Below are 57,671 nucleotides of genomic sequence, written 5' to 3'. Positions count from 1 at the left end.
CCCACTCCTCGACGATATCCGAAGGCTCCGTCACGCGGCGATCGTTGGCCGATATGATGACATCGCCCGGCTGCAATCCGCTCCGGGCGGCAAGGCCATCGGGAACCACTTCCACGACGAAGACGCCGGTCGTTCCTGATTTGATGCCGAGCTGCTGACGCGCCTGATCCGGAATCGGGCTGAGCGATAGGCCGAGGCCTTCTGCCGCCGACTTCTTGTCGGGAACAGCGCCGGTCTTCACCTCCGCATCCTTGCGCTCACCGATGACAAGCGCGATCTCCTGGTCCTTGCCGCCGTTACTCCGTGTCAGAGTGGCCTTGCTGCCAGGCTTCTGGCTAGCCGTCGCAAGCGTGAGGTCATGGACACCCTCAATGCCTTTGCCGTTGAACCGGGTGATCACGTCACCCGGCTTCAAGCCGGCTTTCTCCGCCGGGCTGCCGGGCTCAACCGAAGCAACCAGCGCGCCCTTGTCATCCTTAAGCCCGAGGGCCTCAGCCAGCGACGGCGTGATGTCCTGCAGGCGGACCCCGATGAAGCCGCGCTCGATCCGGCCGGTTCGGATCAACTGGTCGGCGATGCTCTGGGCGGTACGCGATGGCACCGCAAACCCGATTCCGATGCTGCCGCCCGACGGCGAGACAATGGCGGTGTTGACGCCGATCACCTCGCCACGTGCGTTGAACAGCGGACCGCCCGAGTTGCCTCGGTTGATCGACGCGTCCGTCTGGAGAAAATCGTCGTACGGCCCGGCTTGAATGTCTCGCGAGCGGGCCGAAAGGACGCCGACAGTGACTGTCCCTCCGAGCCCGAAGGGACTGCCGATCGCGATTGTCCATGCGCCCGGCTGCATTGCATCCGAGTCGCCCCATTTGGTCGTGGTCATGTTGGGCCGCGGGTCGACCTTCAGCACCGCTATATCGGTGGCGGGGTCACGGCCGACCAATTGCGCCGGCGCCGTTTCCTTGTCGGAAAATACGACATGGATCTCTGTCGCATCGGCAACGACATGGTTGTTGGTGACGATGTAGCCGTCGGCACTGATCACAAATCCGGAGCCAAGCGCCTCCCTCACCTGCGGCTGAACGGGTCCGAGGCCCTGGCCGTCGAACGGACTTGTAAAGTCGCCCGCCGTCGTCTGGTCCTGGACAACCTCCCGGGTCGTGATCGCGACCACGGCCGGCAATTTCTGCTGGATGATCGCTGTGAAGTCGGTCGGGGTATCCTGGGCCAGGACAGGCGCCACGCCACTGGCCGAGAGCATCAGCGCAATCGCGATCAAGCGCGTTGCAAATCGTCTTTGCATATCGTGAGACATTGCTGGACCTCCTGCCGGACAGCCCCGGCCGCTCGGCCGCGCCGCGCGGAGCCGGTGCTCCGGACGCTAGAACTGCCAACAAAGCTGTTTGTTTCAGCCCCCCGGAAAAATGGCACGGCCAGGAAAAATAGCCCGACCGCGGGGGTCCGGAAGGCAGCAGCCGGGAACCATTGAGGCCGTCGAGTTGAACCGTCCACAGGACTGGTCCCGGACGTGGCAGAAATCAGCAAAGCGACTGCGTCAGCTCCGGCAAATGCCCGATATGCCCATGGAGCCAACCTAGCGGCTGAGGTGCCTCTACCGGGCCTGGTGCGAAAAGGATCTGCAATGAAAGAGGGAGCTCCACAGCCGCCGAGAGACGCGGCTGTGATCACCACCGCTCGAACTCCCTCAAGGGAACAAAAGGGTACCAACTAAGTTCGGCCCCCATAATGAGGATGCCTATATGGACCTGTTGCCCCAGTCTGCCGAACACACCGTCTCCCCGCCGCCCGCTCCAGACCTTCACCGGCTTTTGTTCGATCCAAACTTGCGTATACACGGCTTGATTGATGACACTGTCGTCACCAAAGCCTTGGACGATTTGAAAGCCGTGCGTTCCGGGGAAGACGCTCTCTACGTTGAAATCGACACGCCCGGAGGCGACGCCGACGGCGCGCGACGTCTAGCTCTAGAGTTCAAACTTTTTCTGAAACACTCGGGCCGCAACGGCTACATCATTGGCAAGAATACGGTTTACTCTGCCGGGGTAACGGTCCTTGCCGCATTCCCGAAAGCCTGCAGGTTCCTTTGCCCGCAAGCAGTCCTGCTGATTCATGAAAGAAGGCTTGAGAAAGACTTGGTTCTGAATGGACCAATTCGAAGCTGTCTTCAGATCGTTCGCGAACAACTTGCGCTGTTGGAAACGGCAGAGCGACTCGAGAATGAAGGGTTCGCCGATCTCGTCCAAGGTTCTCGAACATCGCTGGAAGAGCTGCGCGACCATGCCCTGAACAGCTGCTACCTGATGGCAGCAAGAGCTTTGGAGCTAGGCCTTGTTGAAGACATTGCCCATTAACTTGATGCCTCGATGCAAACAGCAGAGCGGAGTCCAACACGCTTGCCTCACTCATGTCGGCGGCGACCATGAACGACGAGGTTGACAAGATGGAGCGGACCGGCGGCTGTCTTTGCGGGTCTGTGAGGTATGTTGTTACCGGCGCGCCGTTGCGCGTTGGCTTGTGTCATTGCCAGGATTGCAAGCGAACCAGCGGCAGCACCTACAGTGCCTTTGCCGTGTGGCCGCGGTCGGCTTACCAGTGCAAGGGCGAGCTTGCAGCGTTCAACGGCAGAGGTTTTTGTCCGGCATGCGGGTCGCGCGTGGTGAATCTCCGCGACGACGAAGCCGAGATCATGACCGGCACTCTCGATGATGCGCCAAACGACCTTCTCCCGACATACGAGCTTTGGACCCCCCGGCGCGAAGCCTGGCTCCACAACCTGCCTTGGGCTGACCAATTCGCGGGCGATCGCACCGAAGAAGGCCAAAATTGGCGCGAAGCCCGACGAGTATGACCATGCTCGAATGGCCCTCCACCCCGTGAACCGTGAAAGTCAGCTTGATGCGCGATGAATCACTCAAGTTCTTGAAGGAAATTGTGGCGACCCCGTCGCCGAGCGGGTTTGAGCAACCCGTAGCGGAGCTTTTCCGCGAGTATGTTCGTCCGTATGCCCACAGGTTGACGACGGACGTCATGGGCAATGTCACAGCGATCATCAATCCTGAGGCGTCTATGCGCTTCATGTATGCCGGGCACATGGATGAGGTCGGCTTCATCGTCCATTACATCGACGATGACGGCTTTCTTTTCTTCAGCACCATAGGTGGAACGGATGTTGCCACTGAAATCGGCCAGCGTGTCTGGGTGCATGGCAAGGAGCCGATCCTGGGCGTCGTGGGTCGCAAAGCAATCCAGACCTTCAAAGCCTCTGACACGTCTCAAACTCCCTCGCTGATGGAACTATGGATCGATATCGGCGCGAGTTCGCGAGAGGAAGCGTTGAAGGTCGTAGAGGTCGGCAGCGCGGTCACGATCCATGGCGAGTTTGCGGCGCTACAGGGCAACCTTGCTGTCGGACGAGCGTTCGACAACAAGGTCGGCCTCCTCATCGGCGCCGAGGTGCTGCGCTGCCTCTCCGAGGAGGGAGGCGCTCACCCCGGCGTGGGCCTCTATATCCTGGGTACGGTTCAAGAGGAAATTGGTTCCCGAGGCGCGATGACCTCAGCGTTCAACATCGCACCTCGAACCGGCCTCGCAATTGATATGGGCGTGGCAATGGACTATCCGCGCGCTCGCGCCGAGGATCAGGGCAAACTGGACCTTGGGAAAGGGCCGGCAATCACTCAAGGCGCGAACACCAACCCGGTGGTGTTCAATCTGCTGAAGTCGGTGGCCGAGAAAGAGGGCCTACCTTATCAGCTTCAGGCGGTGGGCAGCTCAAGCCCTACCGACGCGCGTGTCATGCAGCAGAACCGAGGCGGCGTCGCAAGTGGGGTGCTCTCCGTGCCTTTGCGTTACATGCATACCCCGTCGGAAGTTGTTTGCCTGGATGATGTGCAAACGACGATTGACCTGGTTTGTGCATATTGCCGGCAATTGACGCCGGAGATCGACTTCACGCCAAGATGAGGCGGCGGGATTGATTGTGGAAGTCGTGGCTCCAACAGTCGCCGATCTGGCGCCTGTCGGCTACCGCCTGGTGCGTCGGTCGCCGCGCACCTGAGAAAACCCGACTGCAGTCCACCAGGGAGCGCGCCTCAGGTCACCGCCACCGCTTCCACCAAACGCCTGAGGAAATCCGTCAGACCGGCTTCAGGATCATCACCTGCGCCAACGAGCACCGAAATACCCCAGCGCCCAAGCACGGCCTCCTCCACAGGGTTGCGGCTGGGCATGAAGATGAACGAAGGGGGACGATCTTTCTCATATCCAGACCGGTGCCAGGTCTGCCAAAGCCGGTGCAACAGCAGCCTGATGTTTGGATCGGAGAGGCTATAGCCAATGAACAGGATCGTGCTGCCGAGAGCATCGGAACGAAAGCGGACATCAAGGGGAGAATTGAAGGACAGGCGGTCAAGATAGTCGGTTTCGGTGAGGACAAGGGAAGAGTCCTCGTCAAAGTCGCCGTGAAATTTCACGATGTGCGTTATGCCTCGACGGGCCTGCGCAACGTGCCGTGCGTTGGCCACTTTCACGTACTCTCGACCGTGGATTTCAAAAGCGAGTTCCAGGTTCCGGTCATAGTTCGTCGTATAGATGACGGGAAAATCGAGCGTCACGATGAGACGGTGCAATTCCGATTTCTCGATCCGTTCCTTGGCGACAGACCAGTTTCTGTCCATCCAACTGCGAAGTGGTCCGATGCTGCCATGCTTGATCCGATAGTATTCGGCCAAGGTCTGAAAACGATCGCGTCGCGTGGAAAATTCATCGTCGACGCCGAGCTCCTTTGCCATTCGCTCGATGAGCTTCTCCCAAGACGGAAGTCCGACGCTGATCGATACCCCCGCCCCCACAAACAAAATTGCGCTGCGATGACGAATTGCATTGGCGAGCGAATTTATAGGATCATCATCGTTCATGGATAGGTCCTCCGAAGCCACTCGCGTGGGCCGGACCTAAAGGTGCGTGCCCCGGTGCGGGGATCGTGGACGTGGCTCCCCAATTCGAGCCAGCGTGCTCCGCCCTCATCGACTAAATCGGATCGACCACGCACCAGCCAGCCCAGAGGGGGCGGCCCTTGCAGTCCTGCCGAGCCGCTTGCCACCCGAACCGAGGTAGCGGCTGCGAGGACACTGGCTGTGAACTGGAACCGGCGCTGTTGCGGTTTACTGGCCACGATGATTCAGTTCTGCGCCAGCCATATTGCGCAAAGCTCTATCGAGTTTCGCATTCACCAAGAGGTTGCGCCGCTTCGCGCCGATAAAGATGGCGAGAGAGTAAATCATTGTAAGAACAGAGATCATCGTCATTCCGGCCTAAACATCAGCGACCGGAGATGTTCCATGCGCCCGGAAATATTCCAGTGCAGGTGTTTTAAATCGCCGAAGCTTCGCGCTCAATGCGCGGTTGGTTTCGTGTCCAGGGCGGACGAATTAGCGCAAGGCGGTATTCATCCTCCCACATCGGCGGCGGACTGAAGCGAAATGCTGGTTGTGTCCCCCAGGATGCAATGAAACGCCGATGCTTTGCATGCGGCCCGGAACAAATGCTCGCTTGCACAGTTCGAGCCATGCAGCGGTCGACCCCCGCGCTGCAAGATCGGTAGCCCGATCGCCCGCGCCGGGCCCTCCCACGGCGCGGGCTTTCGTTTGAATTCACGCTGTCGGGGTTGGAGTCGCTCCACCGTTGTCGCGAGCCGGCTGATATACGCGCTGTCCGGGGGCTCGCGCGGTGTCGGCGACATCGGCATTCGCGCAGTCCGGCAGGTCAGCCCATGCACGGGAACAACGCGGCACTGTGATGGTTTGGTGGCCTCGGAAGGTGGCAGAGAACGATGGGCAAAAAGCCCAAACAGCACGCAAAATCCACGGCGGATCGCGAAAAGGCGATCGAGGCGCTCTACTTCGCGCGCAAGTGCGGCCTTACGAAGGAAGAGGCACTCAAGATGCTCAGGGAAGCCCCGATCGGGATCGATGATGAAGCCGAAGAGCGCTCCGGCAGTTAGAGGCGACCGCCAATCGCGCATCGCAGCCGGCCGCGGCGCATGATCTTCTTCACTTCCGATACGCATTTCAACGATCCGCGCATTCTGCGCCTCGACCGGCGTCCCTTCGCCTCGTTGGTCGAGCATGACCAGGCGCTGGTTGCGTTTTGGAACGAAACGGTTGGCCCGAACGACGAGGTCTGGCACCTCGGCGATTTCGCCAAGGGTCCAGCCGAGACCGTCTCTTCACTGCTGTCGTCTCTTAACGGGTCCAAGCACCTGATTATTGGCAACAATGACAGCGCCGCCACCATTGGCGACCCGGCCTGGGCGAGCGTGCACCACTACATGGAGCTTCTTGTCGAGGGCCGCTTGCTGGTTCTGTGTCACTATCCTTTTCGCACCTGGAACCAGATCGGCAAGAGATCGGTAAACCTGCACGGTCATTCGCACGGTCGTCTGAAGCCGATGACGCGCCAGCATGATGTCGGCGTCGACGCATGGGGGTTTCGTCCGGTAACCTTTGCTGCCATTCAGGCCAGTCGCCAGCGGGGTTAGCCCGGCAGAACGCCGGGCGAGCGAAGGTCTCAGCTTTGCGGGATTCGAGCCGACGAGAGGCCGTCTGTAATGCTGCCGGGCCTGCCACAACGCGACAATCCTGGTTGGGCGACTTCAAATAGGAGAACTGCTTCATATATGCGGTTTTCGCGGTACGCGGACCGCGCCACACCATCAGCTTGAGTTTGGCGAAGTCTTACGGAAGCCCCACCGGCCGTCGCAGCGCGAGATCGAACGCATCGCCTGAGCTCAGCACGTGAACCCTCAGATCATGAATCGAAAGGGCGGCGTCAGGCTCACCTTCCGCGATGTTGGAATGGGTCACGCCGGCTGCATCGACCAGATAGACAGCGCCGCTGCCAATGACCTTGAACATCTCGCCCTTCACCACGATCGCGGTGTCTTCATCAATGCCGATGCCGAGGACGCGCGGGTTCTGCGACACCGCCCCGATGAGCCGCCCAATGCGGCCACGTTCCGCAAAGTGCTGGTCGATAATGACGTTCGGCAGCAGGCCCAGTCCCGGCGCCATGCGAATGTGGCCGATCCGAAAGGACGCTGCGTTCGGCCCCTTCACCATCATTGTGTCGCTCATGACCGACGCGCCCGCGGAGGTGCCGGCAATGACGCCTCCGGCTTCATAGATTTCGTGCACCCGCTCGTCGATGGGCGTGTCGCCGATCTGGCTGGTGATGCGGAGCTGGTCGCCGCCGGAGAAGAACACCGCGCTCACGTCTGCAAGCGCACTTATTTTCTTTTCATGAGCTGCCTCGAGGCGGTCGTTGACGTAGAGCTCGATGACATCCTTGATGCCCAGCTCACCGAAGGACCTCTGATACTTCTCGAGATAGCCATCCGGCTCATGAGACGCGATGGTGGCAAGCACCAGGCGGCCATTCGGAACCAGGCTCGCTACCTCCTTCAAGATGACACGATCGCCATCATGGTCCTCGTGGCCGCCGATGATGACGAGCGTTCCGGCTTTACCGTTCGAGGATCGCTTTTTCTTCTTGTCGGTCATTTGCCCACGTCTTTCTTGCGCAGGAAAACGTGCGGGTGGTTGTCCTCGCTGGTCATGAAAGCGACTGCGAACTCCCTGCTGTTATGCGCCCATCCAGACACGCCGGTCGCGGTAAGCACGATGGCTCCGGCTTCGCCGCCGATCGCCTCGACTTCCTTGAGCGCGGGATTCAGCACCTGCTCCAGGCCGCCTTCAGCCTGTCCCGAGGACAATGCCTGCCGCGCCGAGAGTGCCTGCATGACACGGGCCGCGAGAGCCTTTCGCGCGATATGCTCACCGTCTCCCGAGAAGGCGACGGCTCCCAACCGGTTGTCGGCATAGTAGCCGCAGCCGGGTTGCGGAGAATCCCCCACACGACCCGGAGCACTGCCGTCCAGTCCGCCGGTCGAAGTGCCGACGGCGATGTCGCCGTATTGATCCAGGGCAACCACACCGATCGTATCCTTCGCCTCCGACTTGCTGGAGGCGTCGCGCTGCTGCGGCGTGATCAAATCCGCCGGATCGCAAAGCTCCAGCTGCTTGTCGGCGGCGAAACGCCGGGCCCCCTCCGACGCCAGCAGGATCGGCTCCTCATGCAGCATGGCCTTCGCGACACTGATTGGATGGCGCACGCCCTTGATCACTGCGACGGCACCCACATTGAAGTCCCTGCCCTCCATCAGGCCAGCGCACATCTCGACCTCGCCGTCCGAATTGAGGGCACTTCCATATCCCGCATTGAATGTCGGGTCGGCCTCGAGGACGCGACTGGCAGCTTCCACGGCATCGACCGCCGTTCCGCCGCCGGCCAGGACGGCCCGACCTGCCTCGAGCGCCTCGATGCATCCGTTGCGATGCGCCTCCTCCTCTTGCGGATCGATCTCCTTGGCGCCGCCGTGCAGGATCAGCGACCACATCAGCCAGCCCTCAGATGGCGAATATGGGTCTGATCGGGCCCTCCCCTCGAAGGCGTCGCGCCTCCGAAGCCGGTTACCTGCCGCCACACGGCTTCAACGTCGTCGACGGTCAGCACGACAAGGTCGTTTTCCCGTGCAAGCCTGAGACACACGTCGACGGCCTCCTTCTCGGGACAGACGGCGTGAATGCGGCCTGGGGCGCAGCCGGCGTTCAAGGCACCTTCCCGCAGCAAGCCGGCGATCGCTCCGGGGGCTCGGCCGCGCAGCTCCTGCTCATCCTCCTTGAAGACGATGACGTCGAATATCCGCGAAGCGATCGCGCCCATCTCGCGTATATCACAATCGCGGCGGTCACCGGGTATGGCGACCAAGCCGATCGTGCGCTGATAGCCGCGCCTCATGTGGGAAACGAGCTTTCCGAGCGCCTTCAGCCCTTCCGGATTGTGCGCATAGTCGACGATCGTGCGGAAACCATGCCCGTCGAAGACGTTGAGGCGACCGGGAGATTGCTCGAACGAGGTGCCAAACTCGGCCAGCGCCGCCCGGATCGTTGCCGCCGGAACATCGTGGCAATGCGCCATGGCGACGGCTGCCAGGCTGTTGGCAACGTTGAATTCGGCCGAACCCTCGAAGGTCGCGGGAATTTCGTCGACGCTCATCAGGAACATCGACTCCCCATCCTCGTGGATGAAAATGTCCCAGCCGTCGCTGCTGGGCTCCCGCGTCACGGCGCGGCCGCCTTCCGCCAGGTGGTTGCGCAAGAAACCGGGCCACTCGCTCCTGCTCGCCAGCGAGAAGTAGCAGATCCTGCCGCCGGCATCTCGCGACATTGCGGACGTGTGGACGTCGTCGGCATTAAGAATGCTCCATCCGCCGCGGCGGACGGACTCGACCACGACCGATTTCACCTCCGCCAGGTCCTCGATCGTGTCGATGCCCCTCAGCCCGAGATGGTCGCCGTGGACGTTCAGAACCGCGCCAACATCGCATGCATCGAAGGCAAGCCCTTCGCGCAGGATGCCGCCGCGCGCACATTCCAGCACCGCGACATCGACACCCGGCTCGCGCAGCACGATCCTGGCGCTCTGCGGGCCTGAGCAATCGCCTGTCATGATCCGCTCGCCGTTCAAGTAGACGCCGGTGGTCGAGGTGAGCCCGACGGTTGCCCCATTCGCCTGCAGGATGTGCGCCAGCATCCGGGCAGTGGTCGACTTGCCGTTGGTGCCCGTGATCGCGAAGATCGGAATCCGGCCGTCCTTGCCGCCTTTGAAGAGAAGATCGAGCACGGGCCGTGCGACGTTGCGGGCGCGCCCCGACGAGGGTTCGAGATGCATGCGGAAACCAGGACCGGCATTCACCTCTATGATGCCGCCGCCGGTTTCGCTCACCGGCCGTGAGATGTCGGGACAGACGAAGTCGATCCCGGCAATGTCGAGGCCGACGATCTGTGCCGCCCGCCTGGCGATCAGCGCGTTTTCGGGATGGATTTCTTCCGTTCGGTCAATCGCGGTCCCACCGGTGGAGAGATTGGCGGTGGGCCGCAAGAGCACCATTTGACCCGGCGCTGGAACGCTCGCCAGGGTGAGCTGCGATTTTGACAGGAAATGCTCGACACATTCGTCGATCTCGATGCGGGTCAATACCGAGGAATGGCCCTCTCCCCTTCGCGGGTCGCGGTTCGTCTCCTCGACGAGCTCGGCGACAGAACTCCGGCCATCGCCGACCACATGGGCCGGAACCCTCTCGGCAAGCGCCACGACCTTTCCACCGATCACCAGGATCCTGTGGTCCGAGCCGACGAAATGCTGCTCGACGATAACGCTGCGGCTGTGTTCTCGCGCCTGTTCGAAGCCCCAGCGGACCTCGTCTTCTGTTGCCAGACCGATGTTGACGCCGCTTCCATGATTGCCATCGAGTGGTTTGGTGACCACGGGGTAGCCCAGCCGTGCGGCTGCCGCGACCGCGTCCTGCGCCGATCGCACCAGTTCCCCGCGTGGCACCGGTAGCCCGGCCTGTTGCAGCAGGAATTTGGTCAGGTCCTTGTCCGAGGCGATCTCGGTCGCAATCTCGGAAGTGAGGTCGCTGCAACTGGCGCGGATGCGCTTCTGATGCTTTCCGTGACCAAACAGCACGAGGCTGCTGTCGTCAATCCGCGCCGCGGGTATGCCTCGCCTCTCGGCCTCGCGCACCAAGGAAGCAGTCGTAGGCCCCAAGGCACGCTCGGCGGCCAGACGCTTGAGCTGCTGCAGCCTGGCTGCGAACTCGAATGGCCCCTGCGTTTCCGCAATGTCGCCGAGCCCCTCGACACCATGCAGATTGGCCGGCAGCAGGCTGTCCACCAGTTCGAGCGCGACGCGTCCGGCGAGCAGCCCGACAAGCTCATCCTTGTAGGCGAACATGACGTTATAAGTGCCGGGACTGCCTTTGACCGACCGTGTCTTTCCTCGTGTCACCCGGTGACCGAGCATGCTCTGCAGTTCCAGGGCGACATGCTCGACGACGTGGCCGAGCCAGGTTCCTTCCTGCATGCGGCGGACGAAGCCGCCGGCGGCGCCATAGCTACAGCCATGGCCCGCAAGGCCGGGCAACAGTCGGACGATTTGTTCGGAAAACCCAGGCAGTTTGTCTGTCGGGAACGCCTCAAGTGCTCCGAGGTCGATCCGAATCTGGACCATTGGCGTCATGCTATAGAGGTGCGGCCCGCGAAACACGCGGGCGTCCACGACGCGGATAGGGCGAAAACGCGAGGCGCCCCGATGAATTTCTTTGTCCGACATAGTCCGTTTCTCCTGACTAACTCCGCAACATCCGGAGGATCGGTTAGTTCCCGGCCTTTCAGCCCAAATATTTTTGCAGGAGAGAGAAACAAAAGTGGCCGTTAACATATGTTGGCCCAAGAACACCCTCTGGTCATCTCGGCCACGTACGGTCGCTGTTCTGAGGGCTACTTATCTCTCGGGACGAGGCGGGCCAGGCATTCGCTCCTCTTCACAAGCATTCGCCGGACACGCCGCGGCCGTTGAGCTAGTGCCCGGCTTTAACTCATGGCGACCCATTGTGCGGGTCCAGCACCGAAGGCATTAATCTTCAGCACGCCTTCGGCACCCGGGAACATTTCCAGACGCGTCAGGTTTGGAACCATCCTCGCACCGGAACTACAGCCATGCAGAGTCGAAAATCGGTGAAGGCCGCGCTTGTCAAGGAGATCGACGCGGTTCGCCTTCGTATCTCGCTGCTTGAAAGCGAGTTATGCAGAGATGGCAGACCCAGGCAAATTGGATGGCGTTCAGGATACGAACTGAACGCCCACAAAGCCCGCCTTGCTCGACTGGAGACCGTGCTTGCCCACTATCCGTCGGCACCGACGGCCCGGGCATCGAAACAGCAACAGCTTGAGTTGCGCGCAAGGCAACCAAGTAATTTTGGGGAAACGCCATGGCTGACAGACCCTCAATCAGAACTCCGCTAGCTCGAGTGCGGGGCCTTGGATCGGCGAAACACGGAACCGAAACGTTCATGCTGGAGCGGCTGACATCTGCTGCCCTGTTGATCCTTGTCATTTACATCGTCGCGGTCGTTATAATGCTGGTCGGTGAGCCTCGAGACGCCGTCATCAGCGTCGTAGGATCGATCTATGTCGCGCCAGCCCTTATTGGCTTCATTCTCGTAAGCTGCGTTCACATGCGGCTTGGAATGCAATCGATCATCGAAGATTACTGCCATGCCACCGTGCTCAAATCGCTTCTTCTGATCGCCAATTGGTTATTCTGCTGGGCAGTCGCGCTCGCAAGCTTGTTCGCTGTGCTGTTAATCAGCTTCAGATAGCGATCCGGTTCTCAGCTGCAGCCAGCGTCTGCCACCGGCAGGCTGAAGTTCGCCTCAGCGGCGAACCGGGCTGGCTTGCGCAAAGGAGTTCGACAACCCGGCCTCATCTGATTTGCGGCAGCCTGTCCCATTGATGGAAATGGGGTGGAGAGGTCAGCTCCCACTCCAATGTGGTAGCTCCTGGCCCCCATGGGTTCATGCCGGCGGCTCTTTGCCGGTAGAAAGCTTCCAAGATGCCGAAGAGGAAAATCACGACACTCGCGGCCGACAGGTACGATCCATACGAGGACACCATGTTCCAGCCGGCGAATGCGTCGGGATAGTCGACATAGCGACGCGGCATGCCAGCCAATCCAAGGAAGTGATGGGGGAAGAAGACGAGGTTCACGCCGACGAAGGTCGTCCAGAAATGGACCCCAGCCAGAAGCGGGTTGTAGAGATATCCCGTCATTTTCGGAAACCAGTAATACCAGCCCGCGAAGATGCCGAAGATCGCTCCCAGTGAAAGTATGTAGTGGAAATGCGCGACGACGAAGTATGTGTCGTGCAGTTCACGGTCGAGGCCGGCATTTGCGAGTTGAACGCCCGTCACCCCGCCCACGGTGAACAGGAATATGAAGCCGAGGGCCCAGAGCATCGGCGTCCGCAGGCTGACCGAACCGCCCCACATGGTTGCAATCCAGGAGAACACTTTTATCCCGGTCGGCACTGCGATCACCATCGTGGCGAAGGTGAAGTAGCGCTGCGTGTCGAGGCCTATCCCGCTGGTGTACATATGGTGGGCCCAGACGACGAAGCCGATCACCCCGATCGCCACGATTGCGTAGACCATCCCGAGATACCCGAAGATCGGCTTTCGCGAGAAGGTCGAGATCACCTGGCTGACGATGCCGAACGCCGGCAGGATCATGATGTAGACTTCCGGGTGGCCGAAGAACCAGAAGAGATGCTGGTACAGCAGCGGGTCGCCTCCGCCGTCCGGCGCGAAGAACGTGGTTCCGAAATTGCGATCGGTCAGGAGCATGGTGATGGCGCCGGCCAGCACCGGCAGAGCCAGCAGCAGCAGGAAGGCGGTGATGAGGATCGACCACACAAACAGGGGCATCTTGTGCAGGGTCATCCCCGGCGCGCGCATGTTGAAGATGGTGGTGATGAAGTTGATGGCTCCCAGGATCGAGGAGGCGCCCGCAATGTGCAGAGACAGTATGACCAGATCCACGGCGGGACCGGGATGGCCGGAGGTCGACAGCGGCGGGTACAGGAACCAGCCGGTCCCAGGGCCATAGCCGCCGGGGACGCTGGGCATGAAGATCGACAATAAAAGCAACATCAATGCCGGCGGCAGCAGCCAGAACGAGATGTTGTTCATGCGCGGGAAGGCCATGTCGGGGGCGCCGATCATGATCGGAACCATCCAGTTGGCGAAGCCGCCGATCAGGGCGGGCATCACAGTGTAGAAGATCATGATCAGCGCGTGGGCCGTGGTGAAGACGTTGTAAAGCTGCTTGCCGGCGTCGATCGCCGCGTCGCCCTGGTAACCGTAGATCATCGACGCCAGTCCGGGGAAAAACTGGATCCCGGGTTGCTGCAGCTCGATTCGCATGCTCACCGACAAGAGCATGCCGATCACCCCCGCGATGAAAGCGAAGACCAGATAGAGTGTGCCGATGTCCTTGTGGTTGGTCGAAAACAGCCATCGGGTGATGCCGCTCGGCTGGTGGCTGTCGAGACCGTCCGGATCTGCCGCCGTATATTCGTTCATGACCTTCTCCGCTTGAGCCGTCCGTCGCCAGCATCGAACCGTGCTGGAACTTGATTGTTCCCTCCACCGAACCGACAGCCAGGAACATTCCACGGAAGCCGCTGTTAGGTTCCGCGCGGCCGACCCTGCGCGGCTGAGGATCGACGTCCATGCTGGCGATAATTGCTGCGACCCTGGTTCTGACGACGGTGGTTGGTGGGCTGATAGCCGCCTTCTGGCTCGAGGCGCGTCATGGTCTCCATGACCCCACGCCGCCGGACATGTCGGTGCCCAGGCAACTGAACGCCCCGGCCTGGAGCCGGTGGTCCTGACATGGACGCGATCACCGCGACACTCGACCCGAGAAAGCGAGCCGGCTGGCTGCTGCTCGGCTTCGCGCTCGGCGGTTTCTTCGACGGCATCGTCCTGCATCAGATCCTGCAATNGACCCGAGAAAGCGAGCCGGCTGGCTGCTGCTCGGCTTCGCGCTCGGCGGTTTCTTCGACGGCATCGTCCTGCATCAGATCCTGCAATGGCATCATCTTCTCTCGGGCGTCGCCGATCCGGTGGGTTCCGACCTGCGCTTCCAGATCATGGCCGACGGCCTCTTCCATCTTTTCATGTATGTGCTCGCCGTCGCCGGCACGGTGCTGCTGGTGGCCGCGAGGGCGGCCGGCGCGCGGCCCGGGACCACCACGGAGATCCTGCGGCTCGCCTTCGCCGGGTTCGGCGTCTGGCATGTCGTCGATGCCGTCGTGTTTCACTGGCTGCTGGGTCTGCACCGGATCAAGATGAACAGCGACTTGCCGCTCGCCTGGGATATTGCGTGGCTGGTCATCTTCGGCATCGTGCCGCTTGTGTTGGTGCTGGTGCTGCCCAACCGCGGCGGACCGGCACGCGGTGCTTCGGCAGCGCTGACCAGCATCGTCCTGCTTGCGGGACTGGCAGCCGGCGCCGGCCCGTTCTTCAACGGCGCCGCCAATTCCATCATCGTCTTTCGGGCCGGGATGGAACCGGCGGCGATGATGCGGGCCGTTGAAGTCGCCGACGCCCATCTCAAATGGGTCGACGCCAGCGGCACCATCTGGGCGGTCGACCGCGTCTCATGGCGCGGGTTGGTAGCCCTTCACGCGCGCGGCGCCCTTGTGGTCAGCACGACGCCTGTCATTGCCGGATGCCTTGCCTGGACCGATGCCGCCGGAGTGAGCAGTAGCTCCAGCCAGCAGCGAGGCACTCCTGCCAGGCTATGACTTCCGGACAGGGATAGGGGAGTATCAAGCATGCAATTCGCCACCGAGAGCAGCCACGGCCGGAGCCTGACACCGCGCATCGTCGTGGTCGGCGGAGGCTTTGCCGGTCTGGAGGTTGCCAAGGCGCTCGGCAAGGCGGAAATCGGGGTGACGATCATCGACCGCCACAATCACCACCTGTTCCAGCCCTTGCTCTATCAGGTTGCAACCGCCGCCTTGTCGGCGCCTGATATCGCCGAGCCCATCCGCAAGATCCTGGGCCGCTATCCCTCGGTTCAGGTCCTCTTCGGCGATGTCACCGAGATCGGCACCGAGGCCAGGATACTGGTGCTGGCCGATGGGACCACGGTCCCCTACGACATCCTGGTCTTGGCCACCGGTTCGCAGCCATTCTATTTTGGCCAGGAGAGCTGGGCTCGGGTTTGTCCCGGCTTGAAGACCATCGAGGACGCGCGCACGATCCGGTCACGGCTGCTGCTATCGTTCGAGCACGCGGAACGGACTACCGATCCAGTCGAGCAATCCCGGCTGATGACGATCGCCATTATCGGCGGCGGCCCGACCGGTGTCGAACTGGCGGGCTCGATCGCCGAACTCAGCCGGCACACACTGGCGCGCGACTTCCGCAACATCCGGCCCGAGAAGACAAGGATCATACTTGTAGAAGCCGGCGAGCGTCTGCTCGCCGGATTCGCCCCGGAGCTTTCCAGATATGCGCGTCTGCGCCTTGAAAGCCTGGGCGTCGAGGTCGCGCTCGGCAACCGGGTCGAGGCGATCGAAGCGCATCAGATCACCGTCGGCGGCCAGGTCATCCCGGTCGCCTTGACGCTCTGGGCCGCCGGGGTGGCGGCTTCTCCGCTGGCCGCCCAGCTTGGTGTCGGGCTCGACCGCGGCGGTCGGGTGAAGGTCGAATCCGACCTGCAGGTCGTCGGCCATCCCGATGTCTTCGCGCTTGGCGACGTCGCACTGGTCGTCGATGGGAACGGCCAGCCATTGCCGGGTCTTGCCCAGGTCGCCAAGCAGCAGGGCGAGCACCTCGGCAAGGCACTGGCACGCCGGATAGATGCTGGCGACACGCTGCCCGCTTTTGTCTTCAGCAATCGAGGCAACACGGCCATCGTCGGCCGCCACGCTGCCGTGTTCGAATCGGGCAGGCTGAAACTGAAAGGCTGGTTCGCCTGGTCTGCCTGGGCGCTCATCCATGTCTACCTGCTCGTCGGTTTTCAGCACCGCGTTCAGGTCTCGATCCAGTGGCTCTGGCGCTACCTGACCTACGAGCGTGGCGCCCGGCTCATCGCCGAGGAACGAGTCGAACCGGGTTCAACATCGTCGCCGGGAGCGGTCCCGAGAGAGCCGCTGCCACCCAAGGCAGACCCTGCCCCGGCATTGCCCGCCCGCACTGACTAGATTGCCGGGTGCTCAGTTCGGAGACAGTGGCGATGCGGGGGTCAGCTCTGGATTCCGCCACGGCCCGGCGTCCCACGGCAGCCCGAACCTCGATAATCGAGGCGGGTGGTTCCCAGCTTGTATCCCGTGCCGATCCGGATGGCACCAACGACGTTGCGTCCCTATATGAACAAATGAACACAGGCTCCTCGAAACGGGATCTGTTGAACCCCTCCTCTTCAGAGACAGCTCGTCATGACGTCACCTGCGACTGCTGAACAAACCCCGGTCATTCAGATGGGGCTTCCTGCCCTGAGCAACAGCTATGCGCAACTGCCGGAGCGCTTCTTCGCGCAAACACATCCGAAGCCGGTATCCGAACCGCGGCTGATCCGGTTCAACCGGCCCCTCGCCGAGGAACTCGGGCTCGATGCCGACCTGCTTACCAGCCCGGATGGAGTGGCGATGCTGGCCGGCAACAAATTTCCGGAAGGCTTGCAGGCAATCGCCCTGGCTTATGCGGGCCACCAGTTCGGAAGCTTCGTGCCTCAGCTCGGCGACGGGCGCGCTCTGCTGCTTGGCGAAGTGGTGGACGTCAACGGCATTCGCCGTGACATCCAGCTGAAGGGATCCGGACCAACGCGGTTCTCGCGCAACGGCGACGGCCGCGCCGCACTCGGCCCTGTCCTGCGCGAATATGTCGTCAGCGAAGCGATGGCGGCGCTCGGCATTCCGACGACGCGAAGCCTTGCGGCGGTGCTCACCGGCGACCCGGTCTATCGCGAGGTCCGGCTGCCCGGCGCCGTCCTGACACGGGTGGCGGCAAGCCATATCAGGATCGGCACGTTCCAATATTTCGCCGCGCGCCACGACACCGAGGCGCTCAAGATACTGGCCGACTATGCCATTCAGCGTCACTTCCCACAGCTGGCGGGGGAAGCACGGCCGTACCGGGCTTTGCTGGAGGCCGTTGTCGCCGCACAGGCGGACCTGGTGGCGCGCTGGATGCTGGTCGGCTTCATCCATGGCGTCATGAACACCGACAACATGTCGATCTCGGGCGAGACGATCGACTATGGCCCATGCGCCTTCATGGACGCTTACGACCCCAGCGCGGTGTTCAGTTCGATAGACCGCGCCGGTCGCTATGCCTATGCCAACCAGCCTCGTGTCGCCACATGGAACCTTGCGCGCTTTGCCGAGACCCTGCTGCCGCTCATGAGCACGGACGAGAATGAAGCAGTGTCTGAAGCGGAAGAGGTGCTGAGGTCGTTCCAGGCCTCCTATGAGGCTGTGTTGCAGCGCGGCTTCCGCACAAAACTCGGACTGCTGACCGAAGCGGAAGGCGACTTGCAGCTCGCTGCCGACTTTCTGGACGTGCTGGCTCACGGCGAAGCGGACTTTACGCTCGGCTTTCGGCGCCTGGGCGATGACCTCGACGCTGCGGACGGCCAAGGCACGGCGCGGCAGTTGTTTAAGGATCCAGGCTCATTCGATGCCTGGTCGGCGCGGTGGCGCCAGCGCATTGCAAGCGAAGCAGCCGACACGGCCACGCGCCGTTCTGCCATGCAATCGGTCAATCCCAAATTCATCCCCCGCAATCATCGCATCGAGGCGATGATCCAGGCGGCGTTGGGCGGCGACTTCAGACCGTTCGAGGAGATCCTGGCGGTCGTCAGCCGTCCCTTCGATGAGCAGCCGGGAATGGAACGCTTTGCTGAGCCGCCACGCCCGGATGAGCGCGTCCTGCAGACATTCTGCGGTACATGAGACATTCGTGATGGTCGCTTAACATGTGCAAATGCGGAAGACCCATTTGCAAGCTATCATCACGGGCACTCTCGTAAGGGCTGAGCTATGACGATCATAGAATTGGCATTCGAATTGCTGGCACGGAAGCTCGTAGACCGTACCGGAATATCAGACGAAGATGCTCGAGACCTTGTCGCAGCCATGGGAGCTGACTGGTCATCGCTCGTGCGAGCAGCGAGGGCGATCAAAGAGACTTAGGTCTTTTGACGTCGTTTTAGCTGCCACCAGCTGCGGGCAGATCGGACCAGAGGCTGCTGCCGCGATCCAGGCGCGACACCGCGCTCGTCACCGATCATGTCAGCAACGTGGTCAAGCACTGTATTTCGGTCGCTCCAAATCGACCGGATACAACACGCTGCTCTCCTGAAAGCCACTGTGGCCCGCTACGCAAGTCGCCGGAAGCTCGCAATAAACTAGCTTAGGATTTATATTGCAGGCCCGCACCACTGGCGGGCGACGCGGCCCGCCCAGAGATTGCCTGTCCTCGACCAGCAACGCGGGCCGCTGTTGGGAGTCACCGTCGGCACCGAAAAGCACAGGTGCTGATGAAGCAGACGGAACTTCCCCCCACGATCACGGTTTGGAGTCACGAGACCAACCCAAGGAGATGCAGATGTCGAGCAAAATGCCGCCCGTGCCGCCTGAGAACCAGAGCCAGAAGGGTCGAGGAGAAGGGCGACAGATTAGCCACGATGATGCCCAGCACGGCACTCACGGAGCGCCGGATCCGGAGCGCCACGGGCAGCAAGCCAACACCAAGGTCAACACCACTCATCAGGGCCGTCAGCAGGATCGGTGATCATGTCCACATCGAAGAAACACCCGAACACGATCCGGCAGGGCGGGCCAGGCGCATCGCACGAGAACGCCAGAAAACCCCTGCAGGTCAACAAACCCCCGGCGGATGAAGACCGTCGATCCAAAAGCCGAGTTTCAGGGGGTGGTGGTGAAAAGGACAGTCATCATTCGCACAATCCAGCCAAGAAGGGTAGCAACAGTTGAACCCACGGCTTTGTGAATGATTGTGCTAAAGCGCGCCGCGTGTGCATGTCGTTGTCTCACAACCGAGCCATTTTTTGAGTGACATGCATTAGCCGGACCAGGGTAAGGATCGGCGAGTCCAGACGCCCGGAAAAACCGGAGGCCGTGGGCCCGCACCACTGGCGGAGCGATGCGGGCCCGGCCAAGGGTTACGGCCCTCGACCAGCAGCGAGGGGCTCGCTGCCGCATCCAGAACAAGCCCCGTAATTTCAGGTTCCGCTAATATACAAAAAAGCCGGCCACCTTTCGGCAGCCGGCCAGTTCCAACAGAACAAGGGAACGTGCACTGATGGGGCAGTGCAACGCCCGAAGTGTTTCAAGGCGACGATGTTCCACCGGAAATCCACAGATTCGCCGTTTCGATCTACATTGGCCGGATTGAAAGATCTTTGACGATCTCTCCCAAGTTCTCGCGGAGCCCGGTCCGACGTGTGGCGCCCTGTCTGCGCCTTGGCTCTCTATGCGGCCAGCAAGCTCATCTTTGAAGAATGCCCGCCGCGGCTGCCGCGCGCGTCAAACACCGGCGTGCAATTGGTCGAGCGCGCGGCAGACCGGGGACGCGTCAAGTCGAGCGTCGGTCGACGTAGGTGTAGACGCCGGCCCCAATGGCGACCGCGCCGACCGTGATCACGATCGATGGCGCGCCCATCAAACTGGCAAAGACCGCCCAGATGAGGGCGATGACGATAGCGCCGAGTGTTCCCAGGATCAGTTTCGGCATTGTCTACCCCTCCACGTTCGGACCGCCCGTCGATGGTCGTCACCCACCGGTCATGCGAAACGCCGCATGAAAGCACAGTGTGGCCCATGAGGTGAAGGGCCGCGCCGGAATACTCCGGTGCGAAAAAGATGATGCCCGCGCCGCCAAAGCCCGGGTGTTCAATAGCCAAATGGCTGGACCGGCGCCTAGCGCCTCAGCGCGTGGACTTCCGCCATGCTTTCGCCGCCCATCGGCAGGGCCATGTCATCATCGAGCAGCCGGGTGATGCGGGCAAAGCCCGTAAACGCCTTCCTGGCTGCTTCGGCCGACATTCTGCCCGACAGGGCCGCGGAGCAGCAATTCACGGCGCACTGATACACAGGCCCACGCCGTCCCAATGGCCATTTCTGCAAAAAGACCATCGCTTCGGCAACGCTATCGACTTCCTCGACGGGGTGTCCCTGCCCGCGCGCAATGCGCACGGGCGTAAAGAAATGCAAGCGGTCCATTTTGTTCTCTCCCTGGTCGGCCGCAGCGCGAACCAACCCTACTAAATTCGCGGATGGCGCGTTTGTTCCGCTTATTGCAAAAAAATCTGCGCTGGTGGGCTTGGGTTGCCGACGCCCGCTTTTGTCCGGAACGTTAGGCCGGCTGATGCATTTCGCTCTCGTGATTGCCTTGAGGGACACGTTCAAACCATGCGCATAGCCCATGTCGCCCCTTTGCACGAATCGGTGCCACCCCTTCTCTATGGCGGCACCGAGCGCATCGTTTCCTATCTGACCGAAGGGCTGGTCGAACTCGGCCATGAGGTGACGCTGTTCGCCAGCGGCGACAGCCGGACGTCGGCCAGACTGATACCAGGTCGCGAACGCGCGCTACGCCTCGATCCGCGCCCGCTGAAATCGGACACGGCGGCGCATCTTGCGATGCTTGCCGATGTGAGGAACCGAGCCCACGACTTTGATATCATTCATTTTCATCTCAGCCATTTCCTGCATTTCTCGTTCTTCGAGACCATGCCGGACAAGACGGTGACGACGCCTCATGGCCGGCTCGATTATGTCGATCTGGCGCCAGCCTATGAGCGTTTTCCGCGCTTTCCGCTGATCTCGATCTCGCATAGCCAGAAGACCGGGCTTGCGAATGCCAATTGGCTGGCCACCATCCATCACGGGCTGCCGACGGGTCTCTATCAGCCGACCTTCGAGACGGCGGCGGGCGAACCATACCTTGCCTTTCTCGGCCGGCTTTCGCGCGACAAGCGGCCGGACCGGGCCATCGACATCGCCTTGCGCTCGGGCATGAAGCTCAAGCTGGCGGCCAAGATCGGCGACGATGATCGCGCCTATTTCCATGAGACGATCGAGCCGTTGATCGATGGCGACCGCATCGACTATGTCGGCGAGATCGCCGAGAGTGAGAAGACTGAATTCCTCGGCAATGCCGCTGGTCTGCTGTTTCCGATAGACTGGCCCGAGCCGTTCGGCCTTGCCGCGATCGAGGCGATGGCGTGCGGTACGCCAACCATCGGCTGGAACTGCGGTGCGTTGCCGGAAGTCATCGACCATGGCGTTACCGGATTTGTCGTCGATTCTCTCGACGCCGCGGTCGCCGCGGTGCCGGCCTTGCTGCAACTCGACCGGCGAAAGGTGCGCGCCGTCTTCGAAAGTCGGTTCTCCGCCAACAGGATGGCGCGCGACTATCTCACTGCCTATGCGCGTCTCATCGGCGCCCCGGCTGAATCGAAAGCGTCGTGAACGACGGCGGACGTTCCGAGCCCGAAACAGAGATTTGTGACTGATGACCGAACTTGACGAGCGCAAGCTCGACCCTGCCGTGGCCCTTGCCTCCCTGGACGAAACCGCGCCGCGCGAGCCGCACCGGCTGTTTGCCCTGAAGCAAGGCGACTGTTTTGCCGTGGCCGATGCCTACGGCGATATCAGGGGTGCGGGCGACGGTTTCTTCCGTGACGACACCCGGGTGCTGTCGGAGTTCAGGCTCACCGTCGGCGGCCGACAGACATCTCTGCTCGGCGCCTCGCTCAGCCAGGACAATGTGCTGTTCACCAGCAATATGACCAATTTGCCGATGCAAAGCGTCGGTGGCCGCGACATCCCCCAGGGCGCCATCCATATCGAGCGCGTCAGGCTGTTGTGGCAGGACCGGCTGTTCGAGCGCATCACCCTTTCCAACTACAGCCAGGAGCATTCGGCAATCCGCGTCTCGCTGCATTTTGCCGTCGATTTCCGCGACATGTTCGAGGTGCGCGGTTCGACCCGGCCGAAGCGCGGAATGGCGCATGCAGCGGAGATCGAGCCTGCCTCGGTGCTGCTGCGCTATGACGGACTGGACGGGCTGGCGCGGGTGTCTGCGATCACGTTCTCGCAGCCGCCGGACCAGCTGAGCGCCGAGCGCGCGGATTTCCTCATCGCAGTGACCAAGCGCAGCAGCAAGATGCTTTACGTCGAGGTCGGCGCGGAACTGACCGAAACGCCCGACCGCGACCGCTTCCGGGCGGCCGCGGCGCGCGCCCGTTTCGGCATGCGGGCCAAGCGCCGCCATGGAGCGACGGTGCACAGTTCGGGCCGCGTCTTCAACGATTGGGTCGAACGCGCTCGCGCCGATGTCGCCTTGCTGACCACCGAGCTGTCGACCGGCCCTTACCCCTATGCCGGCATCCCCTGGTTTTCGACGGCCTTCGGCCGTGACGGCGTCATCTCGGCGCTGCAGATGCTATGGCTCAACCCCGGCCTGGCGCGCGGCGTGCTTGCCTTCCTCGCCCAGCACCAGGCGACCGAGACATCGCCTTTCAGCGACTCGCAGCCCGGCAAGATCATGCACGAGACGCGCAAGGGCGAGATGGTGGCGCTGCAGGAGCTACCCTTCGGCCGCTACTATGGCGGCGTCGATACCACGCCGCTCTACATCCACCTCGCTTGCGCCTATGCCGAGCGCACCGGCGACATGGACTTCATCGCCAGCCTGTGGCCATCTCTCTGCGCCGCCGCCAAGTGGACGGAAGAGGCGAGCCGCGCAACCGGCTTCGTCACCTATCAGCGCGCCGCCGAATCCGGCCTTGCGAACCAAGGCTGGAAGGACAGCTTCGACTCCGTCTTCCACGCCGACGGGCGCATTCCCAAGGGGCCGATCGCGCTGGTCGAAGTGCAGGGTTATGTCTTCGCAGCCTTCAGGGGCCTTGCCGCTCTCGCCCGCCGCCGGGGCGAGTTCGCGCAGGCCGAGCACTGGGAAAATCGCGCCGAAGAGATGCGGATCGCCGTCGAGCGTGATTTCTGGCTGGACGATCTCGGCTTCTATGCGCTGGCGATCGACGGCGCCGGAGAGCCGTGCAAGGTGCGCACGTCGAATGCCGGACACCTGCTCTATGTCGGCCTGCCCGAACCGGCGCGGGCTAAGATGGTCGCCGACCAGTTGCTTTCGGCTTCCTTCCACTCCGGCTGGGGGGTGCGAACGCTTTCCGACGATGCTGTGCTGTTCAACCCGATGTCGTACCACAATGGTTCCATCTGGCCGCATGACACGGCGATGTGCGGCGCCGGCCTGGCGCGGTTCGGCGAGCGTGACAGCGTGGTGCGGCTGATGAGCGGCACGTTCGAATCCGCCGTGCATTTCAACATGCGGCTGCCGGAACTGTTCTGCGGCTTTACCCGCTCGCCGGGTGAAGCACCGATCGCCTACCCCGTCGCCTGCCTGCCGCAAGCCTGGTCGGCAGGCTCGGCCTTCATGCTGATGCAGGCGTGCCTCGGTCTGGAAATCGACGGCTGGAACGGCGAAATCCACGTCACTCGACCCCGTTTGCCGATCGGCATCGATACGCTGACGCTCAGGCATCTGGGTGTCGGCGAAAAGAGGGTCGATCTTACCTTCCAGCGTGTCGGCGACCGCGTCGTCGCCTTTCTCGCCGACCGCCATGAAGGGCTGGTTCCGCTGATCGTGCGGACATGATCGGAACGGCTTTCAACGGGAACCGATCCCAGGGTTTGTGCGTTGCAAAAAACACAGGTTCTCACGGGCGATCGTCGGCTGCGAACACTCAAATGGAACCATGAAGAAAAAGGCCCTGACGGCCAAAATTGAGTTGGAATTGGAATGACCGATTATGGCATGGCCCTGCTCTGGGTCTTGATCCTTGCAAGCCTTGGCCTTTCGATTCTAGCCGTTCTGTTATCGATCTCCAGGCAACGTCGTAGCCATAGCTTGACGGTTGCACCGACTGCCGGCGAGGACGTCGCATCGGAAGCGACGCGCAAGGTTTTGCGGGAGTTCGAGAAGAATGGACAATCTCCCGACGCGGCGCTGGTGAACTGGTCGCCCGACACCTTGCGCAAGATACTTGCCGACGACCTGCCGGACGCGCAGGTCATCGTCGTCTCGAACCGAGAACCCTATATCCACAACATCAAGGACGACGGCGTCGAGCTTCTGGTGCCGGCCAGCGGCCTGGTGTCGGCGCTTGAGCCTATCACCCGCGCCTGCAGCGGCACCTGGATCGCCTATGGCGGCGGAACGGCGGATCGTCTGACGGTCGATAGCAACGATCGGGTTCAGGTGCCGCCGGACAATCCGTCCTATACGCTGCGCCGCGTGTGGCTGAGCGACGACGAATATCAGGGCTACTATCTCGGCTTTGCCAATGAAGGGCTTTGGCCGCTCTGCCATATCGCCTTCACCCGGCCGGTCTTCCGTGCCTCGGACTGGGAGGCCTATGAGGCCGTCAACCGCAAATTCGCCGATATGGTGGTTGCCGAGGCTCGCAATGAGCGGCCGATCGTGCTGGTTCAGGATTACCATTTCGCGCTCCTGCCGCGCATGATCCGCGAGCGCCTGCCGGAGGCGATCATCATCACCTTCTGGCACATCCCGTGGCCGAACTCCGAAGTGTTCAGCATCTGCCCATGGCGCGAACGCGTTCTTGATGGACTGCTCGGGAGCTCGATCATCGGCTTTCACACCCAGTTTCATGCCAATAATTTCACTGAAAGCGTAGACCGGTTCCTGGAAAGCCGCATCGAGCGCGCCGACGCCGCGATCTCGTATGGCGGGCGGACGACCCTGGTGCACGCCTATCCCATCTCCATCGAATGGCCGGCCGAACTCCTGGCCAAACTGCCACCGGTCGAGGAAAGCCGCGCCCGCCTGCGTGAGCGGTTCGGCCTGTCGGCGGACGTCAAGCTGTGCGTCGGCGTCGAGCGCCTGGACTACACCAAAGGCATCCTCGACCGCTTCCATGCGCTGGACGAATTGTTTACGCGCCACCCCGAGTGGATCGGCAAGGTAGTGTTCCTGCAGATTGCTGCCCCAAGCCGCGGCACGCTGCCGGCCTACCAGCAATTGCACGATGAATGCCTGCGTTATGCCAACGAACTCAACCAGCGCTACGGTCATGACGGCTACAAGCCCGTGGTCATGGTGGCTGAGCACCATTCGCAGCAACAGGTCTATGAGATCTATCGCGCCGCCGACATCTGCATGGTCACCAGCCTGCATGACGGCATGAACCTCGTAGCCAAGGAATTCGTCGCCGCGCGTGACGACGAACAGGGCGTGCTGTTGCTCAGCACATTTGCCGGCGCGTCGCGCGAACTGCTGGAAGCACTGATCGTCAATCCTTACGACGCGGCGATGATGAGCCAGGTGCTGCTGCAGGCGCTGACCATGTCACCGGACGAACAGCGCGAGCGCATGCGCCCGATGCGGGAAATAGTGCGCGACAACAATGTCTTTCGCTGGGCCGGCAGCATGCTGCTCGATGCGGCGCGCCTACGCAAACGCGGCGACCTCGAAAGAGCGACAAGTGTCGCCGAGCGGCCCGCAAACACCGACACCAACATCGTCTCGCTGTTCGACCGCATGCGGAAGGTGGCGTCATGAATAGCCTGTCGAAAGCACCGGGCCTGCCAGCCGCACCCGACCTGCCGGAAGGACAATGGGCGCTTTTCCTCGACATCGACGGCACGTTGCTGGAGCACGCCGCGCACCCCGACGCCGTGTCCGTGAGCGACGAACTGCGCAACCTCCTAGGCGCCGTCGACAAACGGCTGGACGGCGCCGTCGCCTTTATCACCGGCCGCTCGGTCGAGGGCGCCGACCGCCTGTTTCATCCGTTGAAGCTGCGTGTTGCCGGTCTCTATGGGCTGGAACACCGGCTGACGCCGGACGGCCCGGTCGTTACCGCGGATGCTCCCGCCGATATCGCTGCCCTTGCCGACGCCATCGAGGCCGNACGCCGGACGGCCCGGTCGTTACCGCGGATGCTCCCGCCGATATCGCTGCCCTTGCCGACGCCATCGAGGCCGAACTCGATGACGGCCTTGTTCATATCGAGCGCAAGGGTCCGATCCTCGCCATCCATACGCGTGCGGCGCCGCATCTGCTGGCCAGGGCAACGCATCTTGTCGAACAGGCTTTGACCGAGCTTCCCAAGGGCTATCGGGTTATCCCGGGCAATGCCGGCGTCGAACTCATGCCGCTCGAAGCGGCCAAGGGCGCTGCCGTGCGGCGTTTCATGGCAATCCCGCCCTTTGCCGGACGGCGGCCGGTCTTTCTCGGCGACGACACCGCCGACGAAAACGGTTTCGAGGCGATCAACGAGGCCGACGGCATCTCGATCCGGGTCAAGCCGCGTGGGCCGACCGTGGCCCAATACAGGCTCGATGATGTCACCTGCGCGATAGCCTGGCTTGCCGCCAATTTCGACGCATCACCGGCCCTCAACCGCAAAGCGTCCTGATCCCTGCCGCCTGCAGATCGAATCAAGATCGCCGCGATTGCGCCGACCTTCGCCAAAAGCCGATCGATAAGGGCTGTTCTCATTGAATATCTTTAAGGCCAAAGCCGGCAAATGGATTGCTTGCCGGTTCCCCTGCGTCAGGCATAACCTGCGCAGTCGACGCGTGAGGGCGCGTGCGGCATCAAGGGGAGGACATCGCAGTGACCATACAAGGCGCATCACCTGATCTATACAATGAGGATCTGGCTCCGGCCAAAGTCCGAAACTGGGGGCCGTTCTCGATCTTCAACGTCTGGACGTCGGACGTCCACAGCCTCTGGGGCTATTATCTCGCCGCAAGCCTGTTCCTGTTTTGCGGCGGCTTCGTCAATTTCATCATCGCCATCGGCATCGGTTCGCTGATCATCTACGCGCTGATGAACATGGTCGGCTATGCCGGCGTGAAGACCGGCGTGCCCTATCCCGTGCTGGCGCGCGCGTCCTTCGGCATCTGGGGCGCCAACATTCCGGCCCTGGTGCGCGCCATCGTCGCCTGCTTCTGGTACGGCGCGCAGACGGCGGCGGCATCGGGCGCGATCGTGGCGTTGCTGATCCGCTCGCAATGGTTCGCCGATTTCAACGCCAACACGCATTTCCTCGGCCATACGGGTCTGGAAGTGATCTGTTTTGTGGTCATCTGGGCACTGCAATTGCTGATCATCCAGAACGGCATGGAAACGGTGCGCCGCTTCCAGGATTGGGCCGGACCGGCGGTGTGGGTGATGATGTTGATCCTGGCGATCTATCTCTGTGTAAAATCCGGGAGATTTGCCTTCACCAGCGACATCCCGATGGATGTGCTGCTCGACAAGACAAAGGATGCCGGCGTACCCGGAACCCCTGGCTCCTGGACGTCGCTGTTTGCGGTGGCGGCGATCTGGGTCACCTATTTCTCGGCGCTCTATCTCAATTTCTGCGATTTCGCCCGCTATGCCCCAGACAAGGCATCGCTGCGCAAGGGCAACATCTGGGGCCTGCCGATCAATCTCATCCTGTTCTCGCTGGTCGCCGGCGTGACCACCATCGCTGCCTTCGACGTGTATGGCGAAGTGCTTCTGCATCCCGACCAGATCTCGGCGAAATTCGACAGCTGGTTCCTGGCAGCGCTTGCAGCCCTGACTTTTGCCGTGGCGACGCTCGGCATCAATGTGGTGGCAAACTTCGTCTCGCCGGCCTTCGACTTCTCCAATGTCTTTCCCCGGCAGATCGACTTCAAGAAGGGCGGCTATATCGCAGCCGTGATCGCGCTGGTGCTCTATCCCTTCGCGCCGTGGGAAGGCAGTGCCGCATCTTTCGTCAACGTCATCGGCGCGACGATGGGGCCGATCTTCGGGGTGATGATGGTCGACTACTATCTGATCCGGAAGGGCGAGGTCGACGTCGAGGCACTGTACCGCGAAGATGGCGAGTTCCGCTTCCAGGGCGGCTGGCACATCAACGCCTTCATAGCCGCCGGCATCGGCGCCATCTTCTCCTCGGTCCTGCCGAACTTCACGAACCTGCTACCGGCATGGTGGGGCGTTTATGGCTGGTTCTTCGGCGTCGGCATTGCAGGGGTCATCTACTACGTCCTTCGCACCGCCGCCCTTGGCGCAGGGGCCAGGACGGCGAAGGCGTGAAATTGAGGGATAGGGAGTAGTCAGTAGTCAGTAGTCAGTAGTCAGTAGTCAGTAGTCAGTAGTCAGTAGTCAGTAGGGAATAATACCCCTACTCCCTACTCCCTACTCCACCATCTCAGCCAACCTCCGCACCGTGTTCCAGTTGCGTGCGGTGCCGATGCCCATGCGCTTGTGGTTCATGGCAGCGAGCAGCCGCGAGCTTGGCCGCTGGCGCGAAAAGACGACCCAGATGTCACCGTCGACCGAAGCCACCTTCTCGTCCTCAGCGGCATAGGCCTGGAGCGCGGCCACACCATCCGCTGGCGCTGGCTCGCGCATCACCCGCACGGCCACCTGATCGCCTGCCTCGGCAGAGTCGGCCGGGAATGGGTTGCCGGCGGCAAGTTTCAGCCAATCCTCGGCAGTGCGCACGATGATGACGACATTGCGGCCGAAGGTTTTTTCGAAGGCCGTTTCCAGCCGCTGTTCCAGCTTGGCGATGCCAGTCGCCCGTGTCTCGAAGACCAGATTACCGGTCGCCACCAGGGTGCGCGGGTTCTTCAGCCCAAGGTGTTCAGCCATCGCCTTGAGGTCGGCCATGACGACCCGGCGGCCTTCGCCGAGGATGATGCTGTAGAGCAGCGCAACATAGGTCTGCATCAGCTGCGAAACCTCACCGTGGCCCTAGACCAGCCGCGACTGGTCCACCGCGGCCGAGATGAAGCTGGCGAACAGCGGATGCGGCTCAAGCGGCCGGCTCTTCAGCTCCGGGTGATACTGGACGCCGATAAACCAGGGATGGTCGGGATATTCGACGGTTTCCGGCAGCACGCCGTCGGGCGACATGCCGGCAAACACCAAGCCGCAATCCTCAAGCCGCTCCTTGTAGTCGATGTTGACCTCGTAGCGATGGCGATGGCGCTCGGAAATCTGGGTGTCGCCATAGATGTCGGCGATCTTCGAACCCTTGGCGAGTTCGGCCTGATAGGCGCCAAGCCGCATGGTGCCGCCGAGATCGCCCGTTTCGCGGCGCTTCTCCAGCATGTTGCCTTTCAGCCATTCGGTCATCAGGCCGACGACCGGCTCGTCCGTCGGACCGAATTCGGTCGACGAGGCGTGTTCGACGCCGGCCAGCGAGCGCGCCGCCTCGATGCAGGCCATCTGCATGCCGAAGCAGATGCCGAAATACGGCACCTTGCGCTCGCGGGCGAATTTCGCCGCCAGGATCTTGCCTTCCGAGCCACGCTCGCCGAAGCCGCCGGGCACCAGGATGCCATGCACCTTTTCCAGCCACGGCGTCGGGTCTTCCTTCTCGAAAATCTCGCTCTCGATCCAGTCGAGCTTGACCTTGACGCGGTTGGCCATGCCGCCATGCGACAAAGCCTCGATCAGCGATTTGTAGGCATCCTTGAGGCCGGTGTATTTGCCGACAATGGCGATCGTCACCTCGCCTTCCGGATTGTGGATGCGGTTGGACACGGCCTGCCAACGCTCCATGCGCGGCTTCGGCGCCGGATCGATACCGAAGGCGGCCAGCACTTCCGAATCGAGCCCTTCCTTGTGGTAAGCCATCGGCACGTCATAGATGTGGGGCACGTCGAGCGCCTGGATGACGGCACTCTCGCGCACATTGCAGAACAGCGACAGTTTTCTGCGCTCTTCCTTGGGGATGGCGCGGTCGGCGCGGACCAGCAGGATATCGGGCGCAATGCCGATGCCGCGCAGTTCCTTGACCGAATGCTGGGTCGGCTTGGTCTTCAACTCGCCGGCCGTCGGGATGTAAGGCATCAAGGTCAGGTGGACATAGACGGCGTTGTTGCGCGGCAGATCGTTGCCGAGCTGGCGGATCGCCTCGAGGAACGGCATCGCCTCGATATCGCCGACCGTGCCGCCGATCTCGCACAGCACGAAATCATAGTCGTCATTGCCGTCGAGCACGAAATTCTTGATCTCGTCGGTGACGTGCGGAATGACCTGCACGGTGGCGCCGAGATAGTCGCCGCGCCGTTCGCGTTCGATGATGTTCTTGTAGATGCGGCCGGTGGTGATGTTGTCCTGCTGATTGGCCGAGCGGCCGGTGAAGCGCTCGTAATGGCCAAGATCGAGATCGGTCTCGGCGCCGTCATCGGTGACGAAAACCTCGCCATGCTGGTAAGGCGACATCGTTCCGGGATCGACATTGAGATAGGGATCGAGCTTTTTGATGCGTGCGCGATAGCCTCGCGCCTGCAAGAGAGCCCCAAGGGCCGCTGCAGCGATGCCTTTTCCAAGTGAGGAAACCACGCCGCCTGTGATGAATACATATCGCGCCATGGGAGTCATCGCTTAACGCGGCCGAATTGATTCCGCCAGAGAAAAAACCGCCGCTGAGGCTTTTTCCAGAGAAGGCGCGATAGTCCCGCGGTTCGAGACTGGTGTTTTGGTCAAAACAAAAGGGCCGGCAAAAGCCGGCCCTTCGGCAGGTTTGTGAAAACGTCAGATGATGACGACCTTGGTGCCGACCCTGACGCGGCTATAGAGGTCCATGACGTGCTCGTTGATCATGCGGAAGCAGCCATTGGAAGCACTGGTTCCGATCGACTGCGGCGCGATGGTGCCGTGGATGCGCAGATGCGTGTCCTTCTTGCCGTCGTAGAGATAGATGGCGCGGGCGCCGAGCGGGTTCTGGCCGCCGCCGGGCATGCCGTCCTTGTACTGGCCATAATGCTTGGGTTCGCGCTTCTGCATGTCGAGCGTCGGGATCCAGCGCGGCCATTCCTGCTTGTCGCCAACGGCAACCTTGCCCTTGAACTGCAGGCCTTCGCGGCCGACCGCGATCGCATAGCGGCGGGCGGTGAAAGCCGATTCGACGAGGTAGAGGCGGCGCGCGCTGGTATCGATGACGATCGTACCCGGCTCGTAGCCGCTGAATTCGACGTCCTGCGGCACGAATTCCGGCTTCACCTTGAACTGTTTCTTGGCTTGCCGCTTGGCGAGAGCCTGGTCGAGCGCGCGCGTCTCGGGGAGATAGGCAATCGACGAGGCAGAGGACGTGCCGCCGAACAGGCCGGCGAACAGTCCGCCACTCGTCGGCTTCTGGCCCGGGGCCTCGCTGCGCAATTCGCCATTGTTGCCGGTCAGCGCGATATTCATCGCTTCGGCCGGAAGCGGTTCGGCCGATTCGATCGGCTCGACCGGCGCGATCGGGTCAACCGGAGCGATGATCTTGGTGGTCTTCTTGCCTGGCTTGGCGTCGGCAACCACCACCGGCTTGCCCTTGCTTGCCAGGAACGCCTGGCGCTGGGCATCGGCCCTGGCTTTCGCCGCATCGCGCATCGCCAGCTTGCGGGCCTCGAGCGCCTTGACGCGGGCGAGATCCCTCTCGGCGGCGATCTTGTCTTCGAGCTTGCTGATCTGAGCCAGATCATCCGGGCTCGGGTTTTTCTTCTTCTTGAGAAGCTTCAGCTGCGTCGCATCGCTCTTGGCGGCGACGTTGATGACAGCGGTTTTGCCAACCGCCTGCGGTGAGGTCATTGCCGGAGTGCCGGCGACGACCGCGGAGCTCATGCCGAATACGGCACAAAACCCCATGAAAATGAAGCTGCGAAGCTGCATGGCGAAGATCCGATCGTTCAATGCTTGTTGCCCACGGCGTCGCCCGGCGCCCCCCAAGGGCGCAGAAAGTGCCGCCGGCAATCTATAATCGAAGTGGCGTACGGGCCTCAAGCACGGGGTGCGGTCGAATCTTCGTGATCGTGTGCCATTTGCCGCGACTGTGTTGAAACAACAACAGATCGCGGCATCTGACCGTACCGACTACTGGTTCGGAACCTGCGGCGTGACCGGCAAGGTAACGCCATTGGTAGCCGGCGGCGCAGCCGAATCGGTTGCAGGTGGCGTCGCCGGAGATGGAGCCGTCGCCGGGGCTGTGGTGGCGGGCGGCGTCGTGGCGGCGCCGTTGGCCGCGGGCGCGGCCGGTGCGGTGTTGCCCGAAGGCGGCGTCGGCGCCGTCGTGCCGGGCAACTGATTGAGCACGCCGTTGCCGCTGTCGGCCGGCACGCGGTCGAGAATGTCGATCGGTTTTTCGCCATAGCGGGCAACGATCGAGAGTGTCAGCGACGTGACGAAGAAGGCCGCGGCCAGGATCGCCGTCGCCCGCGTCAGCGCATTGGCGGCGCCACGCGCGGTCATGAAACCGGAACCGCCGCCAATGCCGAGACCACCGCCTTCGGAGCGTTGCAGCAGCACCACGCCGACAAGGGCGAGCACGACCATGAGGTGGATGACGATCAGTACGGTTTCCATATTTTATCCTGGCAAGCCCTGCCGCTCCCTGGCGATCAGGGCCGGTGATTTGGAGGCGGCTCCATACAATGCTTTAACGGCATTTCCAAGCCCGTGGCCGGAATATGGGAAGCAATGCGCCCTTTGCAACGATTTCCGCCGAACTGCCGCGTTCATAAGTCGATGACGGAACTGGTCGGCAACGAGATTCCGGGGCCTACGCGATATTCTGGTATGCCTCGGCGATGGCGAGAAAGTCGGACGCCTTCAAGCTGGCGCCGCCAACCAGCGCGCCGTCGACGTTTTTGACGCCCAGCAGTTCGACCGCGTTGGACGCCTTGACCGAGCCGCCATAGAGGATGCGCATCTTGCCGGCCACGGCAGCGCCGAGCGCTTCCGCCAGTTTTTGGCGGATATGCGCGTGCGCCTCCGCCACGTCTTCGGCGGTCGGCGTCAGGCCGGTGCCGATAGCCCATACCGGCTCGTAGGCGATAACGGTGTTGGCGGGCGTTGCGCTCGGTGGCACCGAGCCGGCGACCTGCCGCGACAACACGTCGAGTGCTGTGCCCGCTTCGCGCTCGGCCTTGGTCTCGCCGATGCAGATGATGGCGACGAGCCCTGCCCGCCACGCCGCCGAGGCCTTGGCGAGCACGATGGCATCGTCCTCGCTGCGCTGTTCGCGGCACTCGGAATGGCCGACAATGACGTGGCTGGCGCCCGCATCCTTCAGCATCTCGGCTGAGACACAGCCGGTGAAGGCGCCGCTTTCCTTGATGTGGCAGTCCTCGCCACCGGCCCGCACCGGCGTGCGCGACAGGATTTCGACGGCGCGCGACAGCAAGGTCGCCGGCACGCAGACCAATGCTTCGGTCTCTGCGTCGAGCCCGCTCATGAAGCCGTTGCCGATCATCCTGAGCTCGTTCAGCGAAGCGCTGGTGCCGTTCATTTTCCAGTTGCCGGCAACGAGCGGTCGAATTCCTGGCGTCATGGGGATCTGGTTCTCCGGGCGACATTGGGGTCTCGCCCTCCCTATCAAAATCAGGCCACAAAGCAATCGACAGTGAGCCGGAAGGGCGCTATTGCGCTTGTTTCAGACTCGGGCGCACGCAAAACTGCGCAAAAATCGGAAGTAACAATGCTTGGTATATTAAGAAGCGCGGCAGGGACCTGGGTCGCGAAAGCCCTGCTGTCGCTGCTGGTGTTGAGTTTCCTTGCCTGGGGCGTCACCACGCGGATGACGGGCGGCTTCCTGGCCGGCCATCATGCGGTGATCACCGCCGGCAGCACCACCGTGTCGATCACCGAGTACCGCCTAGCCTACGATCGCCAGATCGCCATGCTGCAACAGCAGATCGGCCAGCGCATCAGCCGCGACCAGGCCAAGGCCTATGGCATCGACAACCAGGTGCTGGCTCAGTTGGTGTCCGGCGCCGTCCTCGACGAACAGGCGCGCAAGCTCGGGCTTGGCTTCTCCAAGGACAGGCTGGCCGAACTGACGCGGCAGGAACCCGCCTTCCAGGGCCCGAATGGCCAGTTCGACCGCCGGCTGTTCGAATCCCGCCTGCGCGAACTGGGAATGCGGCCGGAGGACTATCTGAAGAACCGGGCTCAGGTGGCGGTGCGCCAGCAGATCGTCGAAGCGGTTTCGGACGGGCTCAAGGCTCCGGATACCTTCTTCAAGGCAGTTGCGCTCTATCGCGGCGAAGACCGCACCATCGACTATCTGATCTTGCCAAAGGCGTTGGTGGAGCCCATCGAGGTGCCATCCGACAGCGTGCTTCAGGCTTATTTCGAGGCCAACAAGAAAACCTACGCGGCGCCAGAATACCGCAAATTCTCCTATGTCCGGCTCGAGCCCGAAGACATCATGGATGTCAGCGCCGTAACGGACCAGCAGGTCAGCGACGACTACAACAAGAACAAGGGCCGCTACACCACGCCGGAAATGCGCACCATCGAACAGCTGGTGTTTCCTTCCGCGGACGCCGCCAAGGCGGCATCCGATTCGCTGAAGACGGGCGCCACTTTCGACAAGATCGTCACCGCGCAGGGCAAGACCCCGGCCGACACGCTGCTCGGCACGCTCTCCAAGGATAAGATCACCGACAAGGCGGTCGCCGATGCCGCATTCGCGCTTGCCGTCAACGAAGTCAGCCCGGTCGTCCAGGGCGCGTTCGGTCCGGTGCTTTTGCGCGTTACCGAGATCAAACCGGAAACGGTGAAGCCGCTGGCGGAAGTGTCAGACCAGATCCGCAAGGATCTGGCGCTTGGCGAAGCAAGCCGCATCCTGCTCGACGTGCACGACAATTACGAAGACACCCGCGCCGCCGGCAGCACGCTGGCCGAAGCCGCCGCCAAACTCAAGCTCAAGGACGTTACCGTCGAGGCCATAGACCGCACCGGCCTCAAGCCGGACGGCACCATCATCAAGGACCTGCCGGCATCGCCGGACCTCATCAAGGCGGTGTTCGAGGCCGAGCCCAACACCGAGAATCAAGCCCTGACCACGCCTAACAACGGCTTCGTGTTCTATGAACTGACATCGATCACGCCGGCTCGCGACCGCACGCTGGACGAAGTCCGCCAGCGCGTGGTGGCGGACTGGAAGACAGAGGAAACGACCAAGCGGCTGACCGCGAAAGCAGACGAACTCGACAAGCGCCTCAAGGCTGGCACCACACTCGACGTCATCGCCGGCGAACTGAAGCTTGAAAAGCAGACCAAGCGCGGCGTGAAGCGCGAGGCCGACGATGTCGATTTCGGCAAGGAGGGTGCTGCTGCGATGTTCGGCGTCGGCGAAGGCGGCACCGGGCTGATCCCCTCGCCCACCGGCGACGGCCAGATCCTGTTCAAGGTCGCCGAAGTGTTCGAGCCGGCCGGAGCCGACGCCAGCTCGGTACCCGACGATGCGCAAAAATCCTTCACGCAAGGTATGTCCGACGATCTGCTCGACCAGTTGGTGGCGCAGTTGCAGACGCAGTACGCCGTCAGCGTCGACCAGGCCGCCGTTGCCCAAGCCCTCGCCCAATGAATGGCCCTAGCCCAATGAACGTCTTGGCCCAATGAGCGCCCTAAAGACCCATATCGCCAAGGTCGCCACGGGAACCGGGCTTACCTTCGAGGAAGCGCGCGAAGCTTTCGACATCATCATGTCTGGCGACGCGACGCCGGGCCAGATCGGCGGCTTCCTGATGGCCTTGCGTGTGCGCGGCGAGACGGTGAGCGAGATTTCCGGCGCCGTCGCCACCATGCGTGCCAAGATGCTGCGCGTCGAAGCTCCTGAGGGCGCAATCGACATCGTCGGCACCGGCGGCGACAATTCGCATTCAGTCAACATCTCGACCGCTTCGGCCTTCGTCATTGCTGGCTGCGGCGTGCCGGTCGCCAAGCACGGCAATCGCGGCCTGTCGTCGCTGACGGGCGCTGCCGATGTGCTGGTCGCGCTCGGCGTCAAGATCGATATCCCGCCAGAGGTAATCGGCCGCTGCATCCAGGAGGCCGGCGTCGGCTTCATGTTCGCACCTGCGCACCACCCGGCGATGAAGCATGTCGGCCCGACCCGCGTCGAGCTCGGCACGCGTACCATCTTCAACCTGCTCGGACCGCTGTCCAATCCGGCTGGCGTCAGCAGGCAGATGGTCGGCGTGTTCCTGCCGGAATGGATCGTGCCGGTGGCCGAGACATTGAAGGCGTTGGGCACCGAGCATGCCTGGGTGGTCCATGGCGATGGCTATGACGAAATCACCACCACCGGCGAAACGCAGGTGGCGGAACTGGCCGGCGGCGAGATCCGCCATTTCACGCTCACCCCGGAAGCCGTCGGCCTGCAGCGCCACACCAAGGACGAGTTGCGCGGCGGCGACGCCGCCTACAATGCCACGGCGTTGCGCGACATGCTGAGAGGTGCTGCCGGGGCCTATCGCGATACGGTGCTGATGAACGCCGGCGCCGGCATGGTGGTGGCCGGCAAGGCGACGACGCTTGCCGACGGCATGGCCGCGGCCACACAGGCCATCGACAGCGGCCGGGCGCTGGGCGTGCTCGACAGGCTGGTCGAGATTTCGAACGGATGAGCCGTGGCTGACATTCTGCGCAAGATCGAGGCCTACAAGCGCGACGAGATCGCGGCGGCGAAGGCGCGGATACCGTTGGCCGAGATCAAGGCGCGAGCCAAGGATGCCGACGCACCGCGTGGCTTTCGGAGGGCGCTTGAGGCGAAGCGCAGATCGGGCAGCTTCGGCCTGATCGCCGAGATCAAAAAGGCAAGCCCATCCAAAGGCTTGATCCGTGCCGATTTCGACCCGCCCGCACTGGCGCAGGCCTATGAGAAAGGCGGTGCCGCCTGTCTTTCGGTGCTGACCGATGCGCCATCCTTCCAGGGCGCGCCGGAATTTCTCACCAATGCACGGAAGGCAGTGTCCCTGCCCGCGCTGCGCAAGGATTTCCTGTTCGACCCTTACCAGGTCTACGAGGCTCGCGCATGGGGCGCCGATGCCATCCTGATCATCATGGCCAGCGTCGATGATGCCTTGGCGAGCGAATTGGAAGCGACCGCGTTCGAACTCGGCATGGACGCGCTGATCGAGGTGCATGACGAGGCCGAGACGCAGCGCGCGGTAAAACTCTCGTCGCAGCTGATCGGCATCAACAACCGCAATCTCAGAACATTCGAGACCAGCCTCGAGACCTCGGAACGGCTGGCATCGATGGTGCCGGGCGGCCGATTGCTGGTCAGCGAGAGCGGAATTTTCACCCACGACGATTGCTTCAGGATGCAAAAGACCGGCATCAGCACCTTCCTCGTCGGCGAGAGCCTGATGCGGCAAGAGGATGTCGCTGCGGCAACGCGGCTGCTTTTGACAGGCAAGGCGAAAGCAGAGGCCATCTGACGATGGCAGCCGCCCTCACCCATCTCGGCGCCAAGGGCGAGGCCAACATGGTCGATGTCGGCGAGAAGGCGGAGACGACGCGCACGGCGGTCGCCGAGGGCTTTGTCTCGATGCGGGCCGAAACCCTGAAGATGATCCTCGACGGCGACGCCAAGAAGGGCGATGTGCTGGGTACCGCGCGCATTGCCGGCATCATGGCTGCCAAGAAAACGCATGAGCTGATCCCACTCTGCCATCCGCTGCTTTTGACCAAGGTGTCGGTCGACATCGAACCGGACACCACGCTGCCCGGCCTCAGGGTCACCGCGCTCGCCCGCGTCACCGGCAAGACCGGGGTCGAGATGGAGGCGCTGACCGCGGCATCTGTCGCGTGCCTGACCATTTACGACATGGCCAAGGCGGTCGACCGCGCCATGGTGATTTCCGGTATAAAGCTGGTGGAAAAGACCGGCGGCAAGTCCGGCGACTACAAGGCGGGTTCGTAAATGGCGCTGGTTCCGGTCGCCGAGGCGCTTCAACGCCTACTCGACGGCGCTGTGGCGTTGCCCGGTGAAAGCGTCGCGCTGGCGGATTCGGCCGGCCGGGTGCTGGCGGAGCCGGTCGTGGCGCTGCGTACCCAGCCGCCTTTCAATGCATCTGCCATGGACGGCTATGCCGCACGGGCGCGGGATGTGGCGACCCTCCCGGCGAGGCTTTCGGTGATCGGCAAGGCGCCTGCAGGGCGAGGCTTTGACGGCGCTGTAGGTAAGGCGGAAGCCGTGCGCATCTTCACCGGCGCGCCGCTGCCGGAAGGCGCAGATACCATCGTCATCCAGGAGAATGTCCGCGATCTCGGCGGTGGCCGGATCGAGGTCACCGAACCGACGGCGAAGAACCGTAACATCCGCCGCCTTGGACTGGATTTTGCCCAAGGCGACGTGCTGCTGGAGAAAGGCCGCGTGCTCGATCCGGCTGCATTGTCGCTGGCGGCGTCGGCCAATCATCCCCGGTTGAACGTGGTGCAACGGCCGCTGGTCGCCATCATCGCCACCGGCGACGAATTGCTGCCACCGGGTAGCGAACCTGGCCCCGACCAGATCATCTCGTCCAACGCCTATGGCGTCGCTGCTGTGGCGCAGTCGGTCGGCGCTCGCGCGCTCGATCTCGGTATAGCGGCCGATCGCAAGGAAGCGATCGCGGCGCTGGTGAAAAAGGCGGTCGATGCCAAAGCCGACGTCATCGTCACGCTCGGCGGCGCCTCGGTCGGCGACCATGATCTCGTCCATGACGTGCTGACCGGCGAAGGCATGAACCTCGACTTCTGGAAGCTCGCCATGCGCCCGGGCAAGCCGCTGATGTTCGGGCGGCTGGGCGATATCAGGTGCATCGGCCTGCCCGGCAATCCGGTGGCGAGCCTGGTCTGCTCGCAATTGTTCCTGAAGCCGTTATTGGCGCAGCTCGGCGGCCGTCCCCACCGGCAGGACATCCGCCAGGCTCAGCTTGGCGCCGCGATGCCGGCCAATGATCTAAGGCAAGACTATGTGCGCGCCGTGGTCCGGGAAGAAGCCGGCGCATTGGTGGCGACACCATTCGGCATCCAGGATTCCTCGATGCTGAGAATGCTGGCCGACGCCAACGGCCTGATCGTGCGCGAGCCCTTCGCTCCGGCGGCAGAAGCAGGCGCTGCTTGCAGCGTTCTGATGTTGCGCTGAAGGTCGCGGATCCAAGCCGTTAATTCCAAGAGATAAGACTGGTTGTTACTCCGCCAGCAATGTCCGCGTCAGCGGATGTGTCGGATCGGCAAGCCCGTCGACGATGCTGAAATGATGCCGGTCCGGCTCGACCACTGTGCTGGTCGTGGCGCCGAGGCCGATCCAGATGTTGGCAAGCAGCGCATTCTGGCGCAGGAACTCCGCCCGCTCGCCGCCGCCGGCCCAGCAGGTGATGCGCGCGCCCTGCATGGGGCGCAGCAGAACCGGGCTTTCGGCCAGTGCTTCCGCTTCATCGATGGCCAGTGTCGCGTTCATCCCCGTCCGCATGATTGGCCGCAGGTCATGGACGCCGGAGATCGAGACGACATTGCGCACGCGGCCCGCCACATCGGCGGCCAGGGGTGTCGTTGTCGTCACCATCCTGGAGGCGAGATGGCCGCCGGCGGAATGCCCGGTCAGGATCACCGGCCCGCCGACCATCGTCGCCGCCTTGCCGATCGCCGCCGCGATTTCCCTAACGATGCCGGAAATGCGTATGTCGGGACAAAGCGTGTAAGTCGGCATTGCCACGGCAAAGCCATTGGCAACCGCGCCGTTGGCCAGATGCGACCATGGCTTGTTGTCGAACGCCTTCCAGTAACCGCCATGGATGAAGACGACGAGCCCTTTGGGCATGACATCGGGAAGGAACAGATCGAGCCTGTTGCGCGGGCTGTCGCCATAGGCGATGTCGAGCTTGGCCCGACCGGACGCCGACATTGTGTCGCGAAAAGCCTGTGCCGGTGTGTCCCACGCGGCCGGCCAGCGATTGCTGCCGGCAATGTTGTCGCCGTTGGCGTAGGCATTGTCCCAATCGGCAACACGATGTTGGAGCATCTGCATCCCTCCCGGATGGCTTCAGTTCAGTCGACAGGAATGGCCGCCGAACAGGGCGGCGTCAATGCTGCGACCTAAAAACATTTTAGGCTTGAAACAAATTTCGACTGGTGCGATCCTGCGCCTTGTTCAGCCATGGGCGCGAGGCAGACAGGGGCAGCCGAAAATGCTTGGGCCATCAGCGCATATCGACACATTCACGCGTGACAACCTGCCGCCGCCGGAGCAATGGCCGGAGTTTTTGCTCGACGGCTTCGACTATCCCGACCACATAAATGCCGGCGTCGAATTGACCGACAGGCTGGTCGAAAAAGGGTTCGGCGACCACACCGCGCTGATCGGCAATGGCCGCCGCCGCACCTACAAGGAACTGTCCGACTGGACCAACAGGCTCGCCCATGCCCTGGTCGAGAATTATGGCGTCAAGCCGGGCAACCGGGTGCTGATCCGCTCGGCCAACAACCCGGCCATGGTCGCCTGTTGGCTGGCCGCCACCAAGGTTGGCGCGGTGGTCGTCAACACCATGCCGATGCTGCGCGCCGGCGAACTCGCCAAGATCGTCGACAAGGCGGAAATCACGGTTGCGCTTTGCGATACAAGGCTGATGGACGAGATGACCGCCTGCGCCAAGGGCAGTGCGTATCTCAAGCAGGTCATTGGCTTCGACGGCACGGCCAACCATGACGCGGAACTCGACCGCGCCGCCCTCGACAAGCCGGTCACCTTCACTGCCGTCAACACCGGCCGCGACGATGTCGCCCTGCTCGGCTTCACCTCCGGCACCACCGGCGTGCCGAAGGCGACGATGCATTTCCACCGCGACCTGCTGATCGTCGCCGACGCCTATGCCCGCGAAATCCTGGAGGTGACGCCCGACGACATCTTCGTCGGCTCCCCGCCCCTTGCCTTTACCTTCGGTCTTGGCGGGCTCGCCATCTTCCCGCTGCGTTTCGGCGCCGCGGCGACGCTGCTGGAACAGGCGACGCCACCCAACATGATCCACATCATCGAGACCTACAAAGCGACCATTTCCTTCACCGCTCCAACCGCCTATCGGGCCATGCTCAAGGCCATGGATCAAGGCGCTGACCTGTCCTCGCTGCGCGTCGCGGTTTCGGCGGGCGAGACGCTGCCGGCGCCTGTCTTCGAGGAATGGACTGAGAAGACCGGCAAGCCGATCCTCGATGGGATCGGCGCCACCGAGATGCTGCATATCTTCATCTCCAACCGCTTCGACGACATGAAGCCGGCCTCCACCGGCAAACCCGTCGGCGGCTATCAGGCACGCATCGTCGATGACGAGATGCGGGAGCTGCCGCGCGGCTCTACTGGCCGGCTGGCGGTGCGCGGCCCGACCGGCTGCCGCTACATGGCCGATGCCAGGCAAAAGGACTATGTCCGCGATGGCTGGAATCTCACCGGCGATACGTTCACGCAGGACGAGGATGGCTTCTTCCACTTCGCCGCGCGTTCCGACGACATGATCGTCAGCGCCGGCTACAACATCGCCGGCCCCGAGGTCGAAGCGGCGCTGCTCTCGCATCCCGACGTCGCCGAATGCGCGGTGACCGGCGCCGAGGACGGTGAACGCGGCCAGATCGTCGAGGCGCATATCGTGCTTGTGCAAGGTGTTTCGCCGGACCCATTGACCGTCAAACGCCTGCAGGACCACGTCAAGGCAACGATCGCGCCCTACAAATATCCGCGTTCGGTGAAGTTCATCGACGCCTTGCCCAAAACCCAGACCGGCAAGATCCAGCGCTTCCGGTTGCGCGCGGAGAAGAGCAATTGATTAAGCCGCACGATCCGGCGTCCGATGGCGCGCAGATGTCGTTCAAGGAGCGGATGTCCTACAGCGACTATCTGCAGCTGGACAAGGTGCTCGATGCGCAGGCGCCGCTGTCTTCGGCCCATGACGAGATGCTGTTCATCATCCAGCATCAGACATCGGAATTGTGGATGAAGCTCGCTTTGCACGAGATCGGCGCCGCGATCCGCTCTATCCGCGCCGACCGCCTCGAACCGAGCTTCAAGATGCTGTCTCGCGTCGCGCGCATCTTCGAGCAGCTCAACAATGCCTGGGACGTGCTGCGCACGATGACGCCAAGCGAATACACCGAGTTTCGCGACGCGCTCGGCCAATCCTCGGGCTTCCAGTCGTGGCAGTACCGCGCTATCGAGTTCATGGCCGGCAACCGCAACCTAGCCATGCTCGGGCCGCACAAGCACCGGCCCGATCTTACGGACAGGCTGGAAGCGATCCTGGCCACGCCGTCGCTGTACGACGAGGCGCTTCTGCTTTTGGCGCGCAATGGCTTCGACATCGGCGCCGATGCCGGGCGCACGGACTGGCGCGAGACGCGCGTCGAGAACGAAGACGTGCTGGCTGCCTGGCAAACCGTCTACCGCGACCCGCAGCGCTACTGGATGCTCTACGAACTGGCCGAGAAGCTGGTCGACTTCGAGGATTACTTCCGCCGCTGGCGCTTCAACCACGTCACCACGGTCGAGCGCATCATCGGCTTGAAGCGCGGCACGGGCGGCACCTCAGGCGCCTCCTATCTGAAGAAGATGCTGGAGGTTGTGCTGTTTCCGGAGCTCTGGACGGTCCGCACCCGGCTCTAGAGCATTTCACCGTTTAACGTAAACGGCGAAATGCTCTAGCTCTTTGATTTGACGCAATTGCGGACGGAAAACCGCTTCACACTTTTCCTGAAATTGCTCTAGTTCCTCAGGTGACCGCGGTCTTCACCGCGAAGCGGGCGTCCTGCCAGGCGCCGGTGCGCAGAATATCCTCCAGGACTTCGACCGCCTGCCAGACATCGCCATATCCGACATAGAGCGGCGTGAAGCCGAAACGGATGGTCGACGGCGCCCGGAAATCGCCGATCACGCCGCGCTCGATCAGCGCGCGCATCACCTGATAGCCATGCGGATGGAGGAACGACACCTGGCTGCCGCGCTGGCTGCCGTCGCGAGGACTTTCCAGTTCAAGCCCGTAGGCGCCGCATCTGGCTTCGACGAGCTGGATAAACAGGTCGGTCAGCGCGATGCTTTTTCTGCGCACCGCCGCCATATCGACGTCGTTCCAGATATCGAGCGCGCCCTTGAGCGCCCGCATCGACAGCACCGGCTGCGTTCCGCACAGGAAGCGGCGAATGCCGCTGCCGACGGCAAAGCCCTGCTCGAAGGCAAAGGGCCGCGCATGGCCCCACCAGCCGCTGAGCGGCTGGTGGGCATCGTCATGGTGGCGCTCGGCCGCGTAGATGAAGGCTGGCGAGCCCGGGCCGCCATTGAGGTATTTGTAGGTGCAGCCGACGGCGAAATCGGCATTGGCACGGTCAAGTTCGACCGGCAAGGCGCCGGCCGTGTGGCAGAGATCCCAGATGATCAGCGCGCCGGCGTCATGTGCCTTGCGCGTCAGCGCCGCCATGTCGCGCAACTGGCCGGATTTGTAGTTGACGTGGTTGACCAGGATGACGGCAACGCTGTCGTCGATCAGCTCCTCGATTGCGGCCGCGTCGACGCCCTCCAGCCGCAGCCGCGTTCCCGGCCGGGTCGAGGCGACGCCTTCGGCCATGTAGAGGTCGGTCGGGAAACTGTCGCCCTCGGCAACGATGACCGACCGATCCGGCCGCATGCCGAGCGCTGCGTGCAGCAGCTTGTAGATGTTGATCGAGGTTGTGTCGCAGACCACCGTCTGCCCATCAGCCGNGCCGAGCGCTGCGTGCAGCAGCTTGTAGATGTTGATCGAGGTTGTGTCGCAGACCACCGTCTGCCCATCAGCCGCGCCGATCAGTCGCCCGAGCTGATCTCCGAGTTCCACCGGCATGTTGAACCAGCCGGCGGTGTTCCAGGCGCGAATGAGGTCGTGCGCCCATTCCTGCGTGGCGGCCTGCTGCAGTTCGCTGAAGACGACCGCTGACGCGGCGCCCAGGGAATTGCCGTCGAGATAAATCACGCCTTGCGGCAAGACAAAGCGTTCGCGCATGGAGCGCAGCGGATCGGCGGCATCCATTGCTTCGATTGTAGCGAGATCGGGTGTCGTGCTCATGATCCGGCGCCCCTCCATGGACAAACGCGCGCGGCGGAGCCTGCCGCCCAAACATGCCGGCGATCTTGAGTGGTCGCCCTTGAACTGTCAAACATTATATATAATTCACCCATTGAAAGGCTTTGATATATAATGATCCGCCGAGCGTTTATGTCTGATGGATCACGATGCTGGATGACGAGCAGACCTCGAAGACGGAAGCGGCCTATCGCCTGCTCAGGCGCGATATTCTTGCGACCCGGCTGGCGCCTGCCGCGCCGTTGAAGCTGAGCACGCTGCGCAACACCTACGGCATCGGCTGGACGCCGTTGCGCGAGGCGCTGTCGCGGCTGGAGGCGGAACGGCTTGTGACCGCCATCAGCAACCGCGGGTTTGCGGTCGCTCCCGTCTCTCGGGCGGAGCTCGAGGATTTGGCGCGTGCGCGGCTGGTGGTCGAACTGCCCCTGCTGGTGGAATCGATCGAGGAGGGCGACCGTGAGTGGGAAGACGCGGTCGTTGCCGCCCACTATCGTCTCTCACGGTGCGGGTCTGTTCTCGACGATCCATCGGATGATGCGGTCGACGCGTGGTACGAAAAACACGATGCCTTCCATGCGGCGCTGCTCAGTGCCGCGACATCCAGCTGGCTGCTGCGCTTCAATGCGACGATTTCCGACCAATTGCATCGCCATCACCGCTTTCTGGGTCTGGCCCCGACGCTGCGCGCCGCCGCCGGCCGCACGGATGGCCACCGGAAGGCCGTGGCGGCCCTGCGCGACGCCGTGGCGATCGAACACCATACCGCCCTGATGGAAGCGGCCCTCGATCGCGACGTCGAACGTGCGAAAACTCTGATGACCGCTCACATCGGCTACACGCTGCAGGTCTATGCCCAGAGTGAACCCGGCGCGGATGCTGCGCAGCCCCGTCCGAAAAGGAAGCGGCGATCGTAGCCGACGACGCAGGGCACTTTGTCTTCGTTTCACCCCGTTGCCGGCCAACGACTACGAGCGCCGCTCGCGGTGCCGAACGTCACGCTGAACAAAACGTCAACACATTCATTAAACTTTAAAAGGTTGCGGAACACAACTGGAACAGATAGTGTTTGTTCTGGGTTTGTTTTTTCTGATTCTGGTTTCAGAACCCCTGGGGGCCGCGATGCTGACGCGCAAACAACATGAGCTTCTGATGTTCATCCATGAACGCCTGAAGGAGAGCGGAATCCCGCCGTCCTTCGATGAGATGAAGGAAGCGCTTGACCTCGCCTCCAAGTCCGGCATCCACCGCCTGATCACGGCGCTTGAGGAGCGCGGTTTCATTCGCCGGCTGCCGAACCGGGCGCGCGCGCTGGAAGTGCTGCGGCTGCCCGACTCGATCGCACCAGGCCTCAATGCGGCGAGGAAGTTTTCGCCGAGCGTCATTCAGGGCAGTCTTGGTCAAACCGGCCAAGGGCAAGGCGGCCAAGGACAAGGCGCGTTGGGCCAAGGCGGTCTCGGCCGCCAGATCAAGCCGGGCTCGCCGTCGCGTTCGATGTCGGCCGGCAATGACGATGCCGTTTCCGCGATTTCAATCCCGGTTATGGGACGCATCGCCGCCGGCGTGCCGATCGACGCCATCCAGCATCAGACCCATTCGATCTCGGTGCCGCCCGATATGATCATGGGCGGCGAACACTACGCGCTCGAGGTCAAGGGCGATTCGATGATCGAGGCCGGCATTTTCGATGGCGACACGGTCATCATCCGCAATGCCGACACAGCCAGCCCCGGCGAGATCGTGGTGGCGTTGGTCGACGATGAGGAAGCGACCCTGAAACGCTTCCGCCGCAAGGGCGCCTCGATCGCCCTGGAAGCCGCCAACCCGGCCTACGAGACCCGCATTTTTGGACCGGACAGGGTGAAGGTGCAGGGCAAGCTTGTCGGATTGATCCGGCGCTACTGAGCCGGCTTGGGTTTGTACTTTTCACGCTGGTTGTAAGGCGGCAGGCCGCGCGCTTCGCGGGAGAAGCGGCGTTGCTCGTGCCAGGGGCGATACGGCTTGTCGACGGCGAAGCGGATGGTTGGCGCTGCAGCTGCCGATTGCGGATCGAAGAAGACGGCGGCGCTGCCGTCGCGGGCCAGCTGTTTCTTCGTCACGACCAGCACCAGCGGGTTGCGGCACGGATTGTAGGCGGTGGCGTCATCGATGACGATCAGGCTCGCGAAGGCACAGGCCGGCCGCGCCGTCTTGCGGTCTTTCGCAAGCGCTACAATGGCTCCGGAAGGGTGCCGGGCGATACAGAGATCGCCGGTGCAATAGAAGGGCGAGCCGGGCGGCAGATCGAGCGGATCGAGATCGAACCGCGTATCTGTTGCCTCGAAAATCTCAGGTGGGATAATGGTTTCGGCCCGCAGCGCCCGTTTCCAATTGTCCGTGGTGAATTCGTTGGAGCGTTCGCGGTTGAGGGCGAGTTCGCCGCCACCGATCGGCATGGCCACCAGATGCGCATCCTCGGATATGAGCACGTCGGGCGTAAGCACCTGCGGCACCGTCAACAGGCCGGCCAGCGCGAAAGGCACGGCCGCCAACCTGAGCCAGGTGGTGGCCATGGTGGCGATGACGAGGGCGACCGCCACCAACAGCACCGAGCGGATGGAGATCAGCCCGACGGCGTCGACCGGCGAGCGCTCGGAAATCCAGGCCGATATAGCGATCATCGCCATCAGACCCTTGCCCATCACATAGAGGAACGGCCCGTCGGCGCCGAACGGCATCGCCAGTGCGCTGAGCACGGCAAAAGGCATGACGATCAACGAAACAATCGGCATCACGGCCAGATTGGCGATCAGGCTGAGCGGCGACACACGCTGAAAATGCCAGATGGCGAACAGCAAGGTTGCACTGCCGGCGATGATCGAGGTCATGGCGAGGCCGCCCATGGCCAGCGCGAATTTTCGCGACAGGAAGCCGACGAAGGAGCGCTTTGCCGGCGGCGTTCTCACCTTGTCGGCGCGGTAATCGGCCCAGCCGGCATAGGCGCCGACAAGGGCGGCGGTGGCGGCAAACGACATCTGGAAGCTGGGACCGACCACCTCGTGCGGCGACACCAGGATGACGGCAATGGCGGAGATCGCCAGATTGCGCATGGTGAGTGCGGCGCGATCAAACAGCACGGCGACAAGCATGACCGCCAGCATGATGAAGCTGCGCTCGGCGGCAACCACGACGCCTGAAATAACGAGATAGGCGGCGATCGAGACAAGCGCTGCCGCGGCCGCATATTTCTTCACCGGCCGGCGCGAAGAGAAAACGGGAAACAGCGCAAAGGCGCCACGCAGCAACGCCATGATGGTGCCGGCAACCAGCGCCATGTGCAGGCCGGAGATGGAGATGATGTGGTAGATGCCGGTGCGCCGCATCGCTTCGTTGACCTCGTCCGGGATGCCAGCGCGCACCCCGACAATCAACGCCGCGGCAATCTCGCCTTCGGCGCCGCCGATCTTGCCCCTGATATGGTCGGCAATGTTTTCGCGCGCGTTCTCGATTGCCGAGGAGAGCCGCGCGGCCAGCGGCGGCGGTCCCTGCGTAGCAATGGTTTTCGGATTGCCGAGAAAGAAGCCGCTGCCGCCGATACCAGTGAAATAGCTGTCGAAGGAGAAATCGTAGCTCTCCGGCCGCACCGGACCGGTCGGCGGCAACAGCCTGGCATAGCCGGTGATCAGGGAGCCGGCGGTCATATCGGCGGGAACGGTCCGCGCCGAGAGCCTGACCCGCTCCGGGGCGTAGCGCAGCTTGGGGTAAGCGGTCGAAACCACGTCAAGCGTCAGCCTGATGCGCCCGCTCTCCATCTGTTCGAGACTGACGACGCGGCCGGTCAGCCGTGTCTGGATCTCGGAGCCGAGCATCTGCGTTCCGGCGCGCCAGGTCTCGACCTTGGCGGCGACGACGCCGAGCGCGCACAGCATCGCGGCCATGCAGAACAGATGCGTCCTCGGCCGAGGTCGCGTGGCGACAGCGCAACATGTCGCCAGCACCACAATGGCGATTGGCTGCGCAAAGCCGGGCTCGCCGGCCAGCGAGAAATAAATGATGACGCCGGCCGCCAGGAAAACCGGCACCAGCAGGAAGGCGACGCCCCGGTCGAGCTCCGTGTTGGCGGCCACGGCAAGGCTGCGGCGGAGCGCGGGCCATGACGGACGGCGAAGCCGTCTGCGCAGACGGGCGATAGATCCGGGCGCTGTGACTTGCGCCGGCAAGGCGTGACCGGGCAGCGCAGGCGCGACGCCGGGATGCGGCTCAGGCAGCGCGAGGGGCAGCGGCTCGGCATAGGGACTATCGGCAAACAGCGAGCGTTCGCTGACGCTTGCCTCGGCGCCTTCGCCTTCCTTCGTGCCCCGGCCACGTCCAGCCATCGGGTCTGCCCCTTGCGCCCCAGACCTCCTATGCTACATGAACGCGCAAAGCGCGAAAGTCCGTGCGGTCGCGTCCACCGCGCCGGAATTGACCATCACTCGCCAAGGACGCTCAATCCTCAATCATATCCCGGCCCTCCGCCCTCAGGCGAGCAAGCCCATCGCGCATTGCCTTCAATTGTTCGGGTGTATGACCCTGCCATTCAGCGAGCTCCCCCAGGATGAGCAACGGATCACGGGAGCGGTAGGATTTCGTCGGATTACCGGGAAATTTTTTATCGGTCAGGTTAGGGTCATCCATAAAAAACCCCGTCGGCTTTACGATGTAAATCCTTTGACGACCGTCACCCGTTGCAAGCTCTGCTCCCCAGATGGCGGCTTCCAGTGTCTGGGTGAAATAGATCCATGACAGTGGTTTACCTCTGAAATTGGAAGGGTGGCCGACGCTCAGCAGATCCCCGGGTTTCAAATCCGCCCGGGTACCATGGTAGAACGGATCACCCTCCGTATGGTCGGCGTTTCTGGTCATCGGTAGTCCTTCTTTCAATCATTCCTCCTTCGTGGCGAGGCCGGACCGCACACAGTTGCGGTGTTCACGATAATGATTGCAGAAAGGTCAATATGCGTGACCAAGCCAACGCTGTCACGGCGGCGTTGTGTCGGGCAGTGCCGCATCCGTGAAGAAATGTCCGCTCGTCAGAGGGGGCTACCACCGTCGCAGCGATGTTCCAGGCACTGTGACGGGCGCTGCAGCCGAATGAAACCCAGACATTGACGCTGCTGCCAAATGAGGTTGCGCGGAGGTGCGAACAGATTTTTGTGCTACAAGGCTCCACCGCCAGTTGACGCAACCGATAATTGCCGACGTGCCCCCGGCCTCATCCAGCCATCGGGTCTGCCCCTTGCGCCCCAGACCGCCTATGCTACATGAACGCGCAAAGCGCGAGAGTCCGCGCGATCACGCTCCGTTTTCCAAGGCTTGCCGAGAGTTCCATGTCCGACACGGTCGTCACCCGTTTTGCCCCCTCGCCCACCGGCTATCTGCATATCGGCGGCGCGCGCACGGCGCTGTTCAACTGGCTGTACGCCAAGCACACCGGCGGCACGATGGTGCTGCGCATCGAGGACACCGACCGCGAACGCTTCAACGAGGCGGCGACACAGGCCATTCTGGATGGGCTGACCTGGCTCGGCCTTTCCTGGGACGGTGAGGCCATATCGCAGTTCGAGCGCGCGCCGCGCCACCGTGAGGTGGCCGAGGAGCTGGTGCGCCTGGGCAAGGCCTATTACAGCTACGAGACGCCTGCCGAGCTCGAGGCGATGCGCGAGGCCGCACGCGCCAAGGGCCTGCCGCCGCGCTACAACGGCCAGTGGCGCGATCGTGCCCCCTCGGAGGCGCCTCCCGGCGTCAAGGGCGCCATCCGCATCAAGGCGCCGACCGAGGGCGAAACCGTGGTGCACGACCGTGTGCAGGGCGAGGTGCGCTTCCCCAACAAGGACCTCGACGATTTCATCATCCTGCGCTCGGACGGCAATCCGACCTACATGCATGCCGTCGTCGTCGACGACCATGACATGGGCGTCACCCACATCATCCGCGGCGACGACCATCTGACCAACGCCGCGCGCCAGACGGTGATCTACAACGCCATGGGCTGGGACGTCCCGTCGATGTCGCATATCCCGCTGATCCACGGCGCCGACGGCGCCAAGCTGTCGAAGCGGCACGGCGCACTCGGTGTCGAGGCTTATCGCACCATGGGCTATCTGCCCGAGGCACTGCTCAACTATCTGGCAAGGCTCGGCTGGAGCCATGGCGACGACGAGATCATGTCGATCAAGGACATGATCTCGTGGTTCGACATCGGCGATGTCAACAAGGGTGCGGCGCGCTTCGACTTCGCCAAGCTCGAGTCGATCAACGGCGCGCATATGCGCAAGATGGCCGATACCGAGCTGTTCGACATTTTCGTCGCCACTCTGCCATACCTCGAAGGCGGATCTGCTATCCCCGCCCGTCTCGACGACGCCAGGAAGGCGCAGCTGCTGGCCGCCTTGCCGGGCCTGAAAGAGCGCGCCAAGACGCTGGTGGAACTGGCCGATGGCGCGGCCTTCCTGTTCGTCGAGCGGCCGCTGCCGATCGACGAGAAGGCGGCAGCACTGCTCAGTGCCGACGCGCGCGCGATCCTGCGCGGCGCACATGCCGCTTTGCAGACTGTTTCGGGTGATTGGTCGGCTGCCGCGGCTGAAGCCGCGGTGCGCGAGTTCGCAGCGGCCGGCGGCCACAAGCTCGGCGCCGTGGCCCAACCGCTCCGGGCGGCCCTTACCGGCCGTAGCACCTCGCCCGGCGTGTTCGACGTGCTTGCCGTGCTTGGCCGCGAGGAAAGCCTGGCGCGGATTGCGGATCAAATCGATTAGGAGCGAGCTGGCCCAAAAAGATTGGCATTGAAAGGCGGGTTTCGCAGTGCAACATTAGGCCTTGGCCCAATCTGGCACGCACCTCCTAAAATGCGGTGGCGAGTTCGCGCATTCCGGTGATTTCGACGTGTCGTTTGCAGGAATTGCCTTGCCGGCATGAGGAACATGAAGGAGTTTGAGAATGAGCGAAGCTGCGACAAGACTGGAAACCGGCAGCAAGACGACGCACCCGTCGACTGCCACGCTCGAACTGGCCGGCAAGACGCATGAATTCAAGGTGCGAAGCGGCTCGGTCGGGCCCGACGTCATCGACATCGGTGCGCTCTACAACACCACCGGCGCCTTCACCTACGATCCCGGCTTCACCTCGACGGCGAGCTGCGAGTCGGCGATAACCTTCATCGACGGCGATGCCGGCATCCTGCTTCACCGCGGGTACCCCATCGACCAGCTGGCCGAGCATGGCGACTTCCTCGAAGTCTGCTACCTCCTGCTTTACGGCGAACTGCCGACCAAGGCGCAGAAGGACGATTTCGACTACCGGGTAACGCGCCACACCATGGTGCACGAGCAGATGTCGCGCTTCTTCACCGGCTTTCGCCGCGACGCGCATCCGATGGCTGTGATGTGCGGCGTGGTCGGCGCGCTGTCGGCCTTCTATCACGACTCCACCGATATTTCGGATCCGTATCAGCGCATGGTCGCCTCGATGCGGCTGATTGCCAAGATGCCGACGATTGCGGCCATGGCCTACAAATACCATATCGGCCAGCCCTTCATTTACCCGAAGAACGAGCTGAACTTCGCCGCCAACTTCCTGCATATGTGCTTTGCGGTGCCGTGCGAGGAATACAAGATCAACCCGGTGCTGGCGCGCGCCATGGAGCGCATCTTCATCCTGCATGCCGACCACGAGCAGAACGCCTCGACCTCGACGGTGCGGCTTGCCGGCTCGTCGGGCGCCAATCCGTTCGCCTGCATCGCCGCCGGCATCGCCTGCCTGTGGGGCCCGGCGCATGGCGGCGCCAATGAGGCGGCGCTCAACATGCTGGGAGAAATCGGCCATGTCGACCACATCCCGGAATTCATCGCCCGCGCCAAGGACAAGAACGATCCGTTCCGGCTGATGGGCTTCGGCCATCGCGTCTACAAGAACTACGATCCTCGTGCGAAAATCATGCAGAAGACGGCGCATGAGGTGCTCGGCGAACTCGGCATCAAGGACGATCCGCTGCTCGACATCGCCATGGAGCTGGAAAAGATCGCGCTGACCGATTCCTACTTCATCGAAAAGAAGCTCTATCCGAACGTCGATTTCTATTCCGGCATCACGCTGAAGGCGCTGGGCTTCCCCACCACCATGTTCACCGTGCTGTTCGCGGTCGCGCGCACCGTCGGCTGGATCGCGCAGTGGAAGGAAATGATCGAGGACCCGCACCAGAAGATCGGCCGCCCGCGCCAGCTCTATACCGGCGCCCCGGAACGCGACTACGTGCCGATTGCGAAAAGGTGAAAGAGAGTGAATGGTGAATGGTAAGTAGTGAATAGCAGGTAGTAATAGCAGGTAGTAAGTAGCAGCTTGATTATAGTCGAGAGCTCGTTAATCCTATTCACTATTCACTATTCACTATTCACTATTCACTCGCTAAGCCCTATTCGCTCTCCCGATGTGGCGAAGAACGACATCGGCGGCGATGTCGCCGGAGGGCCTGTCGGTGGCCATGCGTCTGGCAACCTCGCCAAAGCCGTCCTTTTGCCAGGCGCGGTAGGCGGTGTCTGAAAACAGTGCCTCGAGCTGCCGCGCCAGATAGTGCGGCCGCACATACTGGTTGTAGCTTTCCGGCACGACCGGCCGGTCGGCGATAAGGTTGGGCAAAGCAGCGCTCCACACCGTGATCAGGCTCTGCGCCATCAGCATGATCGGATCGAACTTGTAGCAAGAGATCATCGGGACACCCGACATCGCGAGTTCCAGTGACACCGTTCCAGACGCGATCAGCGCCGCATCGGCCTTGCCGAAGGCCTGCCACTTGCGCTCGGGATCGAGGATGACTTCCGGCTCCTGATCCCAGCGCGCCACCGATGTTTTGACCAGTTCGGCGACATGCGGCACCGTCGGCAGCAACAGCCGCAGCCGGTGGCCACGCGCGCGCAGCGCCGACACCGTCTCGCCGAACGGACCGATAAGCCGGCTCACCTCGCCGCGCCGCGACCCTGGCAGGACGAGCAGCGTCTTGACGTGATCGGCAGAGAGATCGCGTGGCTGGGCTTGCGCCATGGCCGCGCCCAGCACGCCTGGATCATGCGTGAGGCGATGTCCGACGTAAGTGCCGGGGGGGCCGCCGAGACGGCTGAGCTCCTTTACCTCGAAAGGCAGGATGCACAGTATGTGGTCGACATAGGGCTTCATTGCGGCCGCCCTACCCGGCCGCCACGCCCAGACGCTCGGGCAGACATAATGGACGATCGGGATCGACGGATCGGCGGCGCGGATCTTTTTGGCGACGCGCAGCGAGAAATCGGGGCTGTCGATGGTGATCAGACAGTCGGGTTTTTCGGCGGCGACAGCACTTGCCGTCTGGCTGATCCGCCGCATCAGGCGCGGCAAGTCACGCAGGATGGCGCTGAGCCCCATCAGCGCGATCTCGGCGCCGTCGAACAGCGGCGCCAGTCCGAGCGCCTGCAGATGCCGCCCGCCAGTGCCGACGAGTTGCACCTCGCGCCCGGTCATGCGCTTCAGCGCCTGCACGATGTCGGCGCCCAGCAGGTCGCCGGATTCTTCGCCGGCGACGATGGCAATCTTCAGCGGCTTCTCAGCTGCCATGGACAGACTCCGCAGCCGGCAGGCCGAACACGAACAGGCCGAGCGCATTGGCGCGCGCGACAACGGCGGGGCCTTCGAGGATGAGCGAACGGCCGGCTTCGACGGCAATGCCGGCGAGCCCCGCGGCATGCGCCGCCTCGACGGTCTGGGGGCCAATAGATGGCAGATCGGCACGCAATTCCTGGCCAGGCTTGGCGCATTTGACCAGGACACCGCGCGTCTTGCCGGCCAGCCTGCCATGGCCGCGCAACTGCTGCGTCCGCTCGAGCAGTCCGTGGGTGCCCTCGACGCCTTCCAGGGCAACAGTGCGGCCACCGATGGCAATTGCCGCCTGACCAATGTCGAGCGCGCCGATGGCCTTTGCCGCCGCGTGTGCCGCCTCGATATCGCGCCAGTCGGACTTTCGCGGCACTGCTTTGGTCAGCGGCCCTTCGGCCGCGACGAGCCGGGGCACGACTTCATGCGCACCGACAACCTTGACGCCCCGTGCCTCCAGGCCGCGGGTCAATATCTTCAACAGCCCGTCATCGCCGCGGGCAAGCGCCATGGCGAGCGAGGGTATAAGCGCCAATAGCCCAAGGCTCGGGCGCATGTCGACCAACCGCGGCCTGCGCCTGATCTCGCCGGCAAGCACAAGATGGGTGATCCGCCGGCGCCTCAGCAACGCAACCAGCGAGCCGATGTCTTCCAGCGCAAGGCTTTCATGCTCATAGATTGTGAGGTCGGACTGACGGTCGGCCTGACCTTCGACCAGGATGATGACGGGCGGATGTCCGGCCTCCGCCAGGCCGGCGGCAACTTCGACCGGCAAGCTACCGCCGCCGGCAATGATGCCGACCCTGGCGTCCGGCGCAAGATCGAGGCCCGTTGAAGTGGCCTCAGCCTTCGTCATCGGCATCGTCGCCGTCGCCACCCTTAAGCGACGGGACGGCAAAATGCCGCTTGCCGCGACTGGTGATGAAATCGATGATTTTCATGGCCGTCGGCGACGACGCAAACTCGGCCTTGGCGAATTCGATGTTCTCGCCGACAGTGCGGGAGCGGTCGAAGATGGTCTTGTAAGCCTTGCGCAGCAGGTAGATTTCGGCGCGCGGCAACCCGGCGCGCTTTAGGCCGATGATGTTGAGTCCACGCAGGCTGGCGCGATTGCCCACCGCAATGGCGTAGGGAATGACATCGCCGACAAAAGCCGAGCAGCCGCCGAGAAAGGCGTTGTCACCAACACGCACGAACTGATGAACGGCGCTGAGGCCGCCAATATAAACGCTGTCACCGACCTCGCAATGGCCGCCCAGGGTCGCGCCATTGGCGAAGGTGGCGTTTTTACCGACGACGCAATCATGGGCAATGTGGGCATAGGCAAGGAAATTGCCGTTGTCGCCGACGGTCGTCTCGCCGCGGCTGGAATCGGTGCCGAGATGCATGGTCACGCCTTCGCGGATCGTGCAGTTCTGGCCAATGACCAAAGTGGTGCGGCCGCCCTTGTGTTTGGTGTTCTGCGGCGGTCCGCCCAGTGTCGCCATTGGATAGACCTTGGTCGCGGCGCCAATGGTTGTCGCGCCCAGCACCGAGACATGGCTGACGAGTTCGACGCGGTCACCGATCACGGCGTCAGCGCCGACGTAGCAGAAAGGTCCTATGGAGGCGCCTTCGCCGATCTGCGCGCCGGCCTCGATGACGGCCGAGGGGTGGATTGAAGTCTGTATTTTCATGAGCATTTCGAACCGTCAGCCGGTAACCATCATTGCCGAGATCTCGGCTTCGGCGGCCTTTGTGCCCTCCACCATGGCCTCGCAGGCGAATTTGAGCAGGTTGCCGCGCATCTTGATTTTCTTGACGTGGATTTTCAACTGGTCGCCCGGGACGACCGGTTTGCGGAATTTCGCATTATCGATGGTCAGGAAATAGACCAGCGACGGCTTTTCCGTGTTGAGGTTACGGATGCAGATCGCGCCGGCCGTCTGCGCCATAGCCTCGACGATGAGCACGCCCGGCATCACCGGCTGATCCGGGAAATGGCCCTGGAAATGCGGCTCATTGATGGTCACGTTCTTGATGCCGATGGCAGAATCATTGCCGTCGATTTCGATGATGCGATCGATCATCAGGAAGGGATAGCGATGCGGCAAAAGCTTCATCAACCCCAATATATCGACCGCTTCGAGCGTCGCCGGCACCATCTCAGCTACTTCCCCCCTCGCCCTGCTTGCGCGTCCTGGCGAGCTTCCTCAGCATGGCGATCTCGCGCATGGCTTCCGCCATCGGCTGCGCCGGATAGCCTCCCCAGATCTCGCCCGCCGGCACGTTGCTCATGAACCCGCTCCTTGCAGCAAGCTTGGCCCCTGATCCTATGGTCAAATGATCGGCAAGGCCAACGCCGCCGCCCATGGTGACACCGTCGCCGACGGTGACGGAGCCGGAAATACCAGAGAGCCCGGCAATAATGCAATTGCGGCCGATGCGAACGTTATGGGCGATCTGCACCAGATTGTCGATCTTGGTGCCCTGACCGATGACCGTATCCGACATGGCGCCGCGATCGACGGTCGTGTTCGAGCCGATTTCGACATCGTCCTGAATGATGACGCGGCCGACCTGCGGCACACGCTCGGGCCCTTTGGCGCCGCCGACAAAGCCGAAGCCGTCCTGGCCTATCCTGGCGCCGCCATGAATGATGACGCGGTTGCCGATCAGCGCATATTGAACACTGACACCCGGCCCGATGTAGCCGTCACGGCCGATCTGGCAGGAGGGGCCGATAACGGCGTGGGGGGCAATGACCGTTCCGCTGCCGATGGAAGCACGCGGGCCGACGACGGCTCCGGCTTCGATGATCGCGCCTGCCTCGATATGCGCCGTGGCATCGACATGAGCTTGCGGCGAGACCCCGGTTTCGCTGGTCATCGGTCCCGGCGTAGCCGCCGTCGGGAACAGCAGCCGGCCGATCATGGCGAAGGCCTGCTGCGGGCGCGGATGCACCAGAACCGCAATGCCGGCCGGCGCCTTGCCGGCGAACTCGGCGGGACAAAACACGGCCGCCGCCTTCAGCGACTGCATCAGCGCGAAATTGCGCTTGCCGTCGACGAAGACGAGCGCACCCTCGCCGCCTTCGTTGGCTGGCGCCAACGCATCGATCGATATGTGGGCAAGGTCGGAATCGACGAGCGACGCGCCGGTCAGATTCGCGACTTCGCCGGCCGTATACCGGCGTGATGGCGCGAAGAACACCGGATCGGTCATTCCAGAAGCAATATCCAGCTAGGTCGGATCAATTCTCTTCCGGACCCCAACGGCCCGGAAGCATCGTTACCGCAAGATCAGAAGCGGCTCGACATGCCGAAGTTGAATTCCTGCACGTCGTCGGTCTTTTCCTTCTTGACGGGCATCGCGTAGTCAATGCGGATCGGGCCGAAGGGCGATGACCACAACAAGCCGACACCAACCGAGGCGCGCAACTTCATATCGACCGAGGCCTGATCGACGCCGGCGGTGTCGATCTTGCTGCCGTACAGTGTGGCGGCATCAGCAAACACAGCGCCGCGCACACCAAAGCTTTCCGGAATGACCGGTATCGGAAATTGAGCTTCCGCCGACGCATTGAAATAGGTGGTGCCGCCGAGGTGATCACCACCAGAACCCGGCGTAATATCGGCAGGGCCGATGCCGC

The 57,671-nt window shown here is 62.7% G+C and carries 49 protein-coding genes and 2 pseudogenes (2 of these 51 cut by a window edge); 28 read left to right on the top strand and 23 right to left on the bottom strand.

The window, feature by feature from the left end; genetic code table 11:
• On the bottom strand, nucleotides 1-1,315 hold the 5' portion of the coding sequence (locus tag X728_RS147345; protein WP_023832110.1) for a Do family serine endopeptidase. It extends 86 nt beyond the left edge of the window; only the first 1,315 of its 1,401 coding nucleotides appear in the window; the start codon lies at nucleotides 1,313-1,315; its stop codon lies beyond the left edge, outside the window.
• Between the two features lie 445 nt (nucleotides 1,316-1,760).
• On the opposite strand from X728_RS147345, the gene X728_RS147350 reads away from it, so the two are divergent.
• The 3 genes from X728_RS147350 to X728_RS147360 all read left to right on the top strand — a co-directional run bounded on the left by X728_RS147350 (nucleotide 1,761) and on the right by X728_RS147360 (nucleotide 3,984).
• Nucleotides 1,761-2,372, top strand: coding sequence for an ATP-dependent Clp protease proteolytic subunit (locus tag X728_RS147350; RefSeq protein ID WP_023832109.1), 612 nt, complete (start codon nucleotides 1,761-1,763; stop codon nucleotides 2,370-2,372).
• 68 nt (nucleotides 2,373-2,440) lie between these two features.
• Nucleotides 2,441-2,869, top strand: coding sequence for a GFA family protein (locus tag X728_RS147355; protein WP_245266162.1), 429 nt, complete (start codon nucleotides 2,441-2,443; stop codon nucleotides 2,867-2,869).
• 47 nt (nucleotides 2,870-2,916) lie between these two features.
• On the top strand, nucleotides 2,917-3,984 hold the full coding sequence (locus X728_RS147360) for a M20/M25/M40 family metallo-hydrolase (RefSeq protein WP_023832108.1): 1,068 nt from the start codon (nucleotides 2,917-2,919) through the stop codon (nucleotides 3,982-3,984).
• A 128-nt stretch (nucleotides 3,985-4,112) separates the two neighbouring features.
• Here the strand turns inward: X728_RS147360 and X728_RS147365 are convergent, their stop codons facing one another.
• On the bottom strand, nucleotides 4,113-4,937 hold the full coding sequence (locus X728_RS147365) for an SIR2 family protein (RefSeq protein ID WP_023682459.1): 825 nt from the start codon (nucleotides 4,935-4,937) through the stop codon (nucleotides 4,113-4,115).
• Nucleotides 4,938-5,851: 914 nt separating this feature from the next.
• On the opposite strand from X728_RS147365, the gene X728_RS1000000169165 reads away from it, so the two are divergent.
• The gene (locus tag X728_RS1000000169165; RefSeq protein WP_023672674.1) at nucleotides 5,852-6,022 is read left to right on the top strand and encodes a hypothetical protein; all 171 of its coding nucleotides are present in this window, start codon (nucleotides 5,852-5,854) and stop codon (nucleotides 6,020-6,022) included.
• Between the two features lie 39 nt (nucleotides 6,023-6,061).
• Entirely contained in the window at nucleotides 6,062-6,559 is a 498-nt protein-coding gene (locus tag X728_RS147370) for a hydrolase (RefSeq protein WP_023832107.1), read from the top strand.
• Between the two features lie 196 nt (nucleotides 6,560-6,755).
• Here X728_RS147370 and X728_RS147375 read toward each other — a convergent pair whose 3' ends face one another.
• Genes X728_RS147375 through cphA form a run of 3 tightly spaced genes read right to left on the bottom strand, consistent with a single transcriptional unit; the run spans nucleotide 6,756 to nucleotide 11,253 of the window.
• Complete coding sequence (locus tag X728_RS147375) at nucleotides 6,756-7,580, bottom strand: cyanophycinase (RefSeq protein ID WP_023710470.1); 825 nt, start codon at nucleotides 7,578-7,580, stop codon at nucleotides 6,756-6,758.
• The gene (locus X728_RS147380; RefSeq protein WP_023832106.1) at nucleotides 7,577-8,476 is read right to left on the bottom strand and encodes an isoaspartyl peptidase/L-asparaginase family protein; all 900 of its coding nucleotides are present in this window, start codon (nucleotides 8,474-8,476) and stop codon (nucleotides 7,577-7,579) included. Before X728_RS147380 ends, X728_RS147375 begins: the two co-directional genes overlap by 4 nt.
• On the bottom strand, nucleotides 8,476-11,253 hold the full coding sequence (cphA, locus tag X728_RS147385) for a cyanophycin synthetase (protein WP_050589928.1): 2,778 nt from the start codon (nucleotides 11,251-11,253) through the stop codon (nucleotides 8,476-8,478). Before cphA ends, X728_RS147380 begins: the two co-directional genes overlap by 1 nt.
• Nucleotides 11,254-11,911: 658 nt before the next feature.
• Between cphA and sdhD the strand changes: the two genes are divergently transcribed.
• On the top strand, nucleotides 11,912-12,301 hold the full coding sequence (gene sdhD / locus X728_RS147390) for a succinate dehydrogenase, hydrophobic membrane anchor protein (protein ID WP_031195657.1): 390 nt from the start codon (nucleotides 11,912-11,914) through the stop codon (nucleotides 12,299-12,301).
• Between the two features lie 103 nt (nucleotides 12,302-12,404).
• Here the strand turns inward: sdhD and ctaD are convergent, their stop codons facing one another.
• Nucleotides 12,405-14,063 carry a cytochrome c oxidase subunit I gene (gene ctaD / locus X728_RS147395; protein ID WP_023832103.1) on the bottom strand — a complete coding sequence of 553 codons (1,659 nt, stop codon included), beginning with the start codon at nucleotides 14,061-14,063 and terminating at the stop codon, nucleotides 12,405-12,407.
• A 312-nt stretch (nucleotides 14,064-14,375) separates the two neighbouring features.
• On the opposite strand from ctaD, the pseudogene X728_RS1000000170400 reads away from it, so the two are divergent.
• The 6 genes and pseudogenes from X728_RS1000000170400 to X728_RS1000000171640 form a co-directional block, all read left to right on the top strand.
• Nucleotides 14,376-14,459: pseudogene (locus X728_RS1000000170400) on the top strand (DUF2243 domain-containing protein); the annotation flags it as partial.
• Nucleotides 14,460-14,485: 26 nt separating this feature from the next.
• Nucleotides 14,486-15,292: a DUF2243 domain-containing protein gene (locus tag X728_RS147400; RefSeq protein WP_031195656.1), complete on the top strand. Its 807-nt coding sequence runs from the start codon at nucleotides 14,486-14,488 to the stop codon at nucleotides 15,290-15,292.
• 30 nt (nucleotides 15,293-15,322) lie between these two features.
• Complete coding sequence (locus X728_RS147405) at nucleotides 15,323-16,699, top strand: NAD(P)/FAD-dependent oxidoreductase (protein ID WP_023832099.1); 1,377 nt, start codon at nucleotides 15,323-15,325, stop codon at nucleotides 16,697-16,699.
• 276 nt (nucleotides 16,700-16,975) lie between these two features.
• On the top strand, nucleotides 16,976-18,448 hold the full coding sequence (locus X728_RS147410; RefSeq protein WP_023832098.1) for a protein adenylyltransferase SelO: 1,473 nt from the start codon (nucleotides 16,976-16,978) through the stop codon (nucleotides 18,446-18,448).
• Between the two features lie 655 nt (nucleotides 18,449-19,103).
• Complete coding sequence (locus X728_RS147415) at nucleotides 19,104-19,289, top strand: hypothetical protein (protein ID WP_023832097.1); 186 nt, start codon at nucleotides 19,104-19,106, stop codon at nucleotides 19,287-19,289.
• A gap of 2 nt (nucleotides 19,290-19,291) precedes the next feature.
• On the top strand, nucleotides 19,292-19,492 hold the full coding sequence (locus X728_RS1000000171640; protein WP_081725396.1) for a hypothetical protein: 201 nt from the start codon (nucleotides 19,292-19,294) through the stop codon (nucleotides 19,490-19,492).
• A 601-nt stretch (nucleotides 19,493-20,093) separates the two neighbouring features.
• Here X728_RS1000000171640 and X728_RS1000000170395 read toward each other — a convergent pair.
• Both X728_RS1000000170395 and X728_RS147420 read right to left on the bottom strand, forming a co-directional pair.
• The gene (locus X728_RS1000000170395) at nucleotides 20,094-20,252 is read right to left on the bottom strand and encodes a hypothetical protein (RefSeq protein ID WP_023696179.1); all 159 of its coding nucleotides are present in this window, start codon (nucleotides 20,250-20,252) and stop codon (nucleotides 20,094-20,096) included.
• Between the two features lie 185 nt (nucleotides 20,253-20,437).
• Complete coding sequence (locus X728_RS147420; protein WP_023688551.1) at nucleotides 20,438-20,740, bottom strand: DUF982 domain-containing protein; 303 nt, start codon at nucleotides 20,738-20,740, stop codon at nucleotides 20,438-20,440.
• 189 nt (nucleotides 20,741-20,929) lie between these two features.
• Between X728_RS147420 and X728_RS147425 the strand changes: the two genes are divergently transcribed.
• From X728_RS147425 to X728_RS147440, 5 genes and pseudogenes are all read left to right on the top strand, one after another.
• Nucleotides 20,930-21,991, top strand: a complete 1,062-nt coding sequence (locus X728_RS147425) for a glycosyltransferase family 4 protein (protein WP_023672687.1) — start codon at nucleotides 20,930-20,932, stop codon at nucleotides 21,989-21,991.
• Between the two features lie 43 nt (nucleotides 21,992-22,034).
• The gene (locus tag X728_RS147430) at nucleotides 22,035-24,197 is read left to right on the top strand and encodes an amylo-alpha-1,6-glucosidase (RefSeq protein ID WP_023832096.1); all 2,163 of its coding nucleotides are present in this window, start codon (nucleotides 22,035-22,037) and stop codon (nucleotides 24,195-24,197) included.
• A gap of 144 nt (nucleotides 24,198-24,341) precedes the next feature.
• Entirely contained in the window at nucleotides 24,342-26,123 is a 1,782-nt protein-coding gene (locus tag X728_RS147435; protein WP_023682445.1) for a trehalose-6-phosphate synthase, read from the top strand.
• Nucleotides 26,120-26,982: pseudogene (gene otsB / locus X728_RS1000000167890) on the top strand (trehalose-phosphatase). Before X728_RS147435 ends, otsB begins: the two are co-directional and overlap by 4 nt.
• A 200-nt stretch (nucleotides 26,983-27,182) precedes the next feature.
• Nucleotides 27,183-28,640: an NCS1 family nucleobase:cation symporter-1 gene (locus X728_RS147440; protein WP_023693457.1), complete on the top strand. Its 1,458-nt coding sequence runs from the start codon at nucleotides 27,183-27,185 to the stop codon at nucleotides 28,638-28,640.
• A gap of 102 nt (nucleotides 28,641-28,742) precedes the next feature.
• On the opposite strand, the gene X728_RS147445 is transcribed toward X728_RS147440, so the two are convergent.
• From X728_RS147445 to tpiA, 5 genes are all read right to left on the bottom strand, one after another.
• Nucleotides 28,743-29,279: a DUF1697 domain-containing protein gene (locus X728_RS147445; protein ID WP_023832095.1), complete on the bottom strand. Its 537-nt coding sequence runs from the start codon at nucleotides 29,277-29,279 to the stop codon at nucleotides 28,743-28,745.
• Between the two features lie 24 nt (nucleotides 29,280-29,303).
• Nucleotides 29,304-30,932 (bottom strand): CTP synthase, encoded by a 1,629-nt coding sequence (locus X728_RS147450; protein ID WP_023832094.1) that lies wholly within the window; start codon nucleotides 30,930-30,932, stop codon nucleotides 29,304-29,306.
• Between the two features lie 162 nt (nucleotides 30,933-31,094).
• Nucleotides 31,095-32,213, bottom strand: coding sequence for a L,D-transpeptidase (locus X728_RS147455; RefSeq protein WP_023832093.1), 1,119 nt, complete (start codon nucleotides 32,211-32,213; stop codon nucleotides 31,095-31,097).
• A gap of 201 nt (nucleotides 32,214-32,414) precedes the next feature.
• A complete protein-coding gene (gene secG, locus X728_RS147460; protein WP_023724397.1) occupies nucleotides 32,415-32,903 on the bottom strand; it encodes a preprotein translocase subunit SecG in 489 nt (162 codons plus the stop codon).
• A gap of 196 nt (nucleotides 32,904-33,099) precedes the next feature.
• Entirely contained in the window at nucleotides 33,100-33,870 is a 771-nt protein-coding gene (tpiA, locus tag X728_RS147465) for a triose-phosphate isomerase (protein ID WP_023671052.1), read from the bottom strand.
• Between the two features lie 147 nt (nucleotides 33,871-34,017).
• Between tpiA and X728_RS147470 the strand changes: the two genes are divergently transcribed.
• The 5 genes from X728_RS147470 to glp are packed head-to-tail and all read left to right on the top strand — an operon-like array spanning nucleotide 34,018 to nucleotide 39,462.
• Nucleotides 34,018-35,913: a peptidyl-prolyl cis-trans isomerase gene (locus X728_RS147470; RefSeq protein WP_023832092.1), complete on the top strand. Its 1,896-nt coding sequence runs from the start codon at nucleotides 34,018-34,020 to the stop codon at nucleotides 35,911-35,913.
• Nucleotides 35,914-35,944: 31 nt separating this feature from the next.
• On the top strand, nucleotides 35,945-36,955 hold the full coding sequence (gene trpD / locus X728_RS147475) for an anthranilate phosphoribosyltransferase (protein ID WP_023712346.1): 1,011 nt from the start codon (nucleotides 35,945-35,947) through the stop codon (nucleotides 36,953-36,955).
• A gap of 3 nt (nucleotides 36,956-36,958) precedes the next feature.
• Nucleotides 36,959-37,771 (top strand): indole-3-glycerol phosphate synthase TrpC, encoded by an 813-nt coding sequence (gene trpC / locus X728_RS147480; protein WP_023684711.1) that lies wholly within the window; start codon nucleotides 36,959-36,961, stop codon nucleotides 37,769-37,771.
• Nucleotides 37,772-37,773: 2 nt separating this feature from the next.
• Nucleotides 37,774-38,256, top strand: coding sequence for a cyclic pyranopterin monophosphate synthase MoaC (moaC, locus tag X728_RS147485; RefSeq protein WP_023684710.1), 483 nt, complete (start codon nucleotides 37,774-37,776; stop codon nucleotides 38,254-38,256).
• The gene (gene glp / locus X728_RS147490; RefSeq protein WP_023832091.1) at nucleotides 38,257-39,462 is read left to right on the top strand and encodes a gephyrin-like molybdotransferase Glp; all 1,206 of its coding nucleotides are present in this window, start codon (nucleotides 38,257-38,259) and stop codon (nucleotides 39,460-39,462) included.
• 45 nt (nucleotides 39,463-39,507) lie between these two features.
• Here glp and X728_RS147495 read toward each other — a convergent pair whose 3' ends face one another.
• Nucleotides 39,508-40,338, bottom strand: a complete 831-nt coding sequence (locus X728_RS147495; RefSeq protein ID WP_023671046.1) for an alpha/beta hydrolase — start codon at nucleotides 40,336-40,338, stop codon at nucleotides 39,508-39,510.
• A gap of 166 nt (nucleotides 40,339-40,504) precedes the next feature.
• On the opposite strand from X728_RS147495, the gene X728_RS147500 reads away from it, so the two are divergent.
• Nucleotides 40,505-42,130: an AMP-binding protein gene (locus X728_RS147500; RefSeq protein WP_023832090.1), complete on the top strand. Its 1,626-nt coding sequence runs from the start codon at nucleotides 40,505-40,507 to the stop codon at nucleotides 42,128-42,130.
• Nucleotides 42,127-42,963: a tryptophan 2,3-dioxygenase gene (gene kynA, locus X728_RS147505; protein ID WP_023748414.1), complete on the top strand. Its 837-nt coding sequence runs from the start codon at nucleotides 42,127-42,129 to the stop codon at nucleotides 42,961-42,963. The genes X728_RS147500 and kynA overlap by 4 nt, the downstream gene beginning before the upstream one ends.
• A 106-nt stretch (nucleotides 42,964-43,069) precedes the next feature.
• Here kynA and kynU read toward each other — a convergent pair whose 3' ends face one another.
• Nucleotides 43,070-44,392 carry a kynureninase gene (gene kynU, locus X728_RS147510; protein ID WP_023832089.1) on the bottom strand — a complete coding sequence of 441 codons (1,323 nt, stop codon included), beginning with the start codon at nucleotides 44,390-44,392 and terminating at the stop codon, nucleotides 43,070-43,072.
• A gap of 167 nt (nucleotides 44,393-44,559) precedes the next feature.
• Between kynU and X728_RS147515 the strand changes: the two genes are divergently transcribed.
• Both X728_RS147515 and lexA read left to right on the top strand, forming a co-directional pair.
• Nucleotides 44,560-45,324, top strand: coding sequence for a GntR family transcriptional regulator (locus X728_RS147515; protein ID WP_023688568.1), 765 nt, complete (start codon nucleotides 44,560-44,562; stop codon nucleotides 45,322-45,324).
• A gap of 205 nt (nucleotides 45,325-45,529) precedes the next feature.
• Nucleotides 45,530-46,312, top strand: coding sequence for a transcriptional repressor LexA (gene lexA, locus X728_RS147520; RefSeq protein WP_023684703.1), 783 nt, complete (start codon nucleotides 45,530-45,532; stop codon nucleotides 46,310-46,312).
• Here lexA and X728_RS147525 read toward each other — a convergent pair.
• Nucleotides 46,306-48,762 carry a ComEC/Rec2 family competence protein gene (locus tag X728_RS147525; RefSeq protein WP_023832088.1) on the bottom strand — a complete coding sequence of 819 codons (2,457 nt, stop codon included), beginning with the start codon at nucleotides 48,760-48,762 and terminating at the stop codon, nucleotides 46,306-46,308. The two genes, lexA and X728_RS147525, sit on opposite strands and share 7 nt — an antisense overlap.
• Before the next feature lie 112 nt (nucleotides 48,763-48,874).
• Nucleotides 48,875-49,291, bottom strand: coding sequence for an NAD(+)--rifampin ADP-ribosyltransferase (arr, locus tag X728_RS147530; protein ID WP_023832087.1), 417 nt, complete (start codon nucleotides 49,289-49,291; stop codon nucleotides 48,875-48,877).
• A gap of 464 nt (nucleotides 49,292-49,755) precedes the next feature.
• Between arr and gltX the strand changes: the two genes are divergently transcribed.
• The gene (gene gltX, locus X728_RS147535; protein ID WP_023832086.1) at nucleotides 49,756-51,180 is read left to right on the top strand and encodes a glutamate--tRNA ligase; all 1,425 of its coding nucleotides are present in this window, start codon (nucleotides 49,756-49,758) and stop codon (nucleotides 51,178-51,180) included.
• Nucleotides 51,181-51,361: 181 nt separating this feature from the next.
• Nucleotides 51,362-52,693, top strand: a complete 1,332-nt coding sequence (gene gltA / locus X728_RS147540; protein WP_023671037.1) for a citrate synthase — start codon at nucleotides 51,362-51,364, stop codon at nucleotides 52,691-52,693.
• 132 nt (nucleotides 52,694-52,825) lie between these two features.
• Here gltA and lpxB read toward each other — a convergent pair whose 3' ends face one another.
• The 6 genes from lpxB to bamA form a co-directional block, all read right to left on the bottom strand.
• Nucleotides 52,826-54,004: a lipid-A-disaccharide synthase gene (lpxB, locus tag X728_RS147545; RefSeq protein WP_023832085.1), complete on the bottom strand. Its 1,179-nt coding sequence runs from the start codon at nucleotides 54,002-54,004 to the stop codon at nucleotides 52,826-52,828.
• The gene (gene lpxI / locus X728_RS147550; RefSeq protein ID WP_023832084.1) at nucleotides 53,994-54,896 is read right to left on the bottom strand and encodes a UDP-2,3-diacylglucosamine diphosphatase LpxI; all 903 of its coding nucleotides are present in this window, start codon (nucleotides 54,894-54,896) and stop codon (nucleotides 53,994-53,996) included. Before lpxI ends, lpxB begins: the two co-directional genes overlap by 11 nt.
• Entirely contained in the window at nucleotides 54,883-55,716 is an 834-nt protein-coding gene (gene lpxA, locus X728_RS147555) for an acyl-ACP--UDP-N-acetylglucosamine O-acyltransferase (protein ID WP_023734357.1), read from the bottom strand. The genes lpxI and lpxA overlap by 14 nt, the downstream gene beginning before the upstream one ends.
• Before the next feature lie 15 nt (nucleotides 55,717-55,731).
• Nucleotides 55,732-56,184, bottom strand: coding sequence for a 3-hydroxyacyl-ACP dehydratase FabZ (fabZ, locus tag X728_RS147560; protein ID WP_023684696.1), 453 nt, complete (start codon nucleotides 56,182-56,184; stop codon nucleotides 55,732-55,734).
• Nucleotide 56,185: 1 nt separating this feature from the next.
• Nucleotides 56,186-57,244, bottom strand: coding sequence for a UDP-3-O-(3-hydroxymyristoyl)glucosamine N-acyltransferase (gene lpxD, locus X728_RS147565; protein ID WP_023700728.1), 1,059 nt, complete (start codon nucleotides 57,242-57,244; stop codon nucleotides 56,186-56,188).
• A 77-nt stretch (nucleotides 57,245-57,321) separates the two neighbouring features.
• Nucleotides 57,322-57,671, bottom strand: the end of a protein-coding gene (bamA, locus tag X728_RS147570) for an outer membrane protein assembly factor BamA (protein ID WP_023742441.1). Its footprint extends 2,032 nt past the window's final position; 350 of the gene's 2,382 nt are visible here — the last part of the coding sequence; the start codon falls outside the window, past its right edge; the stop codon is at nucleotides 57,322-57,324.

Source organism: Mesorhizobium sp. L103C119B0 (assembly GCF_000502235.1).
Lineage (GTDB): Bacteria > Pseudomonadota > Alphaproteobacteria > Rhizobiales > Rhizobiaceae > Mesorhizobium.
Note: the sequence above shows the minus strand (reverse complement) of the source record. Positions and strands in the feature narration are given on the sequence as shown.

Coding starts and splice junctions, on each gene's coding strand:
- lpxI (WP_023832084.1), bottom strand. CDS start 54,896: ATGACGAAGGCTGAGGCCACTTCAACGGGCCTCGATCTTGCGCCGGAC.
- secG (WP_023724397.1), bottom strand. CDS start 32,903: ATGGAAACCGTACTGATCGTCATCCACCTCATGGTCGTGCTCGCCCTT.
- X728_RS147415 (WP_023832097.1), top strand. CDS start 19,104: ATGTCGAGCAAAATGCCGCCCGTGCCGCCTGAGAACCAGAGCCAGAAG.
- X728_RS147405 (WP_023832099.1), top strand. CDS start 15,323: ATGCAATTCGCCACCGAGAGCAGCCACGGCCGGAGCCTGACACCGCGC.
- X728_RS147410 (WP_023832098.1), top strand. CDS start 16,976: ATGGGGCTTCCTGCCCTGAGCAACAGCTATGCGCAACTGCCGGAGCGC.
- X728_RS147495 (WP_023671046.1), bottom strand. CDS start 40,338: ATGCTCCAACATCGTGTTGCCGATTGGGACAATGCCTACGCCAACGGC.
- X728_RS147525 (WP_023832088.1), bottom strand. CDS start 48,762: ATGGCTGGACGTGGCCGGGGCACGAAGGAAGGCGAAGGCGCCGAGGCA.
- moaC (WP_023684710.1), top strand. CDS start 37,774: ATGGCAGCCGCCCTCACCCATCTCGGCGCCAAGGGCGAGGCCAACATG.
- lpxD (WP_023700728.1), bottom strand. CDS start 57,244: ATGACCGATCCGGTGTTCTTCGCGCCATCACGCCGGTATACGGCCGGC.
- X728_RS1000000170395 (WP_023696179.1), bottom strand. CDS start 20,252: ATGCCGAAACTGATCCTGGGAACACTCGGCGCTATCGTCATCGCCCTC.
- X728_RS147355 (WP_245266162.1), top strand. CDS start 2,441: ATGAACGACGAGGTTGACAAGATGGAGCGGACCGGCGGCTGTCTTTGC.
- sdhD (WP_031195657.1), top strand. CDS start 11,912: ATGGCTGACAGACCCTCAATCAGAACTCCGCTAGCTCGAGTGCGGGGC.
- fabZ (WP_023684696.1), bottom strand. CDS start 56,184: ATGGTGCCGGCGACGCTCGAAGCGGTCGATATATTGGGGTTGATGAAG.
- X728_RS1000000169165 (WP_023672674.1), top strand. CDS start 5,852: ATGGGCAAAAAGCCCAAACAGCACGCAAAATCCACGGCGGATCGCGAA.
- cphA (WP_050589928.1), bottom strand. CDS start 11,253: ATGTCGGACAAAGAAATTCATCGGGGCGCCTCGCGTTTTCGCCCTATC.
- glp (WP_023832091.1), top strand. CDS start 38,257: ATGGCGCTGGTTCCGGTCGCCGAGGCGCTTCAACGCCTACTCGACGGC.
- X728_RS147365 (WP_023682459.1), bottom strand. CDS start 4,937: ATGAACGATGATGATCCTATAAATTCGCTCGCCAATGCAATTCGTCAT.
- tpiA (WP_023671052.1), bottom strand. CDS start 33,870: ATGACGCCAGGAATTCGACCGCTCGTTGCCGGCAACTGGAAAATGAAC.
- X728_RS147450 (WP_023832094.1), bottom strand. CDS start 30,932: ATGGCGCGATATGTATTCATCACAGGCGGCGTGGTTTCCTCACTTGGA.
- arr (WP_023832087.1), bottom strand. CDS start 49,291: ATGACCAGAAACGCCGACCATACGGAGGGTGATCCGTTCTACCATGGT.
- lpxA (WP_023734357.1), bottom strand. CDS start 55,716: ATGAAAATACAGACTTCAATCCACCCCTCGGCCGTCATCGAGGCCGGC.
- trpD (WP_023712346.1), top strand. CDS start 35,945: ATGAGCGCCCTAAAGACCCATATCGCCAAGGTCGCCACGGGAACCGGG.
- X728_RS147375 (WP_023710470.1), bottom strand. CDS start 7,580: ATGACCGACAAGAAGAAAAAGCGATCCTCGAACGGTAAAGCCGGAACG.
- X728_RS1000000171640 (WP_081725396.1), top strand. CDS start 19,292: ATGTCCACATCGAAGAAACACCCGAACACGATCCGGCAGGGCGGGCCA.
- lpxB (WP_023832085.1), bottom strand. CDS start 54,004: ATGGCAGCTGAGAAGCCGCTGAAGATTGCCATCGTCGCCGGCGAAGAA.
- X728_RS147380 (WP_023832106.1), bottom strand. CDS start 8,476: ATGTGGTCGCTGATCCTGCACGGCGGCGCCAAGGAGATCGATCCGCAA.
- X728_RS147370 (WP_023832107.1), top strand. CDS start 6,062: ATGATCTTCTTCACTTCCGATACGCATTTCAACGATCCGCGCATTCTG.
- X728_RS147500 (WP_023832090.1), top strand. CDS start 40,505: ATGCTTGGGCCATCAGCGCATATCGACACATTCACGCGTGACAACCTG.
- gltX (WP_023832086.1), top strand. CDS start 49,756: ATGTCCGACACGGTCGTCACCCGTTTTGCCCCCTCGCCCACCGGCTAT.
- X728_RS147350 (WP_023832109.1), top strand. CDS start 1,761: ATGGACCTGTTGCCCCAGTCTGCCGAACACACCGTCTCCCCGCCGCCC.
- X728_RS147420 (WP_023688551.1), bottom strand. CDS start 20,740: ATGGACCGCTTGCATTTCTTTACGCCCGTGCGCATTGCGCGCGGGCAG.
- ctaD (WP_023832103.1), bottom strand. CDS start 14,063: ATGAACGAATATACGGCGGCAGATCCGGACGGTCTCGACAGCCACCAG.
- gltA (WP_023671037.1), top strand. CDS start 51,362: ATGAGCGAAGCTGCGACAAGACTGGAAACCGGCAGCAAGACGACGCAC.
- X728_RS147435 (WP_023682445.1), top strand. CDS start 24,342: ATGACCGATTATGGCATGGCCCTGCTCTGGGTCTTGATCCTTGCAAGC.
- X728_RS147430 (WP_023832096.1), top strand. CDS start 22,035: ATGACCGAACTTGACGAGCGCAAGCTCGACCCTGCCGTGGCCCTTGCC.
- X728_RS147515 (WP_023688568.1), top strand. CDS start 44,560: ATGCTGGATGACGAGCAGACCTCGAAGACGGAAGCGGCCTATCGCCTG.
- X728_RS147470 (WP_023832092.1), top strand. CDS start 34,018: ATGCTTGGTATATTAAGAAGCGCGGCAGGGACCTGGGTCGCGAAAGCC.
- X728_RS147360 (WP_023832108.1), top strand. CDS start 2,917: ATGCGCGATGAATCACTCAAGTTCTTGAAGGAAATTGTGGCGACCCCG.
- X728_RS147445 (WP_023832095.1), bottom strand. CDS start 29,279: ATGCAGACCTATGTTGCGCTGCTCTACAGCATCATCCTCGGCGAAGGC.
- X728_RS147425 (WP_023672687.1), top strand. CDS start 20,930: ATGCGCATAGCCCATGTCGCCCCTTTGCACGAATCGGTGCCACCCCTT.
- lexA (WP_023684703.1), top strand. CDS start 45,530: ATGCTGACGCGCAAACAACATGAGCTTCTGATGTTCATCCATGAACGC.
- X728_RS147455 (WP_023832093.1), bottom strand. CDS start 32,213: ATGCAGCTTCGCAGCTTCATTTTCATGGGGTTTTGTGCCGTATTCGGC.